42 protein-coding genes are annotated in these 44,472 nt (G+C 35.5%); 10 read left to right on the top strand and 32 right to left on the bottom strand.

Annotated features, from left to right (window positions below; all coding sequences use genetic code 11):
- Window positions 1–288: 288 nt before the first annotated feature.
- A complete protein-coding gene (locus tag JIV24_RS15425) occupies window positions 289–939 on the bottom strand; it encodes a transglycosylase domain-containing protein (protein WP_200465963.1) in 651 nt (216 codons plus the stop codon).
- Window positions 940–1,040: 101 nt separating this feature from the next.
- Window positions 1,041–2,483: a tyrosine-type recombinase/integrase gene (locus JIV24_RS15420; RefSeq protein ID WP_200465962.1), complete on the bottom strand. Its 1,443-nt coding sequence runs from the start codon at window positions 2,481–2,483 to the stop codon at window positions 1,041–1,043.
- Window positions 2,484–2,581: 98 nt separating this feature from the next.
- Here JIV24_RS15420 and JIV24_RS15415 point away from each other — a divergent pair, with 98 nt between their 5' ends.
- Entirely contained in the window at window positions 2,582–2,944 is a 363-nt protein-coding gene (locus JIV24_RS15415; RefSeq protein WP_200465961.1) for a hypothetical protein, read from the top strand.
- Between the two features lie 327 nt (window positions 2,945–3,271).
- Here the strand turns inward: JIV24_RS15415 and JIV24_RS15410 are convergent, their stop codons facing one another.
- From JIV24_RS15410 to JIV24_RS15380, 7 genes are all read right to left on the bottom strand, one after another.
- Window positions 3,272–3,529 (bottom strand): hypothetical protein, encoded by a 258-nt coding sequence (locus JIV24_RS15410; RefSeq protein ID WP_200465960.1) that lies wholly within the window; start codon window positions 3,527–3,529, stop codon window positions 3,272–3,274.
- Between the two features lies 1 nt (window position 3,530).
- A complete protein-coding gene (locus JIV24_RS15405) occupies window positions 3,531–3,743 on the bottom strand; it encodes a hypothetical protein (protein WP_200465959.1) in 213 nt (70 codons plus the stop codon).
- Window positions 3,740–4,270, bottom strand: coding sequence for a DUF6557 family protein (locus JIV24_RS15400; RefSeq protein WP_200465958.1), 531 nt, complete (start codon window positions 4,268–4,270; stop codon window positions 3,740–3,742). The genes JIV24_RS15405 and JIV24_RS15400 overlap by 4 nt, the downstream gene beginning before the upstream one ends.
- A complete protein-coding gene (locus JIV24_RS15395; RefSeq protein WP_200465957.1) occupies window positions 4,270–4,446 on the bottom strand; it encodes a hypothetical protein in 177 nt (58 codons plus the stop codon). The genes JIV24_RS15400 and JIV24_RS15395 overlap by 1 nt, the downstream gene beginning before the upstream one ends.
- Before the next feature lie 15 nt (window positions 4,447–4,461).
- Window positions 4,462–4,647 carry an antitoxin Xre/MbcA/ParS toxin-binding domain-containing protein gene (locus JIV24_RS22875; protein WP_200465956.1) on the bottom strand — a complete coding sequence of 62 codons (186 nt, stop codon included), beginning with the start codon at window positions 4,645–4,647 and terminating at the stop codon, window positions 4,462–4,464.
- 299 nt (window positions 4,648–4,946) lie between these two features.
- Complete coding sequence (locus tag JIV24_RS15385) at window positions 4,947–5,369, bottom strand: hypothetical protein (RefSeq protein ID WP_200465955.1); 423 nt, start codon at window positions 5,367–5,369, stop codon at window positions 4,947–4,949.
- A gap of 56 nt (window positions 5,370–5,425) precedes the next feature.
- Window positions 5,426–6,517: a hypothetical protein gene (locus JIV24_RS15380; protein ID WP_200465954.1), complete on the bottom strand. Its 1,092-nt coding sequence runs from the start codon at window positions 6,515–6,517 to the stop codon at window positions 5,426–5,428.
- Between the two features lie 303 nt (window positions 6,518–6,820).
- Between JIV24_RS15380 and JIV24_RS15375 the strand changes: the two genes are divergently transcribed.
- Window positions 6,821–7,582 (top strand): metallophosphoesterase, encoded by a 762-nt coding sequence (locus JIV24_RS15375; RefSeq protein WP_200465953.1) that lies wholly within the window; start codon window positions 6,821–6,823, stop codon window positions 7,580–7,582.
- A 249-nt stretch (window positions 7,583–7,831) separates the two neighbouring features.
- On the opposite strand, the gene JIV24_RS15370 is transcribed toward JIV24_RS15375, so the two are convergent.
- The 7 genes from JIV24_RS15370 to JIV24_RS15340 all read right to left on the bottom strand — a co-directional run bounded on the left by JIV24_RS15370 (window position 7,832) and on the right by JIV24_RS15340 (window position 15,121).
- Window positions 7,832–8,752, bottom strand: coding sequence for a WG repeat-containing protein (locus JIV24_RS15370; RefSeq protein ID WP_200465952.1), 921 nt, complete (start codon window positions 8,750–8,752; stop codon window positions 7,832–7,834).
- Between the two features lie 326 nt (window positions 8,753–9,078).
- On the bottom strand, window positions 9,079–9,363 hold the full coding sequence (locus JIV24_RS15365) for a hypothetical protein (RefSeq protein ID WP_200465951.1): 285 nt from the start codon (window positions 9,361–9,363) through the stop codon (window positions 9,079–9,081).
- Complete coding sequence (locus JIV24_RS15360) at window positions 9,360–10,115, bottom strand: ParA family protein (RefSeq protein WP_200465950.1); 756 nt, start codon at window positions 10,113–10,115, stop codon at window positions 9,360–9,362. Before JIV24_RS15360 ends, JIV24_RS15365 begins: the two co-directional genes overlap by 4 nt.
- A 4-nt stretch (window positions 10,116–10,119) precedes the next feature.
- Window positions 10,120–11,535 carry a DUF5712 family protein gene (locus JIV24_RS15355; RefSeq protein ID WP_200465949.1) on the bottom strand — a complete coding sequence of 472 codons (1,416 nt, stop codon included), beginning with the start codon at window positions 11,533–11,535 and terminating at the stop codon, window positions 10,120–10,122.
- 3 nt (window positions 11,536–11,538) lie between these two features.
- Window positions 11,539–12,174 carry a BfmA/BtgA family mobilization protein gene (locus JIV24_RS15350; protein ID WP_200465948.1) on the bottom strand — a complete coding sequence of 212 codons (636 nt, stop codon included), beginning with the start codon at window positions 12,172–12,174 and terminating at the stop codon, window positions 11,539–11,541.
- Between the two features lie 160 nt (window positions 12,175–12,334).
- On the bottom strand, window positions 12,335–14,851 hold the full coding sequence (locus JIV24_RS15345) for a toprim domain-containing protein (RefSeq protein ID WP_200465947.1): 2,517 nt from the start codon (window positions 14,849–14,851) through the stop codon (window positions 12,335–12,337).
- A 6-nt stretch (window positions 14,852–14,857) separates the two neighbouring features.
- Entirely contained in the window at window positions 14,858–15,121 is a 264-nt protein-coding gene (locus tag JIV24_RS15340) for a helix-turn-helix domain-containing protein (RefSeq protein ID WP_200465946.1), read from the bottom strand.
- 145 nt (window positions 15,122–15,266) lie between these two features.
- On the opposite strand from JIV24_RS15340, the gene JIV24_RS15335 reads away from it, so the two are divergent.
- Window positions 15,267–16,241, top strand: coding sequence for a helix-turn-helix domain-containing protein (locus JIV24_RS15335; RefSeq protein ID WP_200465945.1), 975 nt, complete (start codon window positions 15,267–15,269; stop codon window positions 16,239–16,241).
- A gap of 386 nt (window positions 16,242–16,627) precedes the next feature.
- Here the strand turns inward: JIV24_RS15335 and JIV24_RS15330 are convergent, their stop codons facing one another.
- The 9 genes from JIV24_RS15330 to JIV24_RS15290 all read right to left on the bottom strand — a co-directional run bounded on the left by JIV24_RS15330 (window position 16,628) and on the right by JIV24_RS15290 (window position 27,926).
- Entirely contained in the window at window positions 16,628–17,710 is a 1,083-nt protein-coding gene (locus JIV24_RS15330) for a glycerate kinase (protein ID WP_200465944.1), read from the bottom strand.
- A 2-nt stretch (window positions 17,711–17,712) separates the two neighbouring features.
- Window positions 17,713–21,609 carry a leucine-rich repeat domain-containing protein gene (locus tag JIV24_RS15325; RefSeq protein ID WP_200465943.1) on the bottom strand — a complete coding sequence of 1,299 codons (3,897 nt, stop codon included), beginning with the start codon at window positions 21,607–21,609 and terminating at the stop codon, window positions 17,713–17,715.
- Between the two features lie 57 nt (window positions 21,610–21,666).
- Window positions 21,667–22,692, bottom strand: coding sequence for a glutaminyl-peptide cyclotransferase (locus JIV24_RS15320; RefSeq protein WP_200465942.1), 1,026 nt, complete (start codon window positions 22,690–22,692; stop codon window positions 21,667–21,669).
- Between the two features lie 45 nt (window positions 22,693–22,737).
- On the bottom strand, window positions 22,738–23,910 hold the full coding sequence (locus tag JIV24_RS15315; protein ID WP_200465941.1) for a MalY/PatB family protein: 1,173 nt from the start codon (window positions 23,908–23,910) through the stop codon (window positions 22,738–22,740).
- Between the two features lie 78 nt (window positions 23,911–23,988).
- The gene (locus JIV24_RS15310; RefSeq protein WP_200465940.1) at window positions 23,989–24,471 is read right to left on the bottom strand and encodes a hypothetical protein; all 483 of its coding nucleotides are present in this window, start codon (window positions 24,469–24,471) and stop codon (window positions 23,989–23,991) included.
- A 71-nt stretch (window positions 24,472–24,542) separates the two neighbouring features.
- Window positions 24,543–25,529 (bottom strand): SDR family oxidoreductase, encoded by a 987-nt coding sequence (locus JIV24_RS15305; protein ID WP_200465939.1) that lies wholly within the window; start codon window positions 25,527–25,529, stop codon window positions 24,543–24,545.
- A gap of 142 nt (window positions 25,530–25,671) precedes the next feature.
- A complete protein-coding gene (rny, locus tag JIV24_RS15300) occupies window positions 25,672–27,213 on the bottom strand; it encodes a ribonuclease Y (RefSeq protein WP_200465938.1) in 1,542 nt (513 codons plus the stop codon).
- Window positions 27,214–27,317: 104 nt separating this feature from the next.
- On the bottom strand, window positions 27,318–27,623 hold the full coding sequence (locus tag JIV24_RS15295; protein WP_200465937.1) for a cell division protein ZapA: 306 nt from the start codon (window positions 27,621–27,623) through the stop codon (window positions 27,318–27,320).
- A 9-nt stretch (window positions 27,624–27,632) separates the two neighbouring features.
- Entirely contained in the window at window positions 27,633–27,926 is a 294-nt protein-coding gene (locus JIV24_RS15290; RefSeq protein ID WP_200465936.1) for a hypothetical protein, read from the bottom strand.
- A gap of 161 nt (window positions 27,927–28,087) precedes the next feature.
- On the opposite strand from JIV24_RS15290, the gene JIV24_RS15285 reads away from it, so the two are divergent.
- The 4 genes from JIV24_RS15285 (at window position 28,088) to JIV24_RS15270 (ending at window position 33,180) form a co-directional block, all read left to right on the top strand.
- Window positions 28,088–30,013, top strand: a complete 1,926-nt coding sequence (locus JIV24_RS15285) for a YgiQ family radical SAM protein (RefSeq protein ID WP_200465935.1) — start codon at window positions 28,088–28,090, stop codon at window positions 30,011–30,013.
- Between the two features lie 19 nt (window positions 30,014–30,032).
- Entirely contained in the window at window positions 30,033–30,770 is a 738-nt protein-coding gene (locus tag JIV24_RS15280; protein WP_200465934.1) for a DUF4197 domain-containing protein, read from the top strand.
- 177 nt (window positions 30,771–30,947) lie between these two features.
- Window positions 30,948–32,648 (top strand): UvrD-helicase domain-containing protein, encoded by a 1,701-nt coding sequence (locus JIV24_RS15275; protein ID WP_200465933.1) that lies wholly within the window; start codon window positions 30,948–30,950, stop codon window positions 32,646–32,648.
- 190 nt (window positions 32,649–32,838) lie between these two features.
- Window positions 32,839–33,180, top strand: a complete 342-nt coding sequence (locus tag JIV24_RS15270) for a DsrE family protein (protein ID WP_200465932.1) — start codon at window positions 32,839–32,841, stop codon at window positions 33,178–33,180.
- A gap of 52 nt (window positions 33,181–33,232) precedes the next feature.
- Here JIV24_RS15270 and folD read toward each other — a convergent pair whose 3' ends face one another.
- Window positions 33,233–34,114 carry a bifunctional methylenetetrahydrofolate dehydrogenase/methenyltetrahydrofolate cyclohydrolase FolD gene (gene folD, locus JIV24_RS15265; protein WP_200465931.1) on the bottom strand — a complete coding sequence of 294 codons (882 nt, stop codon included), beginning with the start codon at window positions 34,112–34,114 and terminating at the stop codon, window positions 33,233–33,235.
- Between the two features lie 70 nt (window positions 34,115–34,184).
- Window positions 34,185–35,522, bottom strand: coding sequence for a signal recognition particle protein (gene ffh, locus JIV24_RS15260; RefSeq protein ID WP_200465930.1), 1,338 nt, complete (start codon window positions 35,520–35,522; stop codon window positions 34,185–34,187).
- 317 nt (window positions 35,523–35,839) lie between these two features.
- On the opposite strand from ffh, the gene JIV24_RS15255 reads away from it, so the two are divergent.
- The 3 genes from JIV24_RS15255 (at window position 35,840) to JIV24_RS15245 (ending at window position 39,801) form a co-directional block, all read left to right on the top strand.
- The gene (locus JIV24_RS15255; RefSeq protein WP_200465929.1) at window positions 35,840–36,652 is read left to right on the top strand and encodes a polysaccharide biosynthesis/export family protein; all 813 of its coding nucleotides are present in this window, start codon (window positions 35,840–35,842) and stop codon (window positions 36,650–36,652) included.
- A 9-nt stretch (window positions 36,653–36,661) separates the two neighbouring features.
- The gene (locus JIV24_RS15250) at window positions 36,662–39,049 is read left to right on the top strand and encodes a polysaccharide biosynthesis tyrosine autokinase (RefSeq protein ID WP_234445846.1); all 2,388 of its coding nucleotides are present in this window, start codon (window positions 36,662–36,664) and stop codon (window positions 39,047–39,049) included.
- Between the two features lie 62 nt (window positions 39,050–39,111).
- Entirely contained in the window at window positions 39,112–39,801 is a 690-nt protein-coding gene (locus tag JIV24_RS15245) for a DUF4377 domain-containing protein (protein ID WP_200465928.1), read from the top strand.
- Window positions 39,802–39,875: 74 nt separating this feature from the next.
- Here the strand turns inward: JIV24_RS15245 and JIV24_RS15240 are convergent, their stop codons facing one another.
- Genes JIV24_RS15240 through mce form a run of 5 tightly spaced genes read right to left on the bottom strand, consistent with a single transcriptional unit; the run spans window position 39,876 to window position 43,986 of the window.
- Entirely contained in the window at window positions 39,876–41,138 is a 1,263-nt protein-coding gene (locus tag JIV24_RS15240; protein WP_200465927.1) for a sodium ion-translocating decarboxylase subunit beta, read from the bottom strand.
- Window positions 41,139–41,180: 42 nt separating this feature from the next.
- Window positions 41,181–41,606: a biotin/lipoyl-containing protein gene (locus tag JIV24_RS15235; protein WP_200465926.1), complete on the bottom strand. Its 426-nt coding sequence runs from the start codon at window positions 41,604–41,606 to the stop codon at window positions 41,181–41,183.
- Window positions 41,607–41,612: 6 nt separating this feature from the next.
- A complete protein-coding gene (locus JIV24_RS15230) occupies window positions 41,613–41,972 on the bottom strand; it encodes an OadG family protein (RefSeq protein WP_200465925.1) in 360 nt (119 codons plus the stop codon).
- Between the two features lie 11 nt (window positions 41,973–41,983).
- A complete protein-coding gene (locus JIV24_RS15225) occupies window positions 41,984–43,543 on the bottom strand; it encodes an acyl-CoA carboxylase subunit beta (protein WP_200465924.1) in 1,560 nt (519 codons plus the stop codon).
- A 32-nt stretch (window positions 43,544–43,575) separates the two neighbouring features.
- A complete protein-coding gene (gene mce, locus JIV24_RS15220) occupies window positions 43,576–43,986 on the bottom strand; it encodes a methylmalonyl-CoA epimerase (protein ID WP_200465923.1) in 411 nt (136 codons plus the stop codon).
- Window positions 43,987–44,472 lie beyond the last annotated feature (486 nt).

Below are 44,472 nucleotides of genomic sequence, written 5' to 3'. Positions count from 1 at the left end.
CAATCCCCATAATACTGGTCCTATCAATAGGATTGCAAAAAATACTTGAACTATATTCATTTCTAAGATTTATTTTTTAATTGCAGGCAACGTTTTGAATAAGGGGACGTAGGCTGATTTTGAAAAATCTAACCTTCGAAACCCCACTAAGCCGAAGCTTTTGATTTGGTTATATATTTATACTTTTCACTAGCCGAAGCAAAAGCTTCGGCGAACTTATTAAAAGAGCAGCTCGCCCAAATTTATTCTGACAGCCTATGCCCTTTATTTATTGTTGGCCATAGTACTTTATTGTTCCTTTATACGTTCTAACTTATCAATCAACTTTAAAGACTCTGTTTTCACTAATTCGTCTCTTCTTACAGGATTAAATAAACTAGGATTTCTCATCATAATTACCATTGATGCCATTTCCAATGTGTCCAATTCCTCTAAGGTCTTTTGATAAAAATATAACGACGCATCCTCTACTCCTTTGTTGTCATATACAAATTCATAGTTTCTTGCAAGCCAATTCAAACATTCATATTGATTAGTTAACCCCTCAAGCTTCCAAGTCAAAGAAAATTCATAAAATAAATAATCTCGTCTTTGTTTTTTTCTGTCTCTGTTTTCTCTGATTCTTACTCCAACATATTTAGCAACATTCTGACTTGGAGGTGTCGAAAATTGACTCTCAAAGGACTTATTAAGTTCAAATAAATTTTTCAACAAATATTTCTTGTGATTATTGTTAAGAGAAATACTATTGTCGACACTATACAATTCATAAAAATACACAGGTAGAGGTTTTTCTTTCTTTATGGTCTCAGATAAATCAAGAATTGTCCTTTCCGACGTGAATGATTTCCAGCTACTTTTCACATGAAAATAACTATAAATTAAAACAAGTGTCAAAACTATAAGTACACTTACAGATATTTTAAATACTAACTTCAATTGTGCTATTTTGTATTATGGCCAACTCTTCTGTATCTGCATGTGCATTGCCGATATATCCAATTTGTCACTTGTTAATTATTTATTCTAAATTAAATATTTTAGGACAAAAGCCTATCAATAGGACTTTTAATTTGCTCAATATGCTTATTGCTGACATAGGTGTAAATCTCAGTTGTTGTACTTGAATTGTGACCTAAAAGCTCTTGTATATAACGAAGATCGGTACCTGACTCTAGTAAATGTGTGGCAAAACTATGACGTAAAGAATGAACACCACCTCGCTTAGGCACTCCACTCTTCTTAATAGCATTAAATAAGATACGGCTAATGCTGGTTGTGGAGTACTGACCTCCAAACTGACCTTCAAAGAGTAGTTTATCAGGTTTATATTCTTTATAATACTGCCTAAGCAGTTCTAGTGTATATTGACCTATGATGGTATATCTATCTTTTTTTCCTTTAGCACCCAAAATCCGCATACGCATTCGCTTTGAATCTATGTCTTCAATGCGCAACTTCAGCACTTCTCCAATTCGCAGACCACTACCATAAATAACAGACAGTATAGTTTTGTGCTTTATGTTTTCAATACTATTCAGTATACGTTCGATTTCCTCTTGGCTCCATACCTTAGGCAACACTTTGCCAACCTTGGGTCGAATAACTTCTTCAAGCTGCATTTCACGTTTTAGGTAGCCCTTGAAATATAGCTTTATCGCATTCACACTTTGATTAATGGTCTGTTCTGAGTAGTTCTTTTCTCCTATCATTTTTTTGTGGTAGTCATTAATCACATCTGAATCAAAGGCATTTATTTGTGTCAAACTATTTTGTCGATAACAATTGAGTAACCGGAGTACATAGTAATAATATGTATTGATGGTGTTATAGCTATAGGCTTTCAACTGCATAAATTTGATAAACTCTATCGGACAACTCTTGAAGTATAGGTTTTTATGGTATGCCTGCTCAAATAGTAGTTGCATTATTCTATAATCTGCAATTGTTAATTCATTATGCAGTTTTACCCTTAACTGACTTGTTACTTCTTCCAGAAATCGTATAATGACACTTTTGTTTGGTGGCAATACAAAAGCTCTTACCTGCTTGTTCCAATTGGCCGACTGGCAATCGCTGAGTACTTTAAATACATCTTTATTGCTTTTAAAGCTAATAACAATACACCGATGAAATTCAGTTTTGTAAGGCACAAGGGTTACGGACCCTAGTTTGTCTATTTTTTCTAAAACACCTGTAAAGTAGTGTGTATCTCCAATAACAACCTGCTCAACATTCTCTTTTAATCTGGCATGATAATAAGAATGGTTTACCTCTGCAATATCTTCAAAAACATCAATCAGGTGGCCGATCGTCTTTTGATTTGAAGGGGCTGCAAATGCATTGAACTCTGAATTCCATTTTATCCATCCATTCTGTCTTATTCGCTTCAGGATGGTATCATTTTGCTTAAAATACAATACACACAGATTACTTTGCTGGCTTTCGCGATGGTTCAAATAGATGACAGGAAGGGCTTTCATTTTTTCTTGACAAGAACGTAAAAAACCAATAAATTATCAGTCTAATAAACGAATAGAAATGAAAGTAAACGTTTAATAAAACCTTAACAGATAAGAAGATGAATACATGCCTATTTTGCAACAATGGATTGAAAGGCAGAATTGATAAAAAATTCTGCAATACTCAATGTAAGAGTGCCTACCATAATCAGTCTACATCTTCCATTGAAACATACATTCGCAATATTAATAAGCAACTCAGGGCTAATCGAAGTGCTCTTAGAACCGCCTGTCCTCAGGGAAAAGCAACCGTTCGCAAAGAGTTTCTCATAAAACTAGGCATGGATTTTAAACATCTAACGCACTCCTGGAAAAGCAAAGGAGGTAATCTATATTACTTTTGTTATGATTATGGCTATACGCCAGCACTTGAGGCGGGTAAAGTTGTCATTGTTCAGAAACAAGATTATATGAATGATTAACCCATATATTTCAATATCAAACCCTATAGCTTCGCCTGCTCAGTCACAGCCTGAGAGTATTATCTTTTTTTATTACAGCTTTGAAGATACTTAATTAGGAAAATATTCTATTGCTTTTTCTAAAAATTATGACAAATGATTTAAAAAAAATGAAAGCTATCGTCGCCTATAAGGTTATAGAATATTTCACATTTGATAATCAATCACAACCTAAACGTTAGAAGCCAAATAGTGTAGCCTACTAATTACCTGTCGAATGTATTTTTTTTTAAATTACCCAATGTGTAATAGTAGCTTCTAATTTTCCTTATGGTAAGATACAATTGCCTATAATTTAAAACTTTTTACTTCTTTATTCACCTCATAAATTCGCAAATCATTCACATTAGAAAGGGCTTCTCTTGCATCAATACGATTGCGTTTATTTCTAAACCACTTTTGATATCGTTCAATTGCGCACCATTTGCAACCGCATCTCAGAGAGTGATTTTTGCTAAGGGCATTTGTTGAAGCATATTTCCAATCAAATGCGTCCCAAAGTTTCTTGCGTTTTTTGGCGTAGTCTCTGTCTTTTTGTGTTCTCATTTCATTTGGGTTGTTGCTTATCAATTCGATTAACCAACTCTATGATTTCATCTGGTGCTGAGGGAATATCGACTACATTTTTGTTTTCATCAAACAACACTCTGCAGTATGGGCAGTAATACCAATCTGAGGCAAACCAACGTTTAATGATGGTGTCATTATGAATGCCATTTTCATTTTTTGTGCATGTTATTTCAAAATCTCGTTCTCTCATTCAGCTTCAGGTTCATCATCATTATTATTCTTAAGCCACTCTTCTACATTTACTTCCAATGTATTTCGCTCCTCTTTAGGCATTTCTTCACATTCAAGTTTCTGCAGTACTAGCTCTTTTTCAAATTCAGTTACACTTTCTTCTTTATAACCCACGAAGGTCATTTCCCATAAGATATGCGCAAGAGTGTCTAGTTTTCCGTAATTGGCGAAAGCCTCCTCTGAAACCTCCATTCCAAGCCATTTAGGCCAAGGAGTGACCATTAACGAATAAGTCATTCCCTTTTGTTCCTCATTTTTAGGAATCGTGTAACGTGCATTTACATGAGCATACTCCATTTCATCCCAATCCTCCTTTGTTGGAGTAACAAGTATTGTCATCCCATATTTGATAGGTTGTAGTGACTTTAACTTAGTATAAGCCTCCTTAAATCCCTCCATACTATCTTTCTGATCTGAATATAGTTTAAGAAGTCGTTTTTCAAGTTCAGGCCATTCAAAATGAGTAGTTAAATCTTTAAGTGTCATTATCTTTTTTTTGAAACATTCTTTTCATCCTGATATTTCTTTAGCCCAGATTCTAATCCAGTGTCATCTTTAGGCCATTCTCGTCCTACATCTTCACCTGTGAAAATTTCTTCATGAAGGTTTTCATCGGTAATTCCTTCCAGAAGTTTATCGAGTTTATACTTTTTCTTTGGCATAGCAAACATGTATTTTCAACTAAATATTCCGTATTCTATTCTATTTAATATTGCATCAACATTCTTTATATTCAGTTCTGTTAGTAGCAGGTCAATCGGCTTAGAGCTAAGTGCTATATTGGGTTTATGAAGCCAACAAGAGAACTTCTGCTTATCGATAAAGGTTGATATTCCTTTAATAACAATACCATTAACCAACATTGCCCGTTCAAGGCACTTGGCTGGTACCCTTTGCTGTTCATTCAGGTATCGATATAATGAAGACGAACTAATATGAAGAATTTTAGCATATTCTTTTCTGGTTATTCCAACAGAAAATACAGTTTCCTATTTTATTCTAAAATCTTTCATATTAAATGGTTACTCTAAGTAAAGATACTAAAAGGGAGGCCGTTGCCTCCCGGAAAACCAAAAAGTTGAAGGCAATAACCTTCATGATATTTTTAAACGACCATTAGCGAATTCCCTAAAAGTCCTGTCTGATAATACTCTGCTACTTACTAGAACTTAGTTATTTCATAAACAATGAAGTTCGCCTGCTTGTAGCCTAAATTGTTGTTTATGAAGACTTCTCCTGTTAAGGTGACTTTGTCTCCTTTTTTCAGGTTCTTAACAACGTTAGTAGACTCATTTTTCTTTTTAATAAAAAAGAAATCACCTGTTTCTCCCCCAAAACCATTCTTCAAAGGCTCTCCATCTATTTCTTTACATCTGAAAGGCATGTATCCTACTTTGAATTTATTTGGCTTTCTCATATTAGCCATTCCAAATCCGAAAAATTCAGCATCAATTGTGACTGTCTTACCTTCAAAATCCTTTCCTAATTCAATGTTTAAAATTTTTGAGTAGTCTTCTTTTGCTGTTTGAGCAATGGTTGAACTACAAACAAATACAATCGAAATTAATAATAATACCTTTTTCATAATCTTTGAGTTATATAAATTTAAATGTGTGTAAGTATCAATTACGATAATGGTGATTATAAATAATCTTGAGAAGGTGCTTTTTCAAAACCACTATCACCAATCTTTAATACTGAATCGAAATAATACTGTGATATTTTTGATTGCCGACAATATGGATGACGATTGTAATTATCAATTACTTCCTCATTTTCTTCTTTATAGGCAATATGTTTCAGACAATATTTTAATACTGTACTTGCTGCATATGCCCGATTCTCTGTTTTGGCATATTCTGTAGCAGCCTTTTTCACAGAGCGCCAAATGACATTGTATATTTGTGCGACAGAATAATCTTCAAGTAAAGGATACAGAACCTGGTCGGTATTTTCATCCTGATATCCATAGAATCCACATTCATGCATCTGGTTTTCGAAAATTTCACTTACTTCTGCAAATGCTATCTTTTTCCATAAATCCAATCGTTCCTGCATCGTACTTTCGAGTTGATTCACAGGTTCCTGTAATGCTTTCACCAGACCTTTATCAATCTCAATATTTACCTGGTCAACACCATTATTAATGAAATTCAAGCGATTCATTATTTCGTTCTGCAATGCTGGTAATGGGTAGAACTTCATCTTCTTGATTTGCCAGCTTGGAACTGATCCGGTATTCGCAGATTTACAATTAGCAGCTATTGCCCCGATGAATACCTTTGATTCAAAATCTAAATTTAAAAATCGCTCTTGGGTAATAAGCTGAAAAGGCAGTGTATCACCTCGGTATATTACCGGTTGTAAATTGAGTTTCTTTATCTGTGCTTCTTTTAGCGCCCTTTCTGTATGAATCGTTTCTGCATCATATTCTGAATACATGTACGTTTGGCACTTAGGACAAAAAGGAATGGATAGCTCTCCTCTTCCTTTAGGTTTTTCCCATGAGTAAACCAGGCAATCAGGACATACATAATCCTTGCAAACAGATGATGGAAGATGGTTCTTGAAATCACCAATATAGATTTCCTCAAGGTTATATTGCTGAATGATATCCGATATCTTAACCTTATTTTGATGATACAAGGCTAAAACTTCATTTACTTGCTCATCACTAAGACCGGATAAGTATCCGGAAATTCCTGATGGTTCGATGGTTTTGTATTCTTCCATAGGCTTGTTCTTTTCAACACCCATGAAAACAAGGTGGGTGTGAACCTCCACTATATTTAGCCTCAGAAGGCACCGCCAAGCACCAGAGTACACCAAATAAGCGAAAGGAACACACCCATATAAGGTGCGTTCACTTCCTGACTTCTCGTACTCTTTAAAATTGGCGGTTTTTCTGAGGAGAAGCGTCAGTAACGCAATTATTTATTCTATTATGTCAGTTCAAAAATAGTAAAATCGACTCAACTATTAATGTTGATTAGCTATTTTAGCCTAATCATATACATTAAATATTGCTTTACCCTTATGTCCATTCAATATTGCTCTGACATACATCTTGAGTTTGCTCAAAATAGCTTGTTCCTGCACAAGAATCCGATAAAACCGGTTGGTGATATATTGATTCTGGCTGGAGATGTTACCTATTGGGGCAAAAAGCACTTTAAGCATTCGTTCTTTGATTACGTTTCGGAGCATTTCAAAGCAGTGTATTACGTTCCTGGTAATCATGAATTCTATTCAGGAAAGGATCTACGAATATTAGACAAACCCATATTTGAGGGCATAAGGGAGAATGTGTTTCTGGTTAACAATCAAGTTATATCTATTGAAGATATTGACTTCTTCTTTACAGTACTTTGGTCGAACATTCCGGAATCTAAATCATTAAGAGTTGAGCATGGCGTGGGTGATTTTCACCAGATTAAGTATCGTGGCAATCGACTGAACTATAAAATCTTTAATCAGCTTCATGAAGACAGTTTATCGTTTCTGAAAAAAGCCATACCTGCTTCCAAGGCACAAAAGAAGGTGGTTGCAACGCATCATATTCCAACTCAAATATGTAATCCAGAGTGTTATCGCAATTCAGATATCAACTCGGCCTTTGTTTCTGAGCAATATTCATTGATACATGATTGGGATGTTGATTATTGGATTTATGGGCATCACCATGCCAATATGCCGGAGACTAATATTAATGACACTAAATTAGTGACTAACCAGTTGGGCTATGTTGATTGGGGTGAGCATCATAGTAATAGGCATGCAGCTTGGTTTACAGTTTAATTAGAGCAAGTTTTTTTATACTAGCAAAATCGATTCATTTGAGGTTTCAACGTTGATATTAATGCTGACAATGCCATCTATACCATCACTACCATTAGAGCCATCTCTGCCATCTAAACCATTAGGGATGGTAAAGCCATTAATACCATCTCATAGTCAAATAAAGGCTTCTTATAAACCCTTTACCCCACTTCCCCACATATCAACTTCGGCAAGATGGAATCATCTAATTTTTATCTTCAAATATTTTTATTGAAGCACAAAATTGACCGGTACGGTATAACTAACTTTAACCGGTTCTCCATCTATCTTACCAGGCTTCCATTTAGGCATGACTGCAATAACCCTTAAGCTTTCGTTCATTAGTATTGGTGGTGCAGGCATAGCCGGTTTAATGTCAATGATATCACCAGTTTCATCAACGACATAGGTGATGTAACATCTTCCCTGAACGCCATGTTGTTGCGCTCCTATTGGGTATCGTACATTTGTGGCAATAAATCGTCTAAGCCCCATTTCTCCACCTGGATATTCAGGCATTTCTTCTACAACCTCAAACAATGAATCCTTATGCACTTCAATATTTGCATTGATAAACTTTTTCGTTCCATCAAAAGCTATGTGAAACAGTGAATCCCCTTTATAAGCTCTGAAGTGCATATCCTCTTTCAGGATGGAGGTATAAAGCGCATCACCAATTAGCTGTCCTTCTTTTGTTACCAATCCTTTTATCATTGGAGAAGGGCCATAAATGACGGTATCTGGATTAAGACCTTTGACAATGCCATGCTCTTCTTCAAAAGAATAAGCCAAATCAAATTGAGGCTTTACAATAAATTGCCCGCTCTTATTGATATAGCCATATTTTCCATCTTTAGCAGCGTAGGTAATTCCATTAATGAATGGTCCGGCATCGTAATATTGGTAGTCAATCACCATCTGTCCGATAGAGTCGATATAACCAAACTCAAGGTCTTTCTCCACTACGGCCAAACCTTCACTAAAGGATGAAGCAAAAGTGAAAGGATCGCACTTTACTTTTTTTCCATTAGGATGTACCAGGTAGTATTTACCTTTCTTGAATTTGAAGTGATAAGTGTTATCTGATGTTTGGGCAACTGCACTAATAATGAATATACAAAGTAAACTTAGTAAGAGGTGTTTTTTCATTTGAAGGTTAGAATCTTATTTCGTTTCAATAATTTGACTGTTAAATATAGCTATTTAGTTGGTATCTGCCATACTTAATGGTGATGCCATCACTACCAGCAGTGCCATCATTGATGGTAATGCCATTAAACACAAATCATTAAAAGACTCATAAAGAAAAAACAATAGCTGTAAACCAATAACGAACATATATTCAGATAGATAATAAAAAGGTTTACAGGTTTACTGTATGATTATAAGATATTATTTATAGGTAGAATGGGAATAAAAAATAACCATACAAGATTACCCTGTATGGTTATCGTCAATCTGAATATGCTGCCTAACTACTGTTTTTGATGCTTTTTAGCGTATTGCTTTTCTGCTTGCTTCATATCGGAATAAGTGCTAACGTATTCGTTCAACGCTTGGGTTATGATATCAGAAATGCTTTCGCGTTCAAAAAAAGCTATAATCTTTGTTTTTTCCAATAATTGAGAGTCAAGGTAATAGGTGGCTTTTGTTGTTTTAGCTTGTTTTTTATCTTTATCAGCTTTTTTTTCTGATTCGATATTTTTTTTTGAGCCTTGAAGCAATAAGTCCAAGCCTCCAGTAAAACTCTTTTTTGTCATTGTAATAGTTTTTCAAGGATTTCATTGGTTAAATTCATATAATCAATCGCGCCATTTGATTGTGGTGCATAATCAAATATAGATTTACCAGAGCTTGGTGCCTCAGCTAAACTTATGTTTTCACGAATAACTGTTCTAAAAAGCTTATCCCCAAAATGAGCTTTGATTACACTCGCTGTATCCTGATGTAAAATTTTGCGTGAGTTGAATTGGCTCAATAACACCCCAAGAAGGGATAGCCTGGGATTCAATCGTCTCTGCACTTTATCTGCTATTTCCACCAACTTACTCATTCCTGCAACACTTAAATGATTAGGAAGAACAGGACAAATATAGCTATCAGATGCTGTTAAAGCATTTAGAGTCAACAAACCAAGAGATGGAGAGCAATCAATTAAGATGACATCGACTTGCTTGAGTGGTTGCAGAGCCTCTTTCAACAAAAACTCTGTACCTGGTTCTGATGACATTTCTAAATCGAATGCTGCCAAATCGTTTGATGCAGGAAGTAGATAAAGGTTATCTGTAACATTGATGATATCAAGGTCACATTGGCCCTTTAAAACTGAATAAGCGTTTATTTCAGCCTCTAAAACACCTAATGATGCTGAAGCATTGCATTGTTGATCTAGATCACAGACTAGTACTTTAAGGCCCTTTCGGGCCATTGCCGAAGCAACAGAAATACAGGATGTTGTTTTAGTAACACCACCTTTTTGGTTGATAAAACTGATGATTTTCGCTTTTCCCATAGTATTAAAATTTAGGTCCTTTATATTTTTTCTTCTTTTTCTTAGGCTTTAGCTCTTCTTTATAAGCTGAGCTTGAATTCCCATTATTAATATCACCCATAATGGTTTCATTCAACAGAGACGATAGTGTTTTGATTATTGGAGATGATTGAGTTTCTTGGTTTTCTTTTTGAGTATTAATATTCTTCACCTGCTTCTCTTTAGAAAGCGCAATAACCGTTTCATTAGCATCCCCTTTACTTTCTTTTGTCGCCAAATACTTATTAAATTCACCTAATGCCCGATATATTTTACCGTTGAGTTGATTTTGCTGTTCAACCCGAAACAACTTCTCTAAATCCAGCTTCTTGTCATCTGGTAGTTTATTATTGATTATTTTTCCAAATCTCATGAAACGATCTTTTTTCAATGAGTCTGGTAGTTTGCCGTATGGTGCACTAACAAACCGAGCATACTCAATAATAAAAGGTGTCAAATCCTGATTTGGCTGAAAGTCATTTTTAAGCCTGTAATTCATATTGAGCAAAGCTTTATATACATCACCGTTAAAGTTTCGTTTTTGTGCCTCATTCAATATTTGATTATTATCGATTAATACAGCTCCTTCGCTACTATCTCTCTGACCATGTTGCATGTAATTCATTAATGCAGTCAGTTTCTTTTGTTTTTCAACACTGCTTAGGTAATTATATTTTAGCTGCGACTGCTCTTTGTCGGTGTCTTGTTTTATAGAGTACATACGTTTAGTGATATCTTTTCCTGGACTCATATTATTCATATGGCGATACGTCTGTTCCAATGGCCGGTTATAATGAAACATGGTGTCAAACAGGATCTCTGTTTGCTCTTTTAAATTATCACGAGAAAAACCACCGATCACCGCTCCGCTTGTTGTGTTGATATGGGCTGTCAGCGGCGAAAGTTTGTGTTTGTCATCAGTAGATTTCCTTCCTGTTACAAAGTGAAAATGAAGGTTATTTCCTGGTTTTTTATCACCGGATTTTACCTTCCCAGAAACCACTTCTCGATCTGAACCTTTGTAAAAACGATCTGATTCTAGTTTCAAATAGAATCTAATATCCGATGCTAATAATCTTTTATTAAAGTTCTGAGGGTATACATTTTCAATGAATTGCTTGCCAAACTCCTTTAATTTCATGATGTCATTATCAATAAATGACAATTCCTCTTGAGAAAAACTTATGGAACCAGTGTAATATCGAAAATCATTCTTTCCAAGTCCTTTTTGACTTTCGATATCCTCAATGATTCGATAGTCTGGAATATAATCTTCAAGCTCATTAAACCAGAACTCTTTATCAATCCCGCTATCAAGGTCCTGTTTCTTCATATAATTTAAGAATCCATTAGGCGAGGTTTTATTGGCATCTGTTGGGGTATCAAATTTAATGTACGGCATAAGCTACCCTCCTAATATTTGATTAAACTTGTGTACAATAGCATTAAACTGATTAACTTCCTCTTGTTTGAACTGCCCTAAAGTATTCCGATTTTCTAGTGATGAATAGAAATGTTCTATCAATTGTTTAAGCAGAACCAACATATGATTTCCCATATTAATCTCACTAGGTAACTTGTCTACTTTCTCATCAAGTGAGTATATATGAGAAGGCAATACACTGAGTTTTTCATTCAAGCTATTAAACTGCCTTTCATTGGATTTTCGGGTGATCTCAGTAGTTTCAAGAAGAACAGACATTATATCGATAAGCTTCCTAAAATATGGCATAGTTACCTGATCTTCCAATCTACTTTGAAGCCGGCGATTTACAATCGTCATTTCATCGAGCAACGGTGTCATGTGTTTTTCTTCATGGGTACGAATAAATAGAATGACCTGATCAACTCTCTTGGATAAAGTTTTGATTTCTTCTCGCGGAGAAAATATCTTATCCGCCGGGTTAATGCCAGTCTTTTTAAAATAGGCAATGGAGTGGTTTATAAAATCAACTTGTTTCAAGTTATGGCGTTTTGCCAAGGCTCGTAAAGATTTTAGCTCCGCCTTACCAATATTTGTGGTCGTCAATGTAGTATTCATTTTAATATAGCTTAGTATTAGTTAAACATCTATTTGTTAGAGACTTAATGTTCAATATAATATCCCGCTTGGCAACAGATAATATATATTGAAACAATTATTTAGCTAGATGACAATACTTTACGAACGTAAAGCCTTCTTAAGATTAACAGGTTTACTGTTACCGCTTGCCATTAGTCCCTCCCTCTGCTAATTGTATTTCGTAGTACTCTTTGCTATTGCGTTTGATATCTTTACCTTTCTTACTAGGATTAAAAAGAAGGCCTTTTAATTCGCAATATTGTTTTAGAGATTCTTTGATAATTCTTGTACTCATATTTCTTCTTTCGTATTCAGATAATGAAGCAATAAATGGCTTGTCAAAGTCAGGCCTATAAATATTTTGACCTACAAACAAATCCTCATTCTCCTCTGCCCATTCCAGAAAGGCTTCATTAATAGATGCTCTAATCTGATTTCTCTTTAGATTTTGTTTTGGTGCTTCTACAAGTCCAAATTGAAAGTAGGCTTTCACACATTGCGCCATGAGGTTATAGAATCGATTTCTTTGCTGATAAGACCATGTTTTAGAAAAGAAATCTTGACCAAAATCATTTATTGGCTGGTGATTTAGGTTGTAATAATCTGAGAATATTACAAAATGCGCACGACGGTCATGGGCTTTACCTTTACTAAGCATGGAAAAATTAGTTGTTATAAAGAATTTCACCGAATGCTCTTGATCCATAACAACTACATCCTTAAACTTTTTATTGATATCAATCCTCCCGGTAATCCAGGTATAGAGTAATCCGAAGTCAAAACTTTTTCCGGCATCGTCAAAGAAAACCAACTTGGTTCTATATTCAACACCACCTAACAAATGTCTATCGTCTAGCAGATTCTTTTGCCTTGCCCCGCGATAATAAGTAGGTAACATTTGAATAAGAGCATCACCATAAACTGATTTTCCAGTCCCTCCTTGCTCTTCATGCTTATTTCTTTCAACAAAATCAGTCGCTATAACACCTTTCCTTTGGCTACCTTCTCTAGCGGTATGAAGTAAGTAACCTAAACTCGTAATTTTATTAAGAAAATGAAGTGAAATTTCATTCTTCTCATCTTCAATGATCTCTGTTTCTTCTTTCTCCCAATAAACATTTGAGGTGTTATAAATAAAATCAAGAAAATCGCAATATCCTTTTTGATAATCAAGATGGTAGGTACCTTTGGAGTTCTTTGATATTTTGAAATAATCCGGTTCTAGAACTGGATACCAATCTATTAATTGGCAATCCCAGATATATGAATGAAAATCTTTATAGTCAAGCTCCGTCACTTGCTCCTTATTGATGCTCCAAATTTTACCAAGAAAGAAAAAGTACTCTTTTTTAAACTCCCCCTTAAATTCTGGCAATTCACGCTTTAGAGGTAAATTGGAAAGAGTATATGGATTAAAATAATAATTGGTTCCTCGCATAAGCTTCTCTAATTCAGATCGCTTGCCTTGCAATTTCATTTCATTAACAACCAAATCCTTCAACTCATTCGGTGATATCTTATAAATCACAGCGTCTTCTACTCTAACAAATTGCTCTTTGTCTCCTATCCTGTATTTATATACATAAATTGCATTTAACGACTCAAGCAAACTCAACAAACTCACGTTTAGCCGTTCTTTCTTGTCCACATAAACCAAATTATCAACATTCACCTTAATATTAGCTGATGATTTTGCTAAGTCAATTAGTTCATCAAACTGTTTGCGAGAATAATACCTGAAATATTCAGACACATCTTTAGAGGAGTTACCTCGAAAGTCTTTATGATTCTTAAGCTCTTCTGGCAATACAATCTTTAAAATAAACGGGTATTTGTTAATAATTTTATTAGCATTCTTTTTTCCACTTTCATCAATATCATACAAAACATAAAGGGTTTTACACTTCGACTTTAATAAACTTATTTGCTCATCTGTGATTCTCACTGTTTCGCTGTTAAAAGCAACTGCATGGTAACCTTTCGCTGCTAGCGAGACTACATCTTTTTCACCTGATGTAATAATTATGGTATCACAATAAAAAGGAAGTTGCTTGAATCCAAAGATGAAATCTCTCAACCGTGGACCAACTTGAAAGAACCTGTCTTTCTTTTCAAAAGGTCTGTTAACCTTACACCATTTACTTTCACCACTACTAAAAGGTCCATATAGGAATAAAAAATATCTCTTCTTTGATTTTAGTTTCCCATAACTTTCAAGCGAATGAATATCATATTGCTTTAATAATTGAGAAGTAATTCTATCACCAAAGTACTCTAGTTCATCATTGGAAAATTTCTTAAGAACTAAATCTTTATCCCCAACATGAAGTTTATTAGCTTTTTGTATTGAGTTACGAGTTGATGATTTCATTAGGGATAAATCTTCTGCAAGCCTCTTGATAGCCGTTGGAAAATCAACATTGTGTTGTTTCATATAGTAATCAATCGCATTCCTCTCGATACCATCATCACCAAAATCAGTAAGATAATAAACGCCCAATTTATTCCTTAGAGAAGCACTCTCATCTTTATCATCATCAGGAGGTCGAACTCTAAACTTCTTATTAAGATTATCTGGTATATTGGGGCAAAGGTTTTTGAATATATCAAGGCCACCATCAGTTGCAGATAAGATTTCGGACTTTAAATCACGCATTGAATATTATTTATTTTGTCTTAGGTAGTTATCTATTGAAGATTGGGGAATTTGTGTTCCATCAGATGTTGTGTTAATCAATCCAGCTTTGATTTTCCTTTGAAGTGTATTGAATGACATATTAAGTTCAAAGGCAGCATCCTTTTTGTTATATAACTTCATATGTCTAACTTTCTTTTCCTTAATTCTATCATACTTCTCGAGAGTTTTTAAAAACATTGATTCAAGAGCATGAAACTCAACATTCACGATTTTAAATTGCTTTTCCATTTTAGTATATTTAAACTGTTTAATGAATTTGAAATAACCCCATTTGCATTAACTGTACAATTTTAGTGAATTTATATTTCTATAAACACTTTAATGTAAATATAAATCACATAATACCACTTATTCATATTTAGATTTAATAAAAATGCTAGATAATTTTTCTGAAAAGTTTCTTTTAAAGGCAAAAGAAAAAGGACTATCAACTTCAAAAATTGCAAGAGAAATTGGTGTTAGCCGAGGTGGACTTTATAATATGCTAGAAGCTCCAAACAGCATAAAAATAGGACTACTTCTGAAAATGTGTGAATTAATTAATTGGGAGATTTTCGAGGCGCTCCAAATAGATGATTACTCACAAAATAGCACAGACATAATAGATTTCAATTATCTCTATGACTTACCTGAAGTAATTTTATCACACAACTATTCAGTCAAAGATTTAGAGTTATTTATTGGAATATCAAAGGAGCTATTTCTCGATAAAATAAAAACTGAGTCAATAGATAGAAAAGAATTATTATCTATTTGTGGCTTCTTTAATATTCCCTTAGATTTATTTTATAAAGAACAATACAAAAGAGAACTGGCAGGAATTACACCACTACAATATAATAAACATAAGAATATCATTAACTTAGCAAAGATTCGCGTGGAATATGAAAATGCTATTATAAAGACTAAATTAGATGTAATAAACCTGATAAATGAAATTTTTAATGAGAAATCATCCGTTAGCCTAAATTCTATAAACTTCTATGAAACTTATCGCAGAGGAGATGACTACTCGAATTTTGCAATATCAATTATTGGTGATAATTCTGCTATACCTATTGTATTTCTCTCCAATACTCCTGACCATTCCCTATTTATTCAACCTGTTATTGAAGATATTTCTGAGAGCATTAATAAAAAATTTCTACAAGTAGGAAATACTAATATTCACGATATTATCTGGTGCGAATTATCTTATTTTTCAAAGGATAAGATTAATATTGCTCTTGTCAAATCGGAGTCCAATACAGAATTTAGAAATCCTCAATGGCTAACAATTAAAAACATTTACGATAAAAACATTAAAGCTAACCACGCACAAGTAAAAGAGTTTTTAAACATGGAATAGTACTGTTGTACTGAATAGTACTTTTTTAGTACTGGAATATTTAATTGATAATCTACACTTTATAACAACCCAGTGCTAAAGTACAATCTTTTACTTAAATTAGTAAGGTAGTATATAAGTAAAAGCTGACTTATAAATTGTTTGACAATTGCTTTTACAAAAGCTCTTTAATTTGATTATAAATATCTGGAAATAAACAAGGTGCTGGACCGGGGTTCGATCCCCCGCAGCTCCACCAGAAAGTGAAATAATTTGAAATCAAACACTTCAAATTATTTCACTTTCAGTTATTTAGACAAATTCTATTAAACTTCTTGAATGTCTATTTTGCACATATCCTATTAGATGGAAGGCTACACAACAATACACTAAACTACCAAGCTTTTTTAGTGAGTCAGATATTCATATAATTTTTCTACCGCCCTTCTTAGCATTTGTTCAGCTTGTCGTTTTATTTGTGGTAGAGGCAATTCATGATCTGTTGAAGAAAAAATAACGTCAAAACATTCAGGGTGCTTTTTAACAAAACCGGCAATACCAATCACCTTTTTGCCGGCATTATGTGCCATCAAAGCTAAACTACCGGCTCCCTTTCCCATTAAAGTCTGCTCATCAATACAACCTTCTCCAGTTATTACAACATCTGCCCACTCGATAGCATCATTAAAGTTCAGCAAGGAATTAAAATAATCAGAACCTGATTCAATTTTCCATTTGCTAGAAAAAGCAACAATTGGTAATGCCATCCCACCTGCGGCTCCAAGGCCAGTAATAGTATTTAGATTAGTACCGACTAACTCTGATAATTCCTTTACGACTTTACTCATAGCCAACTCTAGCTTATCAACTGATGTACTGTCGGCCCCTTTTTGAGGACCAAAAATACGAGCCGCACCATTCGGCCCTAGTAAAACATTATCAACATCGGTAATTATTTTAAAGTTGATATCTTTTACAAGATTAGCAAAATGCTGTAAGTTAAAACTGTACTCATCAAGCAGCCAGTTTTTCTCAGCAAAAGAACCAGATGTAAGCGCACGTATGATTCCAGCACCGCCATCAACTGTGGCACTACCTCCTAAAAACAGATGAATATTCTTACACCCTTGTTTGATGGCATGTTTAACTAATTGCCCCGTACCATAGCTATTTAATCTTAGAGGTAACTGTTTATCCGACTTAACCAGGGTGATACCACTCACATTGGCGACTTCTATATAGGCAATACCTTTTTGTATGAGATAAAACCCTTCTACTAATTCACCACAAGGATTATAACAAGTTAAATTTACACGCTCAACATTTAATCGATTTTGAATAAGTTCAAGAGAACCTTCTCCTCCATCGGCCAATGGCATCGTTTTAATATTAAAAAATTGGTTTGCCGATAAGCATGTACTAACAATTTGAGACACTTCTGCTGCGCTTAATGTTCCCTTAAATGAGTCAGGTGCAATAAGAACATTCATCACTACCAAACAGCTTTAATGGAAGTACCAGGGAAAAATGGATTTTCGATAAATGCAGAATAATCACGATAGTACTCACTTTTTAATCCAATGTACGGTTTATCGGTATTAACCGCTTCTCCTGCCTTGTACCATTTAATGGTATTGGTTTTATCCATTACATCATTAACATATACAGCTCCAACACCATTATCGTAAGCCAATTTATACATAATTTTCTGTTGACCAGTAATTAATTTGCCAACCTTTTTGGGTAAATTATATAGTAAAGGTGTTAAATGCTCAAACTTTAGGTAATTCATCGACAAATTCAATGTATCCAATTTGGTACAGTTAGTTAATTCTAACATCATTTTTTGGATGTTGTTATTTTCGAGCGATAAATACTGTAAATCAGGTGAGTAAACAGAGTAACGAATAGAATCTAATCGATTATTACTAATATCCAACTGTGCTAACATGGTTGTATCGGCAAATACAGGGCTAAAAACATTTAAGTGATTATTACTGATATCTAACGCCTTAAGATTAAATAGCGAACTTAAGTTACTCGTAAACTCGCTAAAAAGATTGTTTGATAAATCAATTTTTTCCAACTGTGAACTTAGTACATCATCAGCTAATATGCCGGCAATTTCATTATTAGAAACATCAAGCCCTACCAGCTCCTCGAACATTTTAAAATCTGTTGGAATATATCCTCTCAGATGATTATTAGACAATTCTATATCAGTCACATTACCAGCTTTGTCAAAAGTAATTCCATGAAGTGCAACAAATGATTTTGGTAATCGTTTTCCGCGTTTTATTTGCTTCCAACCTTCGTTACTATACCACTTATCACCCTGTAATTCGTTGTAAAAACTGGATAATGCTATCACTTGTTCTTTTGGAACATCAATATTCAGGTAGGCCTGATATGAATAATCTAAACCAGGCAGGTCAGGATGACTAATCACGCATTCTATCAGGCCTTTATACTTGTTATTTATCACTAACTGATTGGAATTACTCTTAACTAGTTTATCATTAAAATACCAATCAATATTAAGGCTATCAATTCGTGCAATTAAAGAATATACACTTTGATTTGAATTAACTTTTTGCCACTTTAACAACCCTGGTGAATATTGGTTTTTGTATGTAAAATGAGTAGCTGTTTTTCCAAATGTTTGACGGGCATTAATTAAAAAGTCAGCAGCTAAATGATTATTATTTAGCGTAATTGAATCCATTTGAACCCCCATTGAAAAGCTTAATTCCAAATCATTCAATAAATTATCGTCCAATAATAGATTCTTTAAATATGAGCTCCACTCCACATCCAACGCCAATGTTTTAAGCTTATTTTTCTGAAGATTAATATCTTTAAGCAAAGAGCAACCTTTAAAGTCAAAGTAAGCTTGTTCAATGATATTATTGGATGCATCGAGCGATTCAAAAAACCAACATTCGTTTAAGTCAAGTTTTAAAAGTGCGATATTATTGTTCGAAAAATCAAGACTTTGTAAATTAAAACTATTTGATAAGTTAGCAACAAAAAAGAAAAGTTCGTTATTTGATAAATCAATTTCATTTAGAAAGAACAAGTCATCAAATTCGATATCAAATTGTACCAGACGATTATTATTAAGTAATATTCTTTCAAGGTTATAGCACAATTCAAGGTTGTTGTCTAAAAAGCTAATTTGATTAAAGCTAAGATTCAGATATCTAAGCTCAGTTAACTCTTTAAAAGAAAATGGAATATTGTAGAGTCGATTATGTGCCAGGTTAAGATTCCTCAACTTACGCATTTTACCGATTGGCGTTCCAATGTATTCAACTCGATTATTACTTAAATCAAGGGTATGTAAAAACTTGCAGCTATCAAGATTATGCGTAAACTGCTTAAAATCATTATTATCAAGAATCAAATATCGTAATCGTGGACAATAATTTAATTTGCTCTCGATAAAGCTAATGTAATTTTCACCCAGATCAAGATAGACCAGCTGTTCGTTATTGCGCAGATTATAATTAAACCTCGAAATATAATTGCCCCTTAGGTTAAGCTCCCTTAACTGTGGAAATAAGTAAAAGTTTATATTAGGATGACTTAGTTTATTATAACTTAAATCAAGTACTTTAGTCCGAAAACCATTGACTTTTAAATCCGAAAAATGACTTAATTGATTGTGCGAAACATCTAATGTTTCTAGTTTATGATTGGCTCTTAAATCAAGACTAAAAGTATCTAATTGGTTATGAGCCAGATTAAGTTCTTTTAATTCGCGACAATTAAAAAGCTTAAGTTTTACACTTTCTAACTTGTTTTTATTCAGCGAGAGGCTTTCTAGTTTATCCTGATTAAGCAAATCAATTTCAAATTTTTGCAACTGGTTATCAGACAGGTTAATAACCTTCAAATTTGGGCAATGAAATAGCTTTGCTTCAAATTCTGATATTGCATTTCCATTAAGTTTTAATACTTCAAGCTTCCAGTTTCTTCTAAAATCAATTTGAAATTGAGCAATACTGTTATTGCTAATATCTACATACTTAAGTTCAGGACAGGTTTTAAAATCATACTCAAATTCGCTTAATTGATTATTCGATAAATCGATACGATCAATGGCTATGCATTTGTTTAACTGAGCCGAAAATTCATATATCTGATTGTTTCTAAGCACCAATATTTCAAGACGATGGTGATTATTTAATTGTTGATTAAAGACCGAAAGTCGGTTATTGCCTAAAAATAATTTATTAAGCTTAGTATTGTAACGCAAACTGGGCGCAAAAAACTCAAGATTGTTATTGCCAAGATTTAGCACCTCAAGATTTCGACAGGCATTAATATTAACATCAAACTTATAAAGATTATTACCCCACAAATCAATCTCTCTTAACTCTTTAGAATTACTTAAATCAAGATTTAGATCTGAAATACGATTAGAGTTAAGGAGTAACCTAAATAATTGTGGATTATTTTTAAAATTCCCTTCGAAATTTGTTAACTCATTGAAAGATAAATCTAATACTTGCAACTTTTTGCAGCCATTAATTGAACTACTAAATGATTCAATTTTATTGGATGCCAAATACAAACCAGTTAAATTCCTACAGGCCGACAGGTTAAAATCAAAGTTGATTAACTCGTTATTACTCAAGGCCAGTCGCTGTAGCGATGAACATCCATTTATGTTTGGATGAAAATCAATCAAGAAGTTGTGCGATAAATTCAACTCTTTCAGCACAGTGAAACTACTCAAATCATTATCAAACTCTGACAGCTGATTATGATCTAGAAACAAGGTATGGAGTTTATTATGCTTAGACGAATGGCAATGAAACGCCTTAATATTATTATAACTCAATAACAAAACTTGCAGGTTTGGCAATCGATCAATATCAAGAGAAATACTATCTAACTGGTTTTTTATGATATTGAGACGCTTCAGGCTATTAGTATTTGAAAAATCCAGTATAAAAGTTTGTAAACGATTTCCTGATAGTTCTAATTCCTGGAGGTAATTGAGTTCGTTAAAATTAACCTTCAGTTCCTCTAGATTATTCTCACTCAAATTCAACACATTAAGTGCTGCATTTTTTCCGAATGTAATATCACAATACCCAATAGTGTTATTCGAGATATCAAATTGCTCTAAGTATGATAAAAACGAAAAATCAGCTATTAACGAATCTGATGAAATAATGTGAGAAGCTTTAATTTTGGTAATACGTCCATTTCGATTTAAATACACAAAACTGTCATCAGGGATACCATCATCATCCTGATCGAGTTCAGGTAAAACACCTAACAAGAGCTTAAACTCCTCCTCCACTGATTGAGAATAAGTTACATGCTTACAAAAAGCAAATAGCAGCAAAAGCAATATTAGATATGACTTGGACATTTTTGTGATTAATCTTTCCCTACAAAACTGTTAACGTATGTTAACAAACATAGTTGATTAATTCGATTTATCAAAGAACATCGGTCGCCAAACAATAATATAAGGCCAATTTTTTCCAGTTAAATACACCTTATTTTTATCAGCATCAAAGGCAATCCCATTCAAAACACCAGCATCAGGATATTGATGGCGGTCAATGCACTCTGACACATCAATTTCCATCATTACTTTACCGTCCTTTGGTTCTACAACAATTATTTTATCACTTCCCAAAACATTGGCCCAAACCTGCCCATTAATGTATTCCAGTTCATTAATATAGGCAACCGGCCCACGATGACTAAACACTTCTTTGATTGAATCAACTTCAAATGTTTCAGAAAGATAATAAAGTTTATTGGTACCATCAGAAGCCACAAAACCATCGTTATCAGCTGTTATTCCCCAACCTTCCTGCTTAAACGAATACCTTTTAATCTGCTCCAAATCCTCTGAAAACACATATCTCAATTCATCTTTCCAGGTTAAAACATGTAAACTATCATTCAAAAAAGCAATTCCTTCGGCAAAAATCTCAGGATTGAGTTGAGCCTTTTTAATGATATCACCTGTTTTGGGATTAAGCATTCGCAGAGATGAATGCCCTACTAATCCAGTGGATTCGTACATTAAATCATTGTGCCAAACCAATCCTTGAGTAAATGCATTCTCATCATGCTTTAATAAACTGTAATTATCGACCTTATATTGAAGTGGTTCAACGTCTGAAACCATGTACAAACGCTCATACGAGCGTCGCTTCTTACCTTCTGAATAAAACACCAAATCAAGTTCATTAATTCCTGGCGATAATCTTCTTCCAGAAATCTTAAATTCCAATGAATCCTGAACAATTTGCACTTTGCCAGATTGTAAATTTTTGACTGAATCCAGAATATGCATCTTACTTGGCAAACGGTAAACTGCCGTATCATCATATGCTATTATCCGCCACTGAGGATTATTACCATTTGGAGGATATTCGAGGTATATACCACAACTGGCACATATCAAGACACATAAAACAATCAGTAGATTTTTCATTTCTTTAAAGCAAATACATAGCAGACATTTCATACAAACTTAAAATCAGAGCAATTGCCGCGATTCATAAATTTGTTCAAGTGCTTGTTTCAACACAGCCCTGGGACTAGCTACATTTAGGCGCATAAACCCTCTTCCTTCTGCACCAAATGACAAACCATCGTTCAAACCCACTTTGGCTTTATATGCCAGAAATTCCTTCAAATGCTTTTGATTCAAACTCCATTCACTAAAATCTATCCAGATCAGATAAGTTGCCTCAGGTCTGAAAAATGATAATTCAGGCAGTTTATTCTTTAAAAACTCTTCTATAAATAAAACATTCGATTCTAAATAAGCAGTCAATTCTTTTAACCAACCTTTACCCACGTTGTAGGCCGATGTGAGCGCCACTCCACTATACAAGTGGCCCATATGTAATTGCAATCTGTTTTGTGTAGTACGGTAGCCTTTTAGAAACTTATCATTAGCTGTAACAACATAGGATGTACTAAAGCCTGCAATATTAAAAGTTTTTGATGGCGCCATAAATGAGATACAATTCATTGCAGCTTCTTCACTTATTGATGCAAATGGAATGTGCTTATGACCAAACAAGGCTAAATCAGAATGTATCTCATCAGCCAATACCAACACATTGTGCTTCTTACAGATCGAATGGATTTTTAAGAGCTCTTCTTCAGTCCAAACTCGCCCAACAGGATTATGAGGCGAACACAAGATGTAGATTTTTGTCGTTTCAAGGGCTGCTTGTTGCTCAAGTAACTCATAATCTATTTCATATCGACTTCCATTATTAATCAGACTATTTTTAATAACCTTACGCCCATTATCAGCAATCACTGAATAAAACGGAGGATAAACTGGCGTATTTATAATAACGCCATCGCCCTCATTTGAAAATGCCAAAACAGAAAATACTAATGCCGGCACAACTCCTGGTGAATATTCAATCCAATCCTTATTAATCTCCCACTCATGTTTATACTTACACCAGTTTACTATAGCCTCAGTAAATTCCTCTTTTCGAATCGTATAACCATATACCTCATGATTCGAGCGAGCCTGAATAGCCTTCTGCACCTCTGGTGGAGCAGCAAAATCCATGTCTGCCACCCAAAGTGGTATAAGGTCTTCTGTGCCAAAATATTTTTCACGCAAATCAAGCTTATAGGCATTTGTGCCTTTTCGCTCAATTACTTTATCAAAATCATACATGCTGGTCTTTTATTAATGTGTGCATCTAAAAAAAGGGCCGAAGCCCTTTAAAATACGTAATATTCTTAAATCAACTTTTTATTCACTTATAAATTCAACATCAATAGTTTCAACTGAAACATTGGGAACCTCAGCATTATCATACATAGTAAGGGTTAATCGATATATACCTCCAGTACATGCAGCTTCAATAGGAACTCCAAACAACTGTGGTTCGTTTACATCCTTAGATCTTTCTTCGTTGAAATTAATCGTATGAGTTTCTCCATTTTCTGCAGGCGTCCACGGAGAACCAATTCCTTTAAGCGCAGCCTTACCGGGTGTGGCCTCAATATATTCTATAGTAATATCACACTTGCCAAGCCCCTTATTATCTTTAAAAATTGCAACTAAAGGTAAATCCATATAGCCACTTGCTTTATTGAATTGCTGATTTGCTACCGGCGTGGTAATTACAACTGTTGGTCCTTCTGTATCCGGTCCTTCATCATCACTACCACAGGCAATGGCTCCAATTAATAGTAGACTAAGGGCTAAAGTCTTTGTTAATTTTGTTATCATAGGTTTAAATTTTCTACAAATATAATTTTTTCGACTACACATGAAACGTTATTAAAGACAAATTTTCAATTCTACTTAAGGTTTTCCCAATACCATCCGATGGCTTCTTTCAAACCTTTTTTAATATCATATTGAGGCTGATAAGCAAGTAGTCTATTCGCTTTGTCGACCGAAGCCAAGCTATGAGGAATATCACCTTCCCTTTCTGGTCCGTATTTAATTTCAACTTTGGAAATATCATTATCGTACTCACTTAAGTATTCCTGAAGATAAGCTACCAACTCATTAAGGGTTGTTCGTTCGCCATAAGCTACGTTATACACTGTATTTATAGCTTCGCTGCTTTCAACTACTGCAGCTAACTCATTGGCCTGAACCACATTATCGATATAAGTAAAATCACGTGAATAATTGCCATCTCCATTTATAAGCGGTGATTCTTTACTCATTAAAGCTTTCACAAATTTAGGTATGACAGCTGCATAAGCACCATCTGGGTCTTGTCGTCGTCCGAATACATTAAAGTAACGAAGACCGATAATTTGCATATCATAAAGCTTAGCAAAAACATCGGCATACAACTCATTAACGTATTTGGTGATCGCATACGGAGATAATGGTTTCCCAATAACATCCTCTACCTTTGGCAGGTTTGTACTATCGCCATAAGTAGATGAACTTGCAGCATATACGATGCGTTTAACGTCATTATCACGAGCAGCGATTAGTATATTCATAAAACCTGAAACATTTACTTCATTTGAAGTAATAGGATCGGCAATAGAACGTGGTACCGAACCCAGTGCTGCCTGATGTAAAACAACATCCACACCTTTTATCGCTTGAATGCAATCATCCATATTTCTAATGTCGCCTTCGATTAACTTAAAGGCTTTATCCGATAAAAAAGGTTCAACATTCGTTCTCTTACCGGTTGCAAAATTATCCAGACAAACCACTTGGTTATTCTGCGTTAATAGTTTTTCACAAAGGTTTGAGCCAATAAAACCCGCCCCACCGGTAACCAGTACTTTTTTATTTTTAAGTTGTCTCACCATTTTATTGTTCTTTACTATGTAAATGTAATAAAGCACATAGCAATTTCATTACCTGTTCGACATTTTTTTCACGTTATTGGTCAAATCTTAAAACAAAAAAAAGCGACCAATGGTCGCTTTTAATCTTTAATATTAATATGACTTATTTGGCATAACTAATAGCTCGAGTCTCTCTAATAACAGTAATCTTCACCTGTCCAGGATATGTCATTTCCGTTTGAATCTTACGAGCAATTTCATAAGACAACTCTTCAGCTTCTTTGTCTGATGTCTTTTCAGCACCTACGATAACACGTAACTCACGACCAGCCTGAATTGCATATGTTTTCAACACACCAGGATGAGATAAAGCCAAACTTTCCAAATCTTTCAAACGCTTAATGTAAGCTTCTACAATTTCGCGGCGCGCACCTGGACGAGCTCCTGAAATGGCATCACATACCTGAACAATTGGTGCAATCATAGTTGTCATTTCCACTTCGTCGTGGTGAGCACCTATAGCGTTGCAAATATCAGCCTTCTCTTTGTATTTTTCAGCTAACTTCATACCAAGAATCGCGTGTGGCAATTCTGGATCCTCATCAGATACTTTACCAATATCGTGTAATAAACCTGCTCGCTTAGCCCGCTTAGCATTCAAACCAAGCTCGGTGGCCATTATGGCACATAAATTAGCCGTTTCACGCGAGTGTTGTAACAAGTTCTGACCGTATGATGAACGGTATTTCATTTTACCAACTAATTTAATTAGTTCGGAATGTAAACCATGAATACCCAAATCAATTGCCGTTCGCTTACCAGTTTCAAGAATTTCTTCTTCAACCTGCTTACGCACCTTATTAACCACTTCTTCGATACGTGCCGGGTGAATACGTCCATCGGTCACTAATTGGTGAAGTGCCAGACGGGCAATTTCACGACGCATTGGGTCAAAAGCAGAAAGAACAATGGCTTCTGGTGTATCATCTACAATAATCTCAACACCTGTAGCTGCCTCTAATGCTCTGATATTACGACCTTCACGACCAATAATCCTTCCCTTCATTTCATCAGAATCAATGTGGAAGATGGTTACTGAATTCTCAATTGCTGTTTCGGTTGCAACACGCTGAACAGTTTGAAGAACGATTCGTTTAGCCTCTTTATTCGCATTGATTTTGGCATCATCCATTATATCGTTAATATACGACATAGCTTCCGTCTTAGCCTCCGCTTTCATGCTTTCAATAAGCATTTCTTTAGCTTCATCGCCCGACATACCTGAAATTGCTTCCAATTGCTCTACTTGTTGCTTATGAGCTTTATTGACCTCTTCAGTCTTTTTCTCAACTAATTCCAATTGAGCTGTCAGGTTTTCACGAATCGCCTCTACTTCTTTCTTCTTTCGATTCTGCTCTTCGATACGTTGAGAAATACCAGATTCTTTTTGCTTTAGTTTATTTTCAGCGTTAACCATCTTAGAGTTACGAGAGTTAATCTCTTTCTCGTGCTCAGTACGTAACTGAAGAAACTTCTCTTTAGCTTGTAAAATTTTATCTTTCTTGATGACTTCGGCTTCTGCCTCGGCCTCTCTCACAATTTGCTCACTTCTGCTTTTTAGTGCTTTGGTTATTATCAGCCATGTAACCAAACCTCCAAATATCAGAGCTCCAATCGCGATTCCTATTACTATTGGTAATTCCATATTATCGCATTTATATATATAACAAAACCGTATCATAATGCTATGTTTCACTTAAAGAAACACAACAAACAATACGGGTAAATTTCAGTTTTAGAATGACTTACTTATAAAACCTTATCAGTTCTCTCAGCTAGTACATTATCTAATTGCTCATTTAAATCGCGAACCATTTCAATAAATGGATCAACATCATGACGGTTTTCCAATTCCAGTAACTTAATGACGTACTGCAGGGTAGCCATTGCTAAAAAATCCTGCACATCTTTATCTGAATAACGTTGCTTATATTGTAAAACCTTTTCATTAATGAGTTTAGCAGCTAAGCGGATGCGTTCTTCATCATTGCGATCAATCCGCAATGGGTAATACCTGTCGGCAATATTAACGCGTATAGATAACTTATCTTCCATTTAACTAGCTTAACGGTTTAAAAGTGCAATACACTTATCAATTTCCCGCACAATTTGACTGATCCTCTTTTTGGTATCACTGGCTTCCGTACTTCCGCTAACCAAATCTTTCGTTATTTTTAAATTGTTGAAACGTTGTTCAAGATTATTGTACTCTTGCGAAGCTAACTCTAATTGACTTGTCAATCTACTTTTCTCATCTTCCAACAGTTGCACCTCCGACCTCAAGCTTTGGTACTGCTGAACAAGTCTATTAATTTTATCTTTTAACTCAACAATTAGTTCGTTATTTGGATCTGTCATGGCCAAATTTTTCATTACAAAGTTAACATTGGTTTTATAATATAAAAAAAAACCTTTAACTCTTTTGATGGTTTACCTTTCATATCAATGCTTCTTTTAATTAAGCATTGGAATGAATGTGAAAGCAAGATAATTAAAATTCAGCTACATTTGCCAACGATATGATAAAAACAGAGCGAAGGAATAAAATGGAAGATTGGTTGCCTACTTCAGCCAAAGAAGTAGAGCGACGTGGATGGGACAGTGTTGATGTGATTTTATTTACTGGTGATGCCTATATCGATCACCCAGCATTTGGTGCGGCTGTAGTTGGCCGAATGCTTGAAGCTCATGGCTTGAAAGTGGCCATTATTCCACAACCCAATTGGCGCGATGATTTACGAGATTTTAAAAAATTGGGTCGCCCAAACTATTTTTTTGGTGTTACTGCCGGAGCCATGGATTCAATGGTCAATCATTATACGGCTAATCGCCGCCTTCGTTCTGATGATGCCTACACGCCTGACGGCCGTGCCGGTCAGCGCCCCGATTATGCCTCTGTTGTATATTGTAACATCCTCAAAGATTTATATCCTGACACACCTGTTTTATTGGGAGGCATTGAAGCATCCTTACGAAGAGTAACCCATTATGATTATTGGTCAGACAAGCTTAAACCGGGCATATTAGCTGAATCAAAAGCTGATTTATTGGTTTACGGCATGGGCGAACAACCTTTGTTGGAAATCATTCGCTTGATTGATAGAGGAGTACCGATCGATAGTCTTAAAACCATACCTCAAACTGCATTTTTATTAGAGGACGGTAGTTCATTGCCAAAAAACAAGAACTGGAAAGACCTGGAGTTATTCTCACATGAAGACTGCTTGCAGGACAAAATAAAATACGCCAAGAACTTCCGCCACGTAGAGGAAGAATCAAACAGATGGAATGCTGCACGCCTCATTCAAGGCGTTGAAAATGGTAAAATAGTCATTAACCCACCATACCCTCCAATGACAACTGGTGAGTTAGATGCATCTTTTGATTTACCATACACACGCTTACCACATCCAAGGTATATCGCCAAAGGGGCGATTCCGGCTTTTGAGATGATCAAATTCTCGGTTAATATGCACCGTGGTTGTTTTGGCGGCTGTAGTTTCTGTACTATTTCGGCTCACCAGGGTAAATTTATTGCTTCACGTTCCAAAGAAAGCATCTTAAAAGAAGTTGACGAAATTGCTCAGATGCCTGATTTTAAAGGGTATCTGTCCGATTTGGGTGGTCCAAGTGCCAACATGTACAAAATGGAAGGTAAAAACCTGAGAATTTGTCAGCGCTGTACACGTCCTTCCTGTATCCATCCAAATATTTGCACCAACCTAGACACTAACCACAGCGAAATGACAGACATATACAAATCTGTTAACCAACGCAATGATATCAAAAAAGCCTTCATTGGCAGTGGAGTTCGTTATGACATGCTTTACAACCCAATGGCCACATCAGAAGAAAAAGACAGCCATAAAGAGTACATGCAAGAGCTTATTGAGCATCATGTATCGGGTCGATTAAAGGTAGCACCAGAGCATACGTCCGACCAAGTGCTTAAAATTATGCGAAAGCCCACTTTCAAGCTATTCCATAAGTTTAAAGCTGATTTTGATCGCATTAACAAAGATAAAAATCTAAACCAACAGATTATTCCTTACTTTATTTCCAGTCATCCAGGAAGTGAAGAGTTAGACATGGCGAATTTAGCTTGCGAGACCCATGATATGGATTTTAAGCTAGAGCAGGTTCAGGACTTTACACCAACTCCCATGACAGTCGCTACGGTTATCTATTATGCAGGCGTTCACCCCTACACCTTGGAAGAAACCTATACGCCACGAACCAAAAATGAAAAACTTCAACAACGGATGTACTTATTTTGGTACAAGAAAGAATACCAGGATAAAATTAAAGAACGCCTGAAAAACTTTAAGCGTTTTGACATGCTTAAAAAGCTATTTCCAGATAAGGAAAATAAAAAGCAGACAAGCAACCACAAACATTCAAAAGGTAAATCATTCAAATCGAAAAAACACTTTAAGAAACGATAACTTTATCATTTATAACAACATGAGAAAAATCTTCTACATTTTATCTTTAACATTACTCTGGGGGTGCGCAGAATTAACTGCCGTAATAGATGCTTACGATACATCAGCACCACTTACCGAAAACGAAGTGGCTAATGGCCTTAAGGAAGCTTTACGGGTTGGCACAGATTCGGCATCAAGTAGACTTGGGCACACTAATGGCTATTATGGTGATGAACTGGTAAGAATTGCGCTACCTAAAGAAGCTGATATTATCGTAAAAAATGCATCTCGCATTCCGGGTGGCGATAAAGTCATTGAAGATGTAGTGAAACATATTAACCGTGCAGCCGAGGATGCCGCTAAAGAAGCCGGACCAGTTTTTTGGAGCGCTATCAAAGGAATGAGTATCACAGATGCTTTTAATATATTGAATGGCGAAAACGATGCTGCTACTCAATACTTAAAGACAAGCACTTACGATGAGTTATTTAAACTTTATAATCCTAAAATACAAGCTTCACTCGATAAAGAAATCGCTGCCGGTGTATCTCCCAATGTATCTTGGGAAACGTTAACTTCAAAATGGAACATGATAGCCGATAATCCACTCGGACAAATGGCTGGCCTTAATACAGTCAATGTTGATTTAGATGCCTATTTAACCGAGCAGGCACTTAATGGACTATTTATTAAAATAGCTGAAGAGGAAGCTCATATTAGAAAAGATCCGATGGCACGTGTCAATGATATTCTTAAACGTGTCTTTGGCAGCTAAGGATTTTCAAATTTATTGAGGAGTCGAGTTGCTTATTTGTCGAATAGAGATAAAACTAAACGACAACTTTAACATTATAAACTGGCTCCTCTTTCACATCCTTAATTCAACTATTTTAAGTTTTTACGATTTCAATCACCTTTATTAAGCTAGTAACCTACAGCTTTAAGTTAGAAAATGCAGTTAACTGACGAACAACAATGTATTATTGAACACGAAGGCAATCTGAAGGTGAATGCCGTTGCTGGTTCGGGTAAAACAACAACCATTCTTCAATATGCTAAACATCGACCCAATGCACCTATTTTATATCTAGCCTTTAACAAATCGGTTAAAATGGAGGCTGAGTATAAACTAAGCCAACTAGGCTTAAGCAACGTTAGGGTTGAAACGGCTCACTCTTTAGCATATAAATATGTTGCTCCTTATCAGCGATATAAAATACGATTTGATTACAAGCCGCATGAAATAGCACAATTATTACACATTAAGCCAAAATCGGCTGACATGTCACACCTGAAACTGGCGAGTCATGTCTACCGCTTTGTTCGATACTTCTGCAACTCAATGGCACAAAAAGTAGTTGAAATCAATTATTTGGAGACCTTAACTAACCTGGAAAGCCTGGCATTTGCAACTGAAAATCATGAGCTAATCATACATTATACACGCTTGTTTTTGGCCAAAATGCACAAAGGAGAAATTGACATTATTCACGATTTTTACCTGAAACAATTTCAGTTAAGCAAACCAGTGCTTCCGTACGATTACATATTATTTGATGAGGGACAAGATGCTTCGGGTGCAATGTTGAACGCCTTTATTCAGCAACCTGCTAAAAAAATTATAATCGGTGATCAACACCAACAAATATATGGTTGGCGATTTGCCACAAATGCCCTTCAACAGGTTAATTTTCCAATATTGGATTTAAGCAAGAGTTTTCGGTTCAATCAGGAAGTAGCAAGACTCTCTAAGTCAATCCTTCAGCTTAAAACAGAAATTGGACAAAGTAGTAAAATCAATCTTCAAGGACTTGGGCAGCAGCATTCAATCCAAAGTCGGGTGACCTTGGCTCGTTCCAATAGCAAATTAGTTTCGCGAGCCATTGAATTGCTAATTCAGCAAAAAGAACTGAATAAGATCTATTTTGAGGGTCAGCTTAGTTCCTACACTTTTTCTGAAGAAGGTGGTTCGATATACGATGTACTTAATCTGTATAACAATCAACGCCACATGATTAAGGATGATCTCTTAAAAACTATACCTTCATTCGATCATTTAAAAGACTATTTGGATGAAACATCGGATGCATCGCTTAAAGCATTGGTTGATTTAGTTGAAAAATACCACAAAGACATTCCACGATTTATCAAACGTATAAAAGAATGCTCAGTTGATGAATCTGAAAAGCACAAGGCCGACATGATATTTTCAACAGTTCATAAAGCCAAAGGGATGGAATATGATCAAGTTTTTATCATGGATGATTTCATTAATGAACAGCAAGTTGTGGATAGTAAAAATGCTATTAAAGCCAAGGAAGTAAATCCTGAATCGCTTGCGGAAGAAATAAACCTGCTTTATGTTGCTGCCACGCGAACCAAGTCTAAACTTCATATCCCCATCCACTTACTACCTACATCCTACCAAATTAAGGATTATCAAACCGTTAGCACCAATTTAAACCTCTCCTTTAAACCCAAGACATCAAAACAGAAACCTAAAAGAAGCAACCAATTATGGTCGAAAATGGAAGAAGCTGAACTCAAACAACTTTTTATTCAAGGTAAAACAGTTAAAGAAATTGCCTTGCTACTCGGCAGAAGCCAGAGCGCTGTAATCAAACGAGTTGAAAAGCTCGACCTGTGGTTCTAGTGAGAATTAACACCACACTCCATACCACTCACATACAAACACTTGAACAAACAAACTACACTTATAACTTCAATGCTATTATTTGTATTAAAATACGCTTAATAATATTTCAATAACTTCGCATGTAAAGTTTGTAACTGGAGTATGAAATACAAGGCTTTTGTACTTTTACAACTATAAAACACTAATAATGAAAAAACTAACCGATCTCCTACAAATTTCCAGATACGGAATGGGTGATGGCGATGAAGAATTAGCGTTAAAGCTATTGGCCACCTATTTAAAACTAATTAATGACGATAATCGGCTACCTGCTTTTATAACTTTTTACAACAAGGGAGTAAAAGTACTTTGCAGCGACAGTCCGTTTATTGCATCACTTAAAAACCTCGAAGACAAAGGCGTTAAGCTCATTGCCTGCACCACTTGTTTAAACTATTATGGCATTGAGAAATTACCGGTTGGTATTAAAGGCACAATGCCAGATATTATTACTTTGCAAAGTGATGCCCACAAGGTAATTAGCCTATAAAACAAAGCCCGTTTTCAAGTTGAGAACGGGCTTTACTATATTCTTATAACGCTTATTTGTAAATCTCTTTTTTGGCAGATTTAAGCGTATTAATTATTAATGACGTAATAGTCATAGGACCAACACCCCCCGGAACAGGAGTAATATAAGAACACTTAGGTGCTACTTCATCAAACAATACATCACCTTTTAAGCGCCATCCTGACTTGGTATCAGTAGCAGGCACTCGTGTGGTACCAACATCAATTACAACAGCGCCTTCTTTCACCATATCACCTTTAACAAATCCAGGTGAACCAATTGCCGCTACAATAATATCAGCACTCGAACACAATTCTTTTAAATTGGCTGTACGACTGTGAGCTACAGTTACAGTTGCATTACCAGGGTTACCTTTTTGAGATAACAATACACTCATAGGACGACCAACAATATTACTTCGGCCAACCACAACCACATGCTTACCCGATGTTTCAATTTCGTAGCGTTTTAAAAGCTCCATAATTCCCTGAGGTGTAGCTGATATAAAAGCTGGCATGCCTATGGTCATACGTCCAACATTAACTGGATGAAAACCATCTACATCTTTGCGAGGATCAATGGTTTCATTAACCTTGTCTTCGTCAATATGCTTAGGTAATGGTAACTGCACAATAAATCCATCTATATCAGAATCATTATTTAGTTCCTTTACCTTATTTAGTAATTCTTCTTCCGATACATTATCTTCATAACGAATCAGGCTTGATTTAAAACCCACTTCCTCGCAGGCCTTCATTTTACCAGAAACATATGACTCACTGCCACCATCGTGGCCAACAAGAATAGCTGCTAAGTGAGGAATTTTTCCACCACTTGCTTTCATCGCTTCAACTTCAGCAGCAATTTCCTTACGTACTTCCTTAGATGTTAGTTTTCCATCAATCAGTTGCATGGTTATCGATTTAGGGGTTCATATATAAAAAAAGAAGCACATTAGTGCTTCTCTTCTCAAAATTCGTTATTTATTTACGGCGTCCCATAGGCATTTTACCCATCATCTTGCCCATTTTATTACCTGTGGTCATCATCTTCATCACCTTACGCGTATCATCAAATTGTTTAATGAGACGATTAACTTCTTGAATAGAAGTTCCACTACCAGCAGCAATACGCTTTTTACGACTTCCATTAATGATGCTTGGCTGGTCGCGTTCAGCAGGTGTCATTGAACGAATGATGGCCTCTATACCTTTAAACGCATCATCATCAAAATCAATATTCTTAAGCATTTTGCCCATTCCAGGAATCATGGCAGCCAAATCTTTCAGGTTACCCATCTTTTTGATTTGCTGAATCTGCTTTAAGAAATCATCGAAGTTAAACTGATTCTTGGCAATCTTCTTTTGAAGCCTACGAGCTTCCTCTTCATCGTATTGCTCCTGAGCACGCTCAACAAGCGATACAATATCACCCATTCCCAAAATTCGGTCGGCCATACGATTTGGGTGGAAAACATCCAGTGCTTCCATTTTTTCACCCGTACCAACAAACTTAATAGGCTTATCAACAACACTACGGATAGATAACGCTGCACCACCTCGGGTATCACCATCGAGCTTGGTTAATACAACACCATCAAAATCTAAGCGATCATTAAATTCCTTAGCTGTGTTAACAGCATCCTGACCAGTCATCGAGTCAACCACAAACAGAATCTCATCTGGATTGACAGCTTTTTTAACAGCTGAAATCTCATTCATCATCTGCTCATCAACAGCTAAACGACCGGCTGTATCGATAATGACGACATCGTGCGCACCTTTTTTGGCCAGCTTAATACCATCTTTGGCTAACTTAACCGGATCCTTACTTCCTTCTTCGGTATAAACAGTTGCACCAATTTGCTCACCTAATACCTGAAGCTGATTAATCGCTGCCGGACGATAAACATCACCAGCAACCAATAATGGATTTTTGCTTCTCTTCGTTTTAAGGAGATTAGCTAATTTACCGGTAAAAGTTGTTTTACCTGAACCTTGCAAACCAGCAATAAGAATAATACTTGGGTTACTATCCAGATTAATATCGATAGATGTACCCCCCATTAAAACAGCCAGTTCATCATGAACGAGCTTCACCATCATTTCACCTGGTTTAACAGCATTCAGTACATTTTGGCCCATGGCCTTTGTCTTCACTGTTTCGGTAAAGGTTTTGGCAGTTTTATAGTTAACATCGGCATCTAACAATGCGCGACGAATATCCTTAAGTGTCTCTGCAATATTTAGTTCGGTGATTTTACTTTCACCTTTCAGTAGTTTAAATGACCTCTCCAGCCTTTCGCTCAGATTCTCAAACATTCCTGTAACTGTTTAAAATTTTGTGCAAAATTAAAAAATTATAAGAGATACTTAATGCTTTTTAGGTTTAAGTCGACATATAAAATGATGATTTTTTATTAAACGACAGAACAATTGACACAAGCAACTTAATATCTACCACTTATGAATAGCGCTCCATTAATTTTATTACTGCAATGAAATCAATTTAGTACTGAAACATCTTAATAACTGCGCATACACTCAAAAAAACGAATAAAAGCTTATTTTTGCACAATGAGATTATGTTACAATTTCTTTTTCTATTTTTAAAAGTTATAAAATACAAATCATTAAAGATGAGTAAGAATCTGAACTTGAACCAAACCAACAAGCATAAATACCTGAGAGAGATCTTTAAGCTGCTAGCATTTATTGTGATTTTCTCAAGCTGCATCCCTCAAAAAGAAATAGTTTTACTACAGGACAAAAGCGAGAATAAGAATTACGAGAATCCGTTTGCACCGCTTGATAACATTACTGATAAGTATTATTTACAACCGAACGATTATCTGTTTATTAACGTCTCCACCCCTGATCCTAAAATATCGGAGTTCTTTAATCAGGCCCAAGGTAATAGTGCCAGTACCCAAAGAAATCAGAATTTCTTTTTCTATCAGCTTGATGATTCAATGAATATCGATTTTCCTTATGTAGGCAAAATAAACATGAAAGGTTGTAATGTTAAAATGGGTAAAGAAAAAGTGCAAGAAGCATTAAAACCATTTTTAAAAGAATACAGCCTCACCTTCAAATTAGCTTCCAATACATTTACTGCGCTAGGGGAATTCAGAAAGCAAGGTGTGGTAGTTATGCAAAAAGAACAGGTTACCATTTTTGAAGCTGTAGCGATGGCTGGAGGTATTACACCTTTTGGTAAGCAACGAAAAATGAAATTAGTGCGCCAATTACCAGATGGACCTGTTACGTATGAAGTCGACTTTACCGACAAAAACATTGTTAATTCAGAATACTACTACATATATCCTAACGACTTAATATATGTACGACCAATGAAAGCTAAACAGTTAGGCATTGGCGAATCTTTTTCAATTGGTATAATAACCACGGCACTAGCACTTTACCTAACCTTACAAACCATCATCAATTAATTTGAATTTATGTCGCCTGAAACACATAATTCTCAACCCTCCAATTCATTATTTAACATTGACATTAAGCGCTTTATCCAGGATTTGCTACATTTCTGGTGGCTTTTTGCAATTACAATTCCAATAAGCCTGCTAAGTGTCTTTTTGGCACATCGTTATATTCATCCTATCCACAGTGCTACCATTACTCTATTAATGGAGGAACGAGGCGATAGTAATATGCCACAATCAGACATTATGCAAGGTTTTGGTTTAACGCCAGGACAAAGAAGTGTTGATAATCAAATTGCTATCTTAACATCGTGGGACATTGTTCAGCAAACGATTGAGCAACTCGATTTTCACGTGAGTTACTTTGCTGAAGGCAGATTGAAGAACACCGAGATGTACCGAAGTACTAATTATGTGGTTCAATTTGACTCTACTCACCCTCAACTGATAAATGTTCCTATATATGTGATACCGCTTAATAACAGGCAATGCAAAATAAGAATTGAAGCTGAAGAAGGTGGTTCAACCTATGTATACAAAGGCGATAATAAATCAGGAAGTGTTGGACCAATTAACTTTGAAGAAACCGTTAATTATAACGAAAAAATTAAAACTCCATGGGGACATTTTATAATTGCTCCAAAAAACACCGGAACCAACTCCAATATTGAGCAATACTTTGTTTTTAACCACCCTCGTAGTTTAGCAGGGCAATATAAAAGCCGATTAAGAGCACAGCTGCCTAATGAAGGGTCATCGATAATAAGAGTCTCTATTACGGGAAAAAACAACAATAAGAACCTGGTATTTTTAAACAAGTTGGCTGAAGTATTTATCTCCAATAATCTCAAACAGAAAAACCTGATTGCTACTAATACCATTGATTTTATCAGTCAGCAATTAGTCGTAATAGCCGACACACTGCAGCTGACTGGTTCTGAACTAAGTCAATTCAGAACAGATAATCGAATACAAAGTGTATCAGCTAAAGCCGAATACCTGTTTAATGGCATGCAAGAGATAGAGCAGAAATTAACCGAACTAGAAATCAAAAGAAGTTACTACTTGTACCTGCAAGAGTACTTTTCGTCCGATTTAAGGGAAGAGCATGTTTTGGCACCAGCCATGTACGAAATGGAGAATACTATCTTAAGCGAACAAATTAAAGCGATTATGGAGCTTAATTCGCAACGATTATCCATTACAGGTTCTTACGGAGAAGAACTTAACTACGTAAACAAAGATCTAGTAAATAAGATTGAAATTGCTTGCCAAACACTGCTTGAGACACTGACCAGTCAGATAAAGGTAATTGATGATAATAAGTTGCGCTTATTGGCAGATAAAGAGAAAAATGAGCAGGAGTTATATGGTTTACCCGAAACAGAGCGACGATTATTAGGAATTGAGCGTAAATTTGAGCTTAGTAATGAAGTTTATACTTTTCTTCTTAGGAAACAATCGGAAGCTCAAATCCAAAAGGCATCTAATACACCAGACCATCAGATACTTGAAAGCGCAAGATATGCAGGACAGGTTTCTCCCAATAAAGCGGGCAACCAAAAGAAAGCTTTGCTTCTTGGCTTAATAATTCCGTTGGCATTTCTGGCCTTACGACAATTATTAAATAATAAAATAATTGATATTGATGACATAGAACGCATCACACAACTACCTATTGTTGGAAATATTATTCATAACACAAATGAGGAAAGCAATGTAGTCAATCATCACCCAAAATCGGTGGTTACGGAAACATTCAGGCGAGTACGCACACGTATCGAATTTATGAATAGAGGCATCAAGTCTCCCATTATTGGTGTATCGTCATCAATGCCAGGCGAAGGTAAAACCTTTTGTGCTTTAAACATGGCTGCAGCCTTCGCATTAAGTGGTAAAAAAACTGCTTTACTTGGTTTTGATATGAGAAAACCAGGACTGAATAAAATTTTTGACAGTAAGGATAAGCTTGGCATTTCTAACTTTTTAATAGATCAAGCCAGCTACTCTAATATCCTTATGAATTCAGGACAGGATAACTTAACAATTGTGCCTTCAGGCAACATCCCTCCTAATCCATCTGAGCTAATTAGTTCAGATAAAACATCAGAGCTTCTTAGCAAGTTAAAAGAAGATTTTGACATCATTATTATTGATACACCGCCAATGGGCATTGTTTCTGATCCATACTTATTAGCCAGACACACTGACACCCTTTTATTCCTTGTTAGGCAACAACATACGATTAAAAACGTATTGTCTCAAACCATTAAAAACATGAAGGATGAGGGGATTACAAATGTGGGGATTCTATTAAATGACATTTACGCCAAAAGGAACAAATATGGCTATGGTTATGGGTACGGATACGGCTATGGATACGGTCACGGCTACTATGAGGAATAGTTAACAGTATTGCTATTTACTTAAAAACAACGTATTTTATGTGGTAATCAAAACTTACTATCATGAAATACATTGCTTCTTTAGCCCTATTTTCATTGATATTGGCTGCATGTTCTTTTAAAGCGAAACAGAAAAGTAGCAATAAAGAAAAAGAGCAGATTTCCACATTTTTTATTGCTCCTTACAAAGTAGACTGCATGGGTATTGCTCCGATGAAGTGCTTATTAGTACGGAAATCGGATACAGAGCAATGGGAAAATTTCTATTCGTCAATAAAAGGATTTGATTTTATACCAGGTAATCAATACCAACTTAAAGTACGTATTATTCGAAAGGAGAATGCACCAGCTGACGCATCATCATTCAACTATGAATTAATAGAAATTATCAGCAAAGAAACTTATGCCCCACATTCTCGAAGTTTATTTGATATATGGGGAGTAGTTGATGTAAAAGGTGATAATCCCTTACATTCGGACTGCGAACAAACCCTTGAAATAAACATGACTGAAAACATCATTATGGGCAAAGGTGGGTGCAATAACTTTAGAGGCAAAATTGAGCTTATTAGTGGCACTAATCAAATAAAGTTCACCAAGGTACTTTCTTCAAGAAGAACTTGTGCTAATCAGACCCTTGAGGATAAGTATCTGCAAGCATTAAATAGTGTTGATGCTTACTTCAGATTCAATCAGCATCTGTATCTTATCTCGGAAGATGAAGTTATTATTAAATGTAAACGAATGGATTAATCACGTAATTCATGATAAAAAAGGGCTTGAAATAACTATTTCAAGCCCTTTTAATATTTTAGTAATACTATTGACTACATCAGGAATGACAGCAAAATACCTGCTGCTACAGCTGAACCAATAACACCTGATACGTTAGGTGCCATGGCATGCATTAACAAGTGGTTATTTGGATCACTTTTTAAACCTTCATGCTGCACTACGCGAGCTGAATCGGGAACAGCAGAAACACCTGCAGCTCCAATCAATGGATTAATCTTATTATCGCCCTTTAAGAACGTATTCATTAATCGAGCAAAGAATAATCCTCCGGCAGTAGCAACCATAAACGATACTGCTCCTAGGCCAAATATCTTAAGCGAATCAGTCGTTAAGAAATAATCTGCCTGGGTAGAAGCACCTACTGTGATACCTAATAAAATGGTCACAATATTAATCATGGCATTACGAGCTGTATCAGCTAAACGTTCTGTTACACCAGATTCTTTTAACAAATTACCAAAGAACAACATACCTAAAAGTGGTAATGCCGATGGCGAAATAAATGTTGTTAAAAGTAATCCGATAATAGGGAACATGATCTTTTCTACCTTAGAAACCGCACGCGGAGGCTTCATCTTAATCAAACGCTCACGCTTTGGTATAATTAAGCGCATAATAGGCGGCTGAATCACAGGTACTAATGCCATGTACGAATACGCTGCAATAGCAATAGCTCCCATTAATGATGGTGCTAATTTAGATGATAAGAAAATCGCCGTTGGACCATCAGCTCCGCCAATAATACCTATCGCACCAGCCTCCTGAGGTGTAAATCCTAAAGCAGAAGCACCTAAGAATGTAGCAAAAATACCAACCTGTGCAGCAGCACCTAATATCATTAATTTTGGATTTGATATCAGAGATGAGAAATCAGTCATAGCTCCAATACCCAAGAAAATTAATGGTGGATAAATACCTTGCTGAACACCAAAGTACAGGTAATTTAAAACTGAACCTTCTTCGTAAAGACCAATTTTATAACCTTCCATAAAAGGAATATTTCCTAAAATCACACCTGTACCAATAGGAACAAGTAACAATGGTTCGTAATCATATTTAATTGCCAAAAAGATGAAAAACAAACCAACACCAATCATTATCAAATTGGCAGGGTTATCCATCAAGTTGTAAAAACCGGTAAACTTCCAAAATGTTTCAAGTCCTTTTGATGCATGCTCTAAAAAGGTATCTCCTGCTCCTGCACCGCCAGCGGCAAATGCTTCGAATCCTCCTCCGATAAACTGAAGGCTGAATAAAAGCGACAAAACACCAAAAAGAGTGATAAATCGTTTCATAAAAATAAATTAAACAATGGTTTTAATTTCCCGAGAAGAAATTTATTCCATTTCGATTAATACATCGTTTTGTAATACCGCATCGCCTACTGATACTTTAACAGAAGCAACTGTACCTTCTTTTTCAGCCAGTACGTTGTTTTCCATCTTCATGGCTTCCATTACTAACAAAACGTCACCTTTTTTAACTTCGTCACCTTCTTTAACTAATACCTTAAAAATATTACCTGGTAATGGAGCATTTACTTTAACGACTTTACCTCCATCTTTTTTGGTAATGAAACCTTCACCTGGTTTACGCTGAATTTCTTTACGTACTAATCTTGGCGTCTTAGCTTTTTTTACCTCCTGATGAATTTCAACTTCATACTGAGTACCGTTCACATCTAACTGAGCAATATTTTCCTCAATATCCTTAAGGTGAACGTCGTATTTATTACCTCTAATGGTAAAACTAAACTTTTTCATGTTCTGCTATCTGGGGAAATTAACATTGTTAAAATTATACACTTTCGAACTCCATGGCGAGTAACGCTTCTTCACCTCTTTAATGGTAATGACATTACTTTCTTCATCATGTTGTTCGTTAAAATACATGTGAAGTGCCATGGCAATGGCAGCATTTGTTTCACCAGTAATTACAACTGTATCATCTGCCTGCTCTACTTTCTCAGTACTCTTATTTTTCTTTCGAAGAGATCGCTTAATTCCCCAATTTAATAATTTAGGAACAGTTAAAAACACGCCGATTAAGAAAACTAAAGCCACAAAAACGATAAACCACCCTAAAACGGTAATTGTCCACGTCATTGAATCAACTAATAATAAATTCATCTTGCAGTGGTTTAAAGTGGAATATTAGAGTGTTTCTTAGGAGGATTAGTAACTTTCTTAGTTTGTAAATTCTGGAAAGCTCTAATAACTCTGAAACGTGTATTTCTTGGCTCAATTACATCATCGATGTAACCATATGAAGCTGCCTGATATGGATTCGCAAAAGACTCTTCGTATTCATCGGTCTTCTTTTGAGCAAATTCAGCCTTTTCTTCTTCTGTTTCTAGCTTAGCAATATTTCGTCCTTCTAGTACTTCTATAGCACCTTTAGCTCCCATAACTGCAATCTCTGCCATTGGCCAAGCATAGTTAAAGTCACCTCTTAACTGTTTTGATGACATAACGTCGTGTGCACCTCCGTATGATTTACGGATAGTAACCGTCACTTTAGGAACCGTAGCTTCGCCGTATGCAAACATTAGTTTTGCACCATGAATGATGATACCGGCATACTCTTGTCCTGAGCCAGGTAAAAATCCTGGAACATCAACCAATGTTAAAATTGGAATATTAAAGGCATCACACATCTGCACGAAACGTGCTGCCTTACGTGATGCATCGCAATCTAAAACACCCGCAAGGTAATTTGGCTGGTTAGCTACAACACCTACCGATTGTCCATCTAAACGACAAAAGCCTGTTATAATGTTTTTAGCATAGTTTCTATGAACCTCTAAAAACTCACCTTCATCAGCAATGGAGAAGATAACATCATTCATGTCGTAAGGTAAGTTCGGATTATCCGGAACGATGTTATTTAAAGCATCATCCATACGATCAATTGGGTCGTTGCACTCCAATACAGGAGCTTCTTCCATATTGTTTTGTGGTAAATAAGAAACCAACTTACGAATCAACAATAAGCCTTCCTCCTCATTTTCACATTTAAAATGGGCCACACCCGATTTAGATGCATGTACATCAGCACCCCCTAAGTCTTCAACTGAAATTTCTTCACCAGTTACTGTTTTTACCACTTTAGGACCAGTAACAAACATATATGACGACTCTTCAGTCATCATGATAAAGTCGGTTAATGCGGGTGAATATACAGCACCACCGGCACAAGGACCGAAAATAGCAGAGATTTGCGGAATCACACCTGATGCTAAGATATTACGTTCAAAAATTTCAGCATATCCGGCTAATGAAGTAACACCTTCTTGAATACGGGCACCTCCCGAATCATTGATACCAATAACAGGGGCACCAACTTTCATAGCCATATCCATAATCTTACAAATTTTCTGAGCCATTGTTTCAGACAATGAACCACCAAAAACAGTAAAATCTTGCGCATATACATAAACAACACGTCCATCAATTGTGCCATGGCCTGTTACTACACCATCTCCAAGAATTTTGTTCTTTTCCATACCAAAATTGGTACAACGATGAGTTACAAACATATCCAGCTCTTCAAATGAGCCTTCATCAATAAGTACTTCAATTCTTTCACGCGCCGTCATCTTCCCTTGAGAATGATGCTTTTCGATACGCTTAACACCTCCGCCCAATTTTGCGTCTGAACGAAGGTCGATTAGTTTCTTAATTTTATCCTGAGTTGACATATAGAGTTGTAAGAATTAGTCAGAAATTTCAATTATTTAGTAGGATCTTCACAAAGCTCAGTCAACACACCAAACGTTGACTTTGGATGAAGAAACCCAATATTTAATCCTTCAGCACCTTTTCTAGGAGCCTTATCAATTAATCGTACTCCTTGTTCCTCTACAAATTTTAATTTTTCAGCTAAGTTTTCCACTGCAAATGCCATGTGGTGAATACCTTCACCTTTTTTCTCAATAAATTTACCGATTGGCCCTTCAGGATCTGTTGATTCCAAAAGTTCAATTTTTGTATCTCCAACCTTAAAAAAAGCAGTTTTTACTTTTTGATCAACTACTTCTTCTACAGCGTAACATTCTAAACCGTATACTTTTTCGAAAAACGGAATTGCTTCTTTTAAATCTTTTACAGCGATCCCAATGTGCTCAATATGCGTAGGCTTCATATCTAATAATTTATTGTTTAATAAAAATGAAAGAACAAAAGTAGAAACTAATCAATTTTTATCCTCATAAATTGAGTTAAAAAAAGATTGTTTTAAAACATATAACATCCCTGAAGTAACGTTAAATAGTAATAAATCGAACTTTATAGATGTGTGCATATCTACTGAAATTATAAGAAGCTTCATTATGCAATATTGATTTATTAGCTTATAAATCGTCAGAATTTGTTCTATATTTTAAAAGCTAATTTAGAGTCACTCTTACTAATTATTAGTATTATATTGAATATACTTACATTTTTCACATCACTCTGACAATAGTCAGCAATGCATATATTATTATTCACATCCTCTTGGCTTATACTTACCAATGTTACATTTTAACAATTCATCTATTTCTCACAAAAAGTGTTTTTAACCGCTTTAAAAACTGGACCACTTTGTAGCACATGAAAAGTGAAACAAAATGGTAGAAGAAATCATTAA

Source organism: Carboxylicivirga marina, assembly GCF_016612505.1.
Lineage (GTDB): Bacteria > Bacteroidota > Bacteroidia > Bacteroidales > Marinilabiliaceae > Carboxylicivirga > Carboxylicivirga marina.
This window is presented reverse-complemented; position numbering and strand designations above follow the sequence as displayed.

What these genes read in the sequence shown, in the direction of transcription:
- JIV24_RS15350 (WP_200465948.1), bottom strand. Translation starts at nt 12,174, where the DNA reads ATGAATACTACATTGACGACCACAAATATTGGTAAGGCGGAGCTAAAA.
- JIV24_RS15340 (WP_200465946.1), bottom strand. Translation starts at nt 15,121, where the DNA reads ATGGAAAAGCAATTTAAAATCGTGAATGTTGAGTTTCATGCTCTTGAA.
- JIV24_RS15275 (WP_200465933.1), top strand. Translation starts at nt 30,948, where the DNA reads ATGCAGTTAACTGACGAACAACAATGTATTATTGAACACGAAGGCAAT.
- JIV24_RS15320 (WP_200465942.1), bottom strand. Translation starts at nt 22,692, where the DNA reads ATGAAAAATCTACTGATTGTTTTATGTGTCTTGATATGTGCCAGTTGT.
- JIV24_RS15345 (WP_200465947.1), bottom strand. Translation starts at nt 14,851, where the DNA reads ATGCGTGATTTAAAGTCCGAAATCTTATCTGCAACTGATGGTGGCCTT.
- JIV24_RS15420 (WP_200465962.1), bottom strand. Translation starts at nt 2,483, where the DNA reads ATGAAAGCCCTTCCTGTCATCTATTTGAACCATCGCGAAAGCCAGCAA.
- JIV24_RS15385 (WP_200465955.1), bottom strand. Translation starts at nt 5,369, where the DNA reads ATGAAAAAGGTATTATTATTAATTTCGATTGTATTTGTTTGTAGTTCA.
- JIV24_RS15315 (WP_200465941.1), bottom strand. Translation starts at nt 23,910, where the DNA reads ATGTATGATTTTGATAAAGTAATTGAGCGAAAAGGCACAAATGCCTAT.
- JIV24_RS15355 (WP_200465949.1), bottom strand. Translation starts at nt 11,535, where the DNA reads ATGCCGTACATTAAATTTGATACCCCAACAGATGCCAATAAAACCTCG.
- JIV24_RS22875 (WP_200465956.1), bottom strand. Translation starts at nt 4,647, where the DNA reads ATGTTGGTTAATGGTATTGTTATTAAAGGAATATCAACCTTTATCGAT.
- JIV24_RS15325 (WP_200465943.1), bottom strand. Translation starts at nt 21,609, where the DNA reads ATGTCCAAGTCATATCTAATATTGCTTTTGCTGCTATTTGCTTTTTGT.
- rny (WP_200465938.1), bottom strand. Translation starts at nt 27,213, where the DNA reads ATGGAATTACCAATAGTAATAGGAATCGCGATTGGAGCTCTGATATTT.
- JIV24_RS15285 (WP_200465935.1), top strand. Translation starts at nt 28,088, where the DNA reads ATGATAAAAACAGAGCGAAGGAATAAAATGGAAGATTGGTTGCCTACT.
- JIV24_RS15395 (WP_200465957.1), bottom strand. Translation starts at nt 4,446, where the DNA reads ATGCCAAAGAAAAAGTATAAACTCGATAAACTTCTGGAAGGAATTACC.
- ffh (WP_200465930.1), bottom strand. Translation starts at nt 35,522, where the DNA reads ATGTTTGAGAATCTGAGCGAAAGGCTGGAGAGGTCATTTAAACTACTG.
- JIV24_RS15290 (WP_200465936.1), bottom strand. Translation starts at nt 27,926, where the DNA reads ATGACAGATCCAAATAACGAACTAATTGTTGAGTTAAAAGATAAAATT.
- JIV24_RS15280 (WP_200465934.1), top strand. Translation starts at nt 30,033, where the DNA reads ATGAGAAAAATCTTCTACATTTTATCTTTAACATTACTCTGGGGGTGC.
- JIV24_RS15405 (WP_200465959.1), bottom strand. Translation starts at nt 3,743, where the DNA reads ATGAGAGAACGAGATTTTGAAATAACATGCACAAAAAATGAAAATGGC.
- JIV24_RS15250 (WP_234445846.1), top strand. Translation starts at nt 36,662, where the DNA reads ATGTCGCCTGAAACACATAATTCTCAACCCTCCAATTCATTATTTAAC.
- JIV24_RS15230 (WP_200465925.1), bottom strand. Translation starts at nt 41,972, where the DNA reads ATGAATTTATTATTAGTTGATTCAATGACGTGGACAATTACCGTTTTA.
- JIV24_RS15225 (WP_200465924.1), bottom strand. Translation starts at nt 43,543, where the DNA reads ATGTCAACTCAGGATAAAATTAAGAAACTAATCGACCTTCGTTCAGAC.
- folD (WP_200465931.1), bottom strand. Translation starts at nt 34,114, where the DNA reads ATGCAACTGATTGATGGAAAACTAACATCTAAGGAAGTACGTAAGGAA.
- JIV24_RS15360 (WP_200465950.1), bottom strand. Translation starts at nt 10,115, where the DNA reads ATGGGAAAAGCGAAAATCATCAGTTTTATCAACCAAAAAGGTGGTGTT.
- mce (WP_200465923.1), bottom strand. Translation starts at nt 43,986, where the DNA reads ATGAAGCCTACGCATATTGAGCACATTGGGATCGCTGTAAAAGATTTA.
- JIV24_RS15410 (WP_200465960.1), bottom strand. Translation starts at nt 3,529, where the DNA reads ATGAGAACACAAAAAGACAGAGACTACGCCAAAAAACGCAAGAAACTT.
- JIV24_RS15370 (WP_200465952.1), bottom strand. Translation starts at nt 8,752, where the DNA reads ATGAAAAAACACCTCTTACTAAGTTTACTTTGTATATTCATTATTAGT.
- JIV24_RS15330 (WP_200465944.1), bottom strand. Translation starts at nt 17,710, where the DNA reads ATGAATGTTCTTATTGCACCTGACTCATTTAAGGGAACATTAAGCGCA.
- JIV24_RS15415 (WP_200465961.1), top strand. Translation starts at nt 2,582, where the DNA reads ATGAATACATGCCTATTTTGCAACAATGGATTGAAAGGCAGAATTGAT.
- JIV24_RS15380 (WP_200465954.1), bottom strand. Translation starts at nt 6,517, where the DNA reads ATGGAAGAATACAAAACCATCGAACCATCAGGAATTTCCGGATACTTA.
- JIV24_RS15400 (WP_200465958.1), bottom strand. Translation starts at nt 4,270, where the DNA reads ATGACACTTAAAGATTTAACTACTCATTTTGAATGGCCTGAACTTGAA.
- JIV24_RS15270 (WP_200465932.1), top strand. Translation starts at nt 32,839, where the DNA reads ATGAAAAAACTAACCGATCTCCTACAAATTTCCAGATACGGAATGGGT.
- JIV24_RS15240 (WP_200465927.1), bottom strand. Translation starts at nt 41,138, where the DNA reads ATGAAACGATTTATCACTCTTTTTGGTGTTTTGTCGCTTTTATTCAGC.
- JIV24_RS15365 (WP_200465951.1), bottom strand. Translation starts at nt 9,363, where the DNA reads ATGACAAAAAAGAGTTTTACTGGAGGCTTGGACTTATTGCTTCAAGGC.
- JIV24_RS15235 (WP_200465926.1), bottom strand. Translation starts at nt 41,606, where the DNA reads ATGAAAAAGTTTAGTTTTACCATTAGAGGTAATAAATACGACGTTCAC.
- JIV24_RS15310 (WP_200465940.1), bottom strand. Translation starts at nt 24,471, where the DNA reads ATGATAACAAAATTAACAAAGACTTTAGCCCTTAGTCTACTATTAATT.
- JIV24_RS15305 (WP_200465939.1), bottom strand. Translation starts at nt 25,529, where the DNA reads ATGGTGAGACAACTTAAAAATAAAAAAGTACTGGTTACCGGTGGGGCG.
- JIV24_RS15295 (WP_200465937.1), bottom strand. Translation starts at nt 27,623, where the DNA reads ATGGAAGATAAGTTATCTATACGCGTTAATATTGCCGACAGGTATTAC.
- JIV24_RS15255 (WP_200465929.1), top strand. Translation starts at nt 35,840, where the DNA reads ATGAGTAAGAATCTGAACTTGAACCAAACCAACAAGCATAAATACCTG.
- JIV24_RS15335 (WP_200465945.1), top strand. Translation starts at nt 15,267, where the DNA reads ATGCTAGATAATTTTTCTGAAAAGTTTCTTTTAAAGGCAAAAGAAAAA.
- JIV24_RS15375 (WP_200465953.1), top strand. Translation starts at nt 6,821, where the DNA reads ATGTCCATTCAATATTGCTCTGACATACATCTTGAGTTTGCTCAAAAT.
- JIV24_RS15245 (WP_200465928.1), top strand. Translation starts at nt 39,112, where the DNA reads ATGAAATACATTGCTTCTTTAGCCCTATTTTCATTGATATTGGCTGCA.